This window comes from Pandoraea sp. 64-18, from assembly GCF_001899225.1.
GTDB lineage: Bacteria > Pseudomonadota > Gammaproteobacteria > Burkholderiales > Burkholderiaceae > Pandoraea > Pandoraea cepalis.
This window is the reverse complement of the sequence record NZ_MKVU01000020.1, coordinates 1-56,913: the sequence shown is the minus strand read 5'-3', so window position 1 is coordinate 56,913 and position 56,913 is coordinate 1. Positions and strand designations below refer to the sequence as shown.

General features: G+C 62.4%; 52 protein-coding genes and 1 tRNA gene (1 of these 53 only partly in view). 22 read left to right on the top strand and 31 right to left on the bottom strand.

Translation table 11 applies throughout. The annotated features are described in order from the left end of the window. Positions 1-1,739 carry the 5' portion of a DNA helicase RecQ gene (gene recQ / locus BGP02_RS17355; RefSeq protein WP_286798912.1) on the bottom strand. It extends 82 nt beyond the left edge of the window, so the window shows 1,739 of its 1,821 coding nt (coding positions 1-1,739); its start codon is at positions 1,737-1,739; the stop codon falls past the left edge of the window. A 131-nt stretch (positions 1,740-1,870) separates the two neighbouring features. Here recQ and msbA point away from each other — a divergent pair, with 131 nt between their 5' ends. From msbA to rfbC, 5 genes are read left to right on the top strand one after another with little or no spacing between them, the layout of a single operon-like run. Next, on the top strand, positions 1,871-3,652 hold the full coding sequence (msbA, locus tag BGP02_RS17350) for a lipid A export permease/ATP-binding protein MsbA (protein WP_502688499.1): 1,782 nt from the start codon (positions 1,871-1,873) through the stop codon (positions 3,650-3,652). A gap of 57 nt (positions 3,653-3,709) precedes the next feature. Further along, positions 3,710-4,291 carry a peroxidase-related enzyme gene (locus BGP02_RS17345; RefSeq protein WP_017232853.1) on the top strand — a complete coding sequence of 194 codons (582 nt, stop codon included), beginning with the start codon at positions 3,710-3,712 and terminating at the stop codon, positions 4,289-4,291. Between the two features lie 29 nt (positions 4,292-4,320). Further along, on the top strand, positions 4,321-5,385 hold the full coding sequence (gene rfbB / locus BGP02_RS17340) for a dTDP-glucose 4,6-dehydratase (protein WP_286798911.1): 1,065 nt from the start codon (positions 4,321-4,323) through the stop codon (positions 5,383-5,385). A 7-nt stretch (positions 5,386-5,392) separates the two neighbouring features. Beyond that, complete coding sequence (gene rfbA / locus BGP02_RS17335; protein WP_286798910.1) at positions 5,393-6,280, top strand: glucose-1-phosphate thymidylyltransferase RfbA; 888 nt, start codon at positions 5,393-5,395, stop codon at positions 6,278-6,280. Positions 6,281-6,323: 43 nt separating this feature from the next. Beyond that, positions 6,324-6,872, top strand: coding sequence for a dTDP-4-dehydrorhamnose 3,5-epimerase (gene rfbC / locus BGP02_RS17330; RefSeq protein WP_017232856.1), 549 nt, complete (start codon positions 6,324-6,326; stop codon positions 6,870-6,872). Positions 6,873-6,928: 56 nt separating this feature from the next. Here the strand turns inward: rfbC and BGP02_RS17325 are convergent, their stop codons facing one another. From BGP02_RS17325 to BGP02_RS17255, 15 genes are all read right to left on the bottom strand, one after another. Further along, a complete protein-coding gene (locus BGP02_RS17325) occupies positions 6,929-8,215 on the bottom strand; it encodes a cation diffusion facilitator family transporter (protein WP_017232857.1) in 1,287 nt (428 codons plus the stop codon). A 30-nt stretch (positions 8,216-8,245) separates the two neighbouring features. After that, the gene (gene rng, locus BGP02_RS17320) at positions 8,246-9,715 is read right to left on the bottom strand and encodes a ribonuclease G (RefSeq protein ID WP_017232858.1); all 1,470 of its coding nucleotides are present in this window, start codon (positions 9,713-9,715) and stop codon (positions 8,246-8,248) included. A 45-nt stretch (positions 9,716-9,760) separates the two neighbouring features. Beyond that, complete coding sequence (locus BGP02_RS17315) at positions 9,761-10,360, bottom strand: Maf family protein (RefSeq protein WP_017232859.1); 600 nt, start codon at positions 10,358-10,360, stop codon at positions 9,761-9,763. Positions 10,361-10,574: 214 nt separating this feature from the next. Further along, positions 10,575-11,354 (bottom strand): glycerophosphodiester phosphodiesterase, encoded by a 780-nt coding sequence (gene ugpQ, locus BGP02_RS17310; RefSeq protein ID WP_017232860.1) that lies wholly within the window; start codon positions 11,352-11,354, stop codon positions 10,575-10,577. Then, on the bottom strand, positions 11,351-12,448 hold the full coding sequence (locus tag BGP02_RS17305; protein ID WP_286798909.1) for a sn-glycerol-3-phosphate import ATP-binding protein UgpC: 1,098 nt from the start codon (positions 12,446-12,448) through the stop codon (positions 11,351-11,353). The genes ugpQ and BGP02_RS17305 overlap by 4 nt, the downstream gene beginning before the upstream one ends. Before the next feature lie 2 nt (positions 12,449-12,450). Beyond that, a complete protein-coding gene (ugpE, locus tag BGP02_RS17300) occupies positions 12,451-13,296 on the bottom strand; it encodes a sn-glycerol-3-phosphate ABC transporter permease UgpE (RefSeq protein WP_017232862.1) in 846 nt (281 codons plus the stop codon). Continuing rightward, positions 13,293-14,189: a sn-glycerol-3-phosphate ABC transporter permease UgpA gene (ugpA, locus tag BGP02_RS17295; RefSeq protein ID WP_017232863.1), complete on the bottom strand. Its 897-nt coding sequence runs from the start codon at positions 14,187-14,189 to the stop codon at positions 13,293-13,295. The genes ugpE and ugpA overlap by 4 nt, the downstream gene beginning before the upstream one ends. Positions 14,190-14,346: 157 nt before the next feature. Continuing rightward, the gene (ugpB, locus tag BGP02_RS17290; protein ID WP_017232864.1) at positions 14,347-15,678 is read right to left on the bottom strand and encodes a sn-glycerol-3-phosphate ABC transporter substrate-binding protein UgpB; all 1,332 of its coding nucleotides are present in this window, start codon (positions 15,676-15,678) and stop codon (positions 14,347-14,349) included. A 263-nt stretch (positions 15,679-15,941) separates the two neighbouring features. Further along, complete coding sequence (rlmH, locus tag BGP02_RS17285; RefSeq protein WP_017232866.1) at positions 15,942-16,412, bottom strand: 23S rRNA (pseudouridine(1915)-N(3))-methyltransferase RlmH; 471 nt, start codon at positions 16,410-16,412, stop codon at positions 15,942-15,944. A gap of 27 nt (positions 16,413-16,439) precedes the next feature. Next, positions 16,440-16,880 carry a ribosome silencing factor gene (rsfS, locus tag BGP02_RS17280; RefSeq protein ID WP_017232867.1) on the bottom strand — a complete coding sequence of 147 codons (441 nt, stop codon included), beginning with the start codon at positions 16,878-16,880 and terminating at the stop codon, positions 16,440-16,442. Positions 16,881-16,942: 62 nt separating this feature from the next. Further along, positions 16,943-17,674, bottom strand: a complete 732-nt coding sequence (locus BGP02_RS17275) for a nicotinate-nucleotide adenylyltransferase (protein ID WP_286798908.1) — start codon at positions 17,672-17,674, stop codon at positions 16,943-16,945. A gap of 13 nt (positions 17,675-17,687) precedes the next feature. Beyond that, complete coding sequence (gene hemF / locus BGP02_RS17270) at positions 17,688-18,623, bottom strand: oxygen-dependent coproporphyrinogen oxidase (protein WP_017232869.1); 936 nt, start codon at positions 18,621-18,623, stop codon at positions 17,688-17,690. A 125-nt stretch (positions 18,624-18,748) separates the two neighbouring features. Then, positions 18,749-19,633: a mechanosensitive ion channel family protein gene (locus tag BGP02_RS17265; RefSeq protein WP_286798907.1), complete on the bottom strand. Its 885-nt coding sequence runs from the start codon at positions 19,631-19,633 to the stop codon at positions 18,749-18,751. Positions 19,634-19,936: 303 nt separating this feature from the next. Then, on the bottom strand, positions 19,937-21,214 hold the full coding sequence (gene purD / locus BGP02_RS17260; protein WP_017232871.1) for a phosphoribosylamine--glycine ligase: 1,278 nt from the start codon (positions 21,212-21,214) through the stop codon (positions 19,937-19,939). 1 nt (position 21,215) lies between these two features. After that, the gene (locus tag BGP02_RS17255; protein WP_017232872.1) at positions 21,216-21,941 is read right to left on the bottom strand and encodes a YebC/PmpR family DNA-binding transcriptional regulator; all 726 of its coding nucleotides are present in this window, start codon (positions 21,939-21,941) and stop codon (positions 21,216-21,218) included. Positions 21,942-22,249: 308 nt separating this feature from the next. On the opposite strand from BGP02_RS17255, the gene BGP02_RS17250 reads away from it, so the two are divergent. Beyond that, entirely contained in the window at positions 22,250-23,905 is a 1,656-nt protein-coding gene (locus BGP02_RS17250) for a helicase HerA-like C-terminal domain-containing protein (RefSeq protein WP_286798906.1), read from the top strand. Positions 23,906-24,023: 118 nt separating this feature from the next. After that, positions 24,024-24,959, top strand: coding sequence for a DMT family transporter (locus BGP02_RS17245; RefSeq protein ID WP_261938081.1), 936 nt, complete (start codon positions 24,024-24,026; stop codon positions 24,957-24,959). A 53-nt stretch (positions 24,960-25,012) separates the two neighbouring features. Here BGP02_RS17245 and upp read toward each other — a convergent pair whose 3' ends face one another. After that, the gene (gene upp, locus BGP02_RS17240) at positions 25,013-25,663 is read right to left on the bottom strand and encodes a uracil phosphoribosyltransferase (protein ID WP_017233957.1); all 651 of its coding nucleotides are present in this window, start codon (positions 25,661-25,663) and stop codon (positions 25,013-25,015) included. 211 nt (positions 25,664-25,874) lie between these two features. Between upp and BGP02_RS17235 the strand changes: the two genes are divergently transcribed. Genes BGP02_RS17235 through BGP02_RS17225 form a run of 3 tightly spaced genes read left to right on the top strand, consistent with a single transcriptional unit; the run spans position 25,875 to position 28,114 of the window. Then, positions 25,875-26,654: an SDR family oxidoreductase gene (locus BGP02_RS17235; protein WP_017233956.1), complete on the top strand. Its 780-nt coding sequence runs from the start codon at positions 25,875-25,877 to the stop codon at positions 26,652-26,654. Between the two features lie 19 nt (positions 26,655-26,673). Further along, a complete protein-coding gene (locus tag BGP02_RS17230) occupies positions 26,674-27,087 on the top strand; it encodes a methylglyoxal synthase (RefSeq protein WP_286798905.1) in 414 nt (137 codons plus the stop codon). A 52-nt stretch (positions 27,088-27,139) separates the two neighbouring features. Continuing rightward, on the top strand, positions 27,140-28,114 hold the full coding sequence (locus BGP02_RS17225; protein ID WP_150562687.1) for a quinone oxidoreductase family protein: 975 nt from the start codon (positions 27,140-27,142) through the stop codon (positions 28,112-28,114). Between the two features lie 133 nt (positions 28,115-28,247). On the opposite strand, the gene BGP02_RS17220 is transcribed toward BGP02_RS17225, so the two are convergent. Together BGP02_RS17220 and BGP02_RS17215 are read right to left on the bottom strand one after the other, a co-directional pair. Next, positions 28,248-28,538: a YkvA family protein gene (locus BGP02_RS17220; protein ID WP_017233953.1), complete on the bottom strand. Its 291-nt coding sequence runs from the start codon at positions 28,536-28,538 to the stop codon at positions 28,248-28,250. Next, the gene (locus BGP02_RS17215) at positions 28,535-28,852 is read right to left on the bottom strand and encodes a hypothetical protein (protein WP_232424617.1); all 318 of its coding nucleotides are present in this window, start codon (positions 28,850-28,852) and stop codon (positions 28,535-28,537) included. The genes BGP02_RS17220 and BGP02_RS17215 overlap by 4 nt, the downstream gene beginning before the upstream one ends. A 35-nt stretch (positions 28,853-28,887) precedes the next feature. Between BGP02_RS17215 and BGP02_RS17210 the strand changes: the two genes are divergently transcribed. After that, positions 28,888-30,297, top strand: coding sequence for a gamma-glutamyl-gamma-aminobutyrate hydrolase family protein (locus BGP02_RS17210; RefSeq protein ID WP_286798904.1), 1,410 nt, complete (start codon positions 28,888-28,890; stop codon positions 30,295-30,297). A gap of 113 nt (positions 30,298-30,410) precedes the next feature. Here the strand turns inward: BGP02_RS17210 and BGP02_RS17205 are convergent, their stop codons facing one another. Further along, entirely contained in the window at positions 30,411-31,571 is a 1,161-nt protein-coding gene (locus tag BGP02_RS17205) for a porin (protein WP_017233951.1), read from the bottom strand. Positions 31,572-32,403: 832 nt separating this feature from the next. Beyond that, on the bottom strand, positions 32,404-33,636 hold the full coding sequence (locus tag BGP02_RS17200; RefSeq protein ID WP_157211460.1) for a sigma-54-dependent Fis family transcriptional regulator: 1,233 nt from the start codon (positions 33,634-33,636) through the stop codon (positions 32,404-32,406). 181 nt (positions 33,637-33,817) lie between these two features. On the opposite strand from BGP02_RS17200, the gene BGP02_RS17195 reads away from it, so the two are divergent. Continuing rightward, positions 33,818-34,762 carry a LysR family transcriptional regulator gene (locus BGP02_RS17195; RefSeq protein ID WP_017233949.1) on the top strand — a complete coding sequence of 315 codons (945 nt, stop codon included), beginning with the start codon at positions 33,818-33,820 and terminating at the stop codon, positions 34,760-34,762. A gap of 26 nt (positions 34,763-34,788) precedes the next feature. Here BGP02_RS17195 and BGP02_RS17190 read toward each other — a convergent pair whose 3' ends face one another. The 3 genes from BGP02_RS17190 to BGP02_RS17180 all read right to left on the bottom strand — a co-directional run bounded on the left by BGP02_RS17190 (position 34,789) and on the right by BGP02_RS17180 (position 38,544). Continuing rightward, positions 34,789-35,544 (bottom strand): SDR family NAD(P)-dependent oxidoreductase, encoded by a 756-nt coding sequence (locus BGP02_RS17190; protein ID WP_017233948.1) that lies wholly within the window; start codon positions 35,542-35,544, stop codon positions 34,789-34,791. Positions 35,545-35,646: 102 nt separating this feature from the next. Further along, complete coding sequence (locus tag BGP02_RS17185; RefSeq protein WP_051060184.1) at positions 35,647-37,509, bottom strand: TRAP transporter large permease; 1,863 nt, start codon at positions 37,507-37,509, stop codon at positions 35,647-35,649. A gap of 15 nt (positions 37,510-37,524) precedes the next feature. Continuing rightward, positions 37,525-38,544, bottom strand: a complete 1,020-nt coding sequence (locus tag BGP02_RS17180; protein WP_017233946.1) for a TRAP transporter substrate-binding protein — start codon at positions 38,542-38,544, stop codon at positions 37,525-37,527. A gap of 585 nt (positions 38,545-39,129) precedes the next feature. Here BGP02_RS17180 and BGP02_RS17175 point away from each other — a divergent pair. The 4 genes from BGP02_RS17175 to BGP02_RS17160 are packed head-to-tail and all read left to right on the top strand — an operon-like array spanning position 39,130 to position 42,899. Then, positions 39,130-40,296 (top strand): acetyl-CoA acetyltransferase, encoded by a 1,167-nt coding sequence (locus tag BGP02_RS17175; protein WP_017233945.1) that lies wholly within the window; start codon positions 39,130-39,132, stop codon positions 40,294-40,296. Between the two features lie 52 nt (positions 40,297-40,348). After that, positions 40,349-41,956 (top strand): acyl-CoA synthetase, encoded by a 1,608-nt coding sequence (locus BGP02_RS17170; RefSeq protein WP_286799080.1) that lies wholly within the window; start codon positions 40,349-40,351, stop codon positions 41,954-41,956. Beyond that, positions 41,953-42,489 (top strand): PPC domain-containing DNA-binding protein, encoded by a 537-nt coding sequence (locus BGP02_RS17165; protein ID WP_026131953.1) that lies wholly within the window; start codon positions 41,953-41,955, stop codon positions 42,487-42,489. The genes BGP02_RS17170 and BGP02_RS17165 overlap by 4 nt, the downstream gene beginning before the upstream one ends. Next, positions 42,486-42,899, top strand: a complete 414-nt coding sequence (locus tag BGP02_RS17160; RefSeq protein ID WP_017233942.1) for a PPC domain-containing DNA-binding protein — start codon at positions 42,486-42,488, stop codon at positions 42,897-42,899. Before BGP02_RS17165 ends, BGP02_RS17160 begins: the two co-directional genes overlap by 4 nt. A gap of 80 nt (positions 42,900-42,979) precedes the next feature. Here BGP02_RS17160 and alaC read toward each other — a convergent pair whose 3' ends face one another. Then, positions 42,980-44,197 (bottom strand): alanine transaminase, encoded by a 1,218-nt coding sequence (gene alaC / locus BGP02_RS17155; protein ID WP_017233941.1) that lies wholly within the window; start codon positions 44,195-44,197, stop codon positions 42,980-42,982. Positions 44,198-44,372: 175 nt separating this feature from the next. On the opposite strand from alaC, the gene BGP02_RS17150 reads away from it, so the two are divergent. Continuing rightward, positions 44,373-44,702 (top strand): DMT family transporter, encoded by a 330-nt coding sequence (locus BGP02_RS17150; RefSeq protein WP_261938084.1) that lies wholly within the window; start codon positions 44,373-44,375, stop codon positions 44,700-44,702. Between the two features lie 60 nt (positions 44,703-44,762). Here the strand turns inward: BGP02_RS17150 and rocD are convergent, their stop codons facing one another. After that, positions 44,763-45,980 carry an ornithine--oxo-acid transaminase gene (gene rocD, locus BGP02_RS17145; protein WP_017233939.1) on the bottom strand — a complete coding sequence of 406 codons (1,218 nt, stop codon included), beginning with the start codon at positions 45,978-45,980 and terminating at the stop codon, positions 44,763-44,765. A gap of 187 nt (positions 45,981-46,167) precedes the next feature. Here rocD and BGP02_RS17140 point away from each other — a divergent pair. The 4 genes from BGP02_RS17140 to BGP02_RS17125 all read left to right on the top strand — a co-directional run bounded on the left by BGP02_RS17140 (position 46,168) and on the right by BGP02_RS17125 (position 49,138). After that, positions 46,168-46,244: transfer RNA gene (locus BGP02_RS17140), tRNA-Arg, on the top strand. A gap of 75 nt (positions 46,245-46,319) precedes the next feature. Further along, entirely contained in the window at positions 46,320-47,327 is a 1,008-nt protein-coding gene (locus BGP02_RS17135) for a site-specific integrase (protein ID WP_286798903.1), read from the top strand. A gap of 225 nt (positions 47,328-47,552) precedes the next feature. Then, a complete protein-coding gene (locus BGP02_RS17130; RefSeq protein ID WP_286798902.1) occupies positions 47,553-48,551 on the top strand; it encodes a site-specific integrase in 999 nt (332 codons plus the stop codon). Between the two features lie 14 nt (positions 48,552-48,565). Continuing rightward, entirely contained in the window at positions 48,566-49,138 is a 573-nt protein-coding gene (locus BGP02_RS17125; protein ID WP_286798901.1) for a site-specific integrase, read from the top strand. A gap of 280 nt (positions 49,139-49,418) precedes the next feature. Here the strand turns inward: BGP02_RS17125 and BGP02_RS17120 are convergent, their stop codons facing one another. The 3 genes from BGP02_RS17120 to BGP02_RS17110 form a co-directional block, all read right to left on the bottom strand. Continuing rightward, on the bottom strand, positions 49,419-49,787 hold the full coding sequence (locus BGP02_RS17120) for a hypothetical protein (protein WP_286799079.1): 369 nt from the start codon (positions 49,785-49,787) through the stop codon (positions 49,419-49,421). Between the two features lie 102 nt (positions 49,788-49,889). Beyond that, complete coding sequence (locus tag BGP02_RS17115) at positions 49,890-50,390, bottom strand: KilA-N domain-containing protein (RefSeq protein ID WP_286798900.1); 501 nt, start codon at positions 50,388-50,390, stop codon at positions 49,890-49,892. Next, positions 50,387-50,563 (bottom strand): hypothetical protein, encoded by a 177-nt coding sequence (locus BGP02_RS17110; RefSeq protein WP_286798899.1) that lies wholly within the window; start codon positions 50,561-50,563, stop codon positions 50,387-50,389. Before BGP02_RS17110 ends, BGP02_RS17115 begins: the two co-directional genes overlap by 4 nt. A gap of 292 nt (positions 50,564-50,855) precedes the next feature. Between BGP02_RS17110 and BGP02_RS17105 the strand changes: the two genes are divergently transcribed. Then, complete coding sequence (locus BGP02_RS17105) at positions 50,856-51,575, top strand: hypothetical protein (protein ID WP_286798898.1); 720 nt, start codon at positions 50,856-50,858, stop codon at positions 51,573-51,575. A gap of 543 nt (positions 51,576-52,118) precedes the next feature. On the opposite strand, the gene BGP02_RS17100 is transcribed toward BGP02_RS17105, so the two are convergent. After that, the gene (locus BGP02_RS17100; protein WP_286798897.1) at positions 52,119-52,694 is read right to left on the bottom strand and encodes a recombinase family protein; all 576 of its coding nucleotides are present in this window, start codon (positions 52,692-52,694) and stop codon (positions 52,119-52,121) included. A gap of 922 nt (positions 52,695-53,616) precedes the next feature. Beyond that, complete coding sequence (locus BGP02_RS17095) at positions 53,617-56,115, bottom strand: P-loop NTPase (protein ID WP_286798896.1); 2,499 nt, start codon at positions 56,113-56,115, stop codon at positions 53,617-53,619. Between the last annotated feature and the right edge of the window lie 798 nt (positions 56,116-56,913).

The following is a 56,913-nucleotide window of genomic DNA, read 5'->3' as shown; positions in this document are numbered from 1 at the left end:
TCGGCCAACCCCTCGCGATGGCGGGGGCGACGCTGGGCGAGTTCGCGCAGTGTCCGGTCGTGCAGGATAACGTAGGCGGGCACCTGCTGCGTCTTGGCGATCTCCTGCCGCCAGGCCCGCAGCTTTTCGAACAGTTGCTGATCGGCAGTATCCAGCTCGATCGCCTGCGACGACGCATACCCGGCAAAACGGCTCTTCTTTCCGACGGAGGCCCGCTGGCGCCGCAACGACAGTGTCGTTTCCCCCTTGAGCACCGGGCGTGCCGCCGCGTTGAGCGTCAGCGCGCCGTATTGACTGCTGTCGGGCTCGATGATGCCATGCGCGATCAACTGCCGGAACACCGCGCGCCAGCCTTGATCGTCGAGTTCACCGCCAACGCCGAACGTCGGCAGGGCTTCGTGCCCGAACTGACGAATCTTGTCGGTGCTGCGCCCGCGCAGCAGATCGACCAGATGCCCGGCGCCAAAACGCTGGCCCGTACGCAGTATGGCCGAGAGGGCCTTCTGGGCGGCGATGGTCCCGTCGAAGACTTCGGGCGGACTCAGGCAGACATCGCAGTTGCCGCACGGCGCGCTCGATTCGCCAAAATACGACAGCAGCACGGTGCGGCGGCAGCGCGGCGCTTCACAATAGCCGAGCAGGGCGTCGAGTTTCTGGCGTTCGATGCGCTTTTGCTGGTCGGGAGCGTTCGACTCGTCGATGCGGCTGCGATGCACCACGACGTCGTTCAGCCCATACGTCATCCAGGCTTCGGCGGGTTCGCCGTCGCGCCCCGCGCGCCCCGTCTCCTGATAGTAGGCTTCGAGGCTCTTGGGCAAATCCAGGTGGGCGACGAAACGCACGTCGGGCTTGTCGATGCCCATGCCGAAGGCAACCGTGGCCGACATCACCAGCCCTTCCTCGCGCAGGAAGCGCTGTTGGTGCGTGCGGCGCACGTCCGCGTCCAGCCCGGCGTGATAGGGCAGGGCCGGAATGCCCTGCGTCTCGAGCCAGGCGGCGGTTTCTTCCACCTTCTTGCGCGACAGGCAATAGACGATGCCCGCCTCGCCCCGGTGCCGCCCTAGAAACGCGAGCAACTGCTTGCGGGGATTGTCGCGATCGACGATCTCGTAGCGAATGTTCGGCCGGTCGAAGCTCGAGACGAACAACCGCGCCTCGGTCAGGCCAAGCCGCGTCTGGATGTCCTCGCGCGTCGCGGCGTCCGCCGTGGCGGTCAGCGCGATGCGCGGTACGCGCGGATAACGTTCGTGAAGTGCCGAGAGCTGAATGTATTCGGGACGGAAGTCATGCCCCCATTGCGAGACGCAATGCGCCTCGTCGATGGCGAACAGCGCCAGTTGCCCGCGCGCGTCGAGTCGGTCGAGCAGGTCGAGAAAACGATCGGTCAGCAAGCGCTCGGGCGCCACGTAGAGCAGATCGAGTTCGCCGCGGGCGGCGCGGCGCTCGGTATCGAGCGCTTCGTCGAAGCCGAGACTGGAGTTCAGATAGGCCGCGCGCACCCCGGCTTGCAGCAGCGCATCGACCTGGTCCTGCATGAGCGCGATGAGCGGCGAGACGACGATGCCGACGCCGGGGCGCAGCAACGCGGGGATCTGATAACACAGGGACTTGCCGCCGCCGGTCGGCATCAGCACAAGCGCGTCGCCCCCGTCGGCTACGTGGTCGACGATAGCGGCCTGATCGCCACGGAATGCGTTATAGCCGAATACGGTACGGAGGACTTCGAGTGCGCTTGCCATGGGCGGGAGTATACCGGTTCCCCCCCGGCTGCGGCGCGCATCGGCCCCGAGCGCGGCCATTGTGATGAATTTTGCGGTGATGTCCGAGTCAGGCTCGGACGTGTCCCGGCAAGACCGGCCGGTACGATAGAATAGCGGTTTTTCCGTCGTCCCCCACCTACATGAGCGCACCGCACAAGCCCGTCGGACCGATTCTTCGGCGTCTGCTGGGCTATCTTCAGCCGTATTGGCACATGGGCCTGCTGGCCGTTCTCGCCATGGCGCTCGTGGCCGCGACCGAAGCGGCCATTCCGGCCGTCCTCAAGCCGGTGCTCGACAAGGGGTTCTCGGGCCAGGATCCATGGAATCTGTGGTACGTGCCTGCCGCCGTGATCGGTCTGGCTGTCATCCGGGGGGTAGCGCAATATTCGGCCAACTACATGCTCTCGTGGGTGTCCAACCGCGTGCTGCTCGACCTGCGCGTGCGCATGTTCGACCGCCTGCTGCATGCGCCGGCCGTCTTCTATCAACGCGAGACGACGAGCACGCTCATCAATGCACTCGTCTATGAAGTCAATCAGGTGCTCGGCGTACTGACCACGGTGCTCATCACGCTCGTGCGCGATTCGCTCACTGTCGTCGGCCTGCTGGGCTACCTGTTCTATCTGAACTGGCGCCTTACGCTCGTCGTGGCTGTGATTCTGCCGTTCATCGGCTGGCTCGTCGGCAAGATCAACCGGCGCCTGCGTCGTTTGAACCGCGAGCAGCAAACGCTGACCAATGCGCTGTCATACGTGGTCGAAGAAGCCGTGGGCGGCTACAAGGTGGTGAAGATTCACAACGGCGAAGCGTACGAAAAGTCGCGCTTCGACAAGATGACGAGCACGCTGCGCGGTTATGCCATGCGCGTGACCGTCTCAGGCGGTCTGGCGCAGCCGGTGACGCAGGCCCTCGCCTCGCTGGCACTGGCCATCGTCATTACGGTGGCGATGATCGAGTCGTCCTCGGGCGAGATGACCGTGGGCGGCTTCACGGCCTTCGTCACGGCGCTGCTGCTGGTCGTCTCCCCGCTCAAGCATCTGATGGATGTCAACCAGCCGCTGCAGCGTGGCGTGACGGCCGCGGAGCTGATTTTCGAAGTCATGGACGTCGAAGTCGAGCCGACCGGCGGCGAGCGCACACTCGAGCGCGCCAAGGGGCGCGTGACGTTCGATCAGGTGAGCTTCCACTATGGTGCCAGCGAGCGTCCGACGCTCGATCGGATCTCGCTCGAGGTGGCGCCCGGTGAGATGGTGGCGCTGGTGGGGCCCTCCGGCAGCGGCAAGACCACGCTGGTCAATCTGGTGCCGCGCTTCTACGATCCGACCGGTGGCCGGATTCTGCTCGACGACATTGCGCTGACGGACCTGCGCCTGGCCGATCTGCGTCGTCAAATTGCGTTCGTGAGCCAGGACGTCGTGCTGTTCAACGACACCATCGCCGCAAACGTGGCCTACGGCCAAGAGATCGACGCCGAGCGCGTGCAGGCAGCGCTGCGGGCGGCCAATCTGGCCGATGCGGTCGCGGCCATGCCCGAAGGCGTCGAAACGCTCGTGGGCGACAACGGCATGCGCCTGTCGGGCGGTCAGCGTCAACGTCTGGCCATCGCACGCGCGATTTACAAGGATGCCCCGATCCTGATCCTGGACGAAGCAACGTCCGCGCTGGATTCGGAGTCCGAGCGCCACGTGCAGGCCGCGCTGGAAGTCTTGATGGAAGGGCGAACCACGCTGGTGATCGCGCACCGCCTCTCGACCATTGAGCGCGCCGACCGGATCGTCGTGCTTGAACACGGCCGCATCGTGGAGCAGGGCTCGCACCAGGCGCTGGTGGCGCATAATGGCCTCTACGCGCATCTGCACCGTATTCAGTACGCGCAGCAGCAGGACGCCTGACGTCGCCGTCGCGTCGCGAACGTCAGCGCTTATCCGCCCGACCTGGAGAAGATCACGATGAGTCAGCCGCCGATCAGCCGTTTCCCTGTGCCCGACCTTGCCGCGTTGCCGGCCGATATTCGGGCACGTATCGACGACGTGCAGGAAAAGGCCGGCTTCATCCCGAACGTGTTCCTCACGCTGGCGCATCGCCCCGCTGAATTCCGCGCTTTTTTTGCGTATCACGATGCGCTGATGGCCAAAGAAGGCAATCTGAGCAAAGGCGAACGCGAGATGATCGTGGTCGCCACGAGCGCGGTGAATCAGTGTCTGTATTGTGTCGTTGCACACGGTGCGCTGGTGCGCATTTATGAAAAGCAGCCGCTGCTCGCCGATCAGGTGGCCGTCAACTATCTGAAGGCGGACCTGAGCGCGCGTCAGCGGGCGATTCTCGACTATGCGATGAAGGTGTGCGAGCGCTCCCACGAAGTCGGCGACGACGATTACGCGGCGCTGCGCCAACACGGTCTCGACGACGAGGACATCTGGGACATCGCCGCGATCACGGCGTTTTTCGGCATGTCCAACCGCATCGCCAACGCCATTTCGATGCGGCCGAACGACGAATTCTTTTTGATGGGACGCGTGCCGCGCAAGTAAGGCCGCTCCCCCTTCTTTATTTTTAGCCCATGATCTTTGTGACTGGCGGTGCCGGGTTTATCGGTGCGAATTTCGTTCTTGACTGGCTCGCGCAGCATGACGAACCTGTGTTGACCATCGATAAGCTGACTTACGCGGGCAATCTCGCCAATCTTGCGGGTATCGAGCATGACCGGCGGCATCGCTTTGCCCAAGTCGATGTCTGCGACCGCGACGCCCTCGGTCGGCTGTACGCCGCGCATCGGCCGCGCGCGGTGCTGCACTTCGCGGCGGAGAGCCACGTCGACCGCTCCATCCACGGCCCAGGTGACTTCGTGCAGACGAACATCGTCGGCACGTTCACGATGCTCGAAGCCGCACGCGCCTATTGGGGAACGCTCGACGGCGAGGCGCGCGATGCCTTCCGCTTCCTGCACGTCTCGACGGACGAAGTCTATGGCTCACTGAGCCCGAGCGATCCGGCCTTCACCGAGACCACGCCGTACGCCCCCAACAGCCCGTACTCGGCGTCGAAGGCCGGTTCCGACCATCTGGTGCGTGCCTATCACCACACCTATGGCCTGCCGGTGCTCACGACCAACTGCTCGAACAACTACGGCCCGTACCAATTCCCCGAAAAGCTTATCCCGCTGGTGATCGCCAATGCGCTGGCCGGCAAGCCGTTGCCGATCTATGGCGACGGCAGCAACGTGCGCGACTGGCTGTATGTCGGCGACCATTGCTCCGCCATTCGCGAGGTGCTCGCCAGAGGCGTCACGGGCGAGGTGTACAACGTGGGCGGCTGGAACGAGCAGAACAACCTGTCGGTCGTGAAGCACCTGTGTGCACTGCTCGATGAACTGTCGCCGCGCACCGACGGCAAATCGTACGGCGATCAGATCACGTTCGTCACCGACCGCCCGGGCCACGACCGCCGCTATGCCATCGACGCGCGCAAGCTCGAGCGCGAACTGGGCTGGCGCCCGGCCGAGACGTTCGAGACCGGCATGCGCAAGACGGTACAGTGGTACCTCGCCAACGGGGAGTGGGTGCGCCAGGTGCAGTCAGGCGAATACCAGCGCTGGATCGAAACGCACTATCAAAAGAACGACTGAGGCACGCATGAGTATCAAGCGCAAGGGCATCATTCTCGCGGGCGGCTCCGGTACGCGACTGTATCCGGCGACGCTCGCGGTCTCCAAGCAGTTGCTCCCGGTCTACGACAAGCCGATGATCTATTACCCGTTGTCCACGCTGATGTTGGCGGGGATTCGGGACGTGCTGATCATCTCGACGCCGCAGGACACGCCGCGCTTCGAGCAACTGCTGGGCGACGGCAGTCAGTGGGGATTGAACCTGCAATACGCCGTGCAACCGTCGCCGGACGGACTGGCGCAGGCATTCCTGATCGGCGCGGACTTCATCGGTCGCGACCCATGCGCGCTGGTGCTTGGCGATAATCTGTTCTACGGGCACGATTTCGCGTCACTACTTTCTGCTGCGAATAACCAGACGGAAGGGGCTTCCGTGTTCGCCTACCGCGTGAACGATCCCGAGCGATACGGCGTGGTGACGTTCGATGAAAGCGGCAAAGCCATCGACCTCGTCGAGAAACCCAAGGCGCCGAAGTCGCGCTACGCCGTGACCGGTTTGTACTTCTGCGACAACGACGTCATCGAGATTGCTCGCTCGATCAAGCCGTCGGCGCGTGGTGAGCTGGAAATCACCGACGTCAACAACGAATACCTGCGTCGCGGCAAGCTCAACGTCCAGATCATGGGGCGGGGTTATGCATGGCTGGATACCGGCACGCACGAATCGATGCTCGAGGCGAGCACATTCATCCAGACGATCGAAAGCCGTCAGGGCCTGAAGGTCGCATGCCCCGAAGAGATCGCATACCGGCGCGGCTGGATCGATGCCGCCGCCATCGAGGCACTCGCGCAACCGCTCGCCAAGACCGGTTACGGCCAATACTTGCTCTCGATGTTGCGCGAGCGGTTGTTCTGAGCTTGCCGCGACGCTTTCCTTCGATCCTAACCGGTATCTCGCTATGCAAGTGACTCCCACCGCCATTCCTGCCGTTCGCGTGATCGAACCGAAGGTCTTTGGCGACGCTCGCGGCCATTTCTTCGAGAGCTTCAACCAACGCGGCTTCGACAACGCGCTCGGCGAGGCGCTCACATTCGTGCAGGACAACCAGTCGCGCTCGGTCCGTGGCGTACTGCGCGGCCTGCACTACCAGGTCAAGCAACCACAGGGCAAGCTCGTGCGCGTGCTGCACGGCGAAATCTACGACGTGGCGGTCGATATTCGTGAAGGCTCGCCGACCTTCGGCAAGTGGGTCGCGGAGGTGCTGAGCGCCGAAAGCAAGAAGCAGCTATGGATCCCGGTAGGTTTCGCCCACGGTTTCGTGGTGACGTCGGAGACGGCCGAAGTGCTGTACAAGACCACGGATTACTGGGCGCCGCAGTTCGAGCGCTGCATTCGCTGGGACGACCCGACGCTTGCGATTCCCTGGCCGCTCGACGGCATCACGCCGATCGTCTCGGACAAGGATCGGCAGGGCATGCTGTTCTCGGAGTACCGGCACGAAGACTGATGTCGCCTACGGAACACCGTTCCGTAGGGGTACCCTCGGCCGCTTCAGCCCGGTCGTCAATCGACGGCGGGGCCGGCGGCGGCCGTGGCTTTTGCGGGCGGCGCTGCGCGGTTGGCGACGTCTGCCTCGCCCGGTGCGGCAGACGTGTCGCCCGTCACCCGCAGTATTCTCACGGCGCGCAGGCCAAAGCGCGCGGTGAGCGCATCGGCCACGCTCTGCGACGACGGTTCGATGCCGTCGTCGATGGGCACGCCCTCCGCGCCCGAACTTGCCGGTTCACGCAGCCCTTCGACAATCACGTCGGCTTCCAGCCCGTTGTTCAGATAGTGCAGTTTGACGTCGTGCAGCGCCAGCGCATTGGCGCGGCACAGCGCCTCTGCCGCGCTGACCACGACCGAGCGCGCAGGCCATTGCTGCAATGCGGTGCCCTTGGTGTCGCTCTCCGGATCGACGTGTACGAGTACATCGAGAATCTGCGGCTCCAGCATGACCGTCGCGCGCGCCTGTTCCGCGATGTAGTGTCCCTCCGAGACCGACAGACGCGCATCGACGAGGATGTGCACATCGACGACGATTTCATCGCCCATGCGCCGCGTGCGCAGCATGTCGATGGTGCGCACGCCGGGCGTCGCGAGTAGCCGTTCCCGAATGGTGACAGTCGTGGCGTCGTCCACGCCGCGATCGATGAGATCCTGCAACGCGTTCCAGCCGAACTTCCACCCGGTGCGTCCGATCATCAGTCCCACGAGGGCGGCGGCCAGCGGGTCGAGAATGCGATAGCCCGCAAGGTTGCCCAGAATACCGAACGCCACGACGAGCGACGAGAGCGCGTCGGAGCGCGCGTGCCACGCATTGGCCACGAGCATCGCCGAGCGCACGCGCTGCGCGGCGCGCAGCATATAGCGAAAGAGGCCTTCCTTGCTGACCAGCACCAGAACCGCAACGACCAGCGCGATCATGTGCACTTCCGGAATGTCTTCCGGATGCAGCAGCCGCTCGATGCCGCGCCAGAGCATTCCCGCCCCCACCACGAGCAGAATGACGCCAAGAAACAACGACGCCGCGTTTTCGTAGCGGCTATGACCGTAGGGGTGGTCGGCGTCCGGCGCACGGGCGCTGCCCCTTGCGGCGGCCAGCACGACGAAGTCCGAGACGATGTCCGAGAGCGAGTGAATGCCGTCGGCAATCAATGCCTGCGAACGGGCGAAGATGCCGATGACGATCTGCGCCGTCGTGAGCACGATATTGACCCAGATGCTGACCCAGGTTGTCTTGCGCGCGACAGCGTGTTTGTCGAGCGCCTCGCTCGATGCCGCCAGGTTGTCGTAGTTCGAGTAGGGCATGACGTCGGAACGTGGGAGCGTTGAGTGCGGTTACATCAAAATGATGTCGTACTGTTCCTGATGGAACGACGACTCCACCTGCAGCGAAATCGGCTTGCCGATGAAGTCGATCAGCATCGCGAGATGCTGAGACTCCTCTTCGAGGAACAGATCGACGACTTCCTGCGAGGCGATCAGGCGGAATTCGCGCGGATTGAACTGACGCGATTCGCGCAGAATCTCGCGCAGAATGTCGTAGCACAGCGTGCGCGGCGTCTTGACCTGTCCCTTGCCCTGACAGACGGCACACGGCTCGCACAGCACATGGGCGAGCGACTCGCGCGTGCGCTTGCGGGTCATTTCGACGAGTCCGAGCTGGGAGAAGCCGTTCACGGTAATGCGCGTCCGGTCGCGGGCGAGCGCCTTCTTCAGTTCGGCGAGCACCGAATCGCGATGCTCGGTGTTCTCCATGTCGATGAAGTCGATGATGATGATCCCGCCCAGATTGCGCAGCCGCAACTGGCGCGCGATCATCAAGGCCGCTTCGAGGTTCGTTTTGAAGATCGTGTCGTCGAAGTTGCGTGCGCCGACGTAGCCGCCGGTGTTCACGTCGATGGTCGTCATCGCCTCGGTCTGATCGATCATCAGATACCCGCCGGACTTCAGATCGACGCGACGCGACAACGCCCGCTCGATTTCCGTCTCGACGTTGTACAGGTCGAACAGCGGCCGCTCGCCGGTGTAATGCGTGAGCTTGCCGAGCACCGCCGGTGTATAAGTGGTCGCGAATTCGGCCAGCTTCTGGAACGTCTCGCGCGAGTCGACCAGGATTTTGCCCGTCTCCTCGTGCACGAAATCGCGCAGCACGCGCTGGGCAAGGTTCAGATCCTGATACAGCAGGGCAGGCGCAGGCACGCGCGTGCTCTGCTCGCCGATGGTTTGCCAGGACTTGCGCAGATAGGCGATGTCGTTCGCCAGTTCGGCGTCGGCCGCGTCTTCCGCGATGGTGCGCACGATGAAGCCGCCTTTCTCGTCGGCCGGCACGAGCGCCTGGATCTTGCTGCGCAGCGCCTCGCGCTCCGCTTCGCTCTCGATGCGCTGCGAAATGCCGATGTGGGGCTCCTGCGGTAGGTAGACGAGCGTGCGCCCGGCAATGCTGATCTGCGTCGACAGGCGCGCGCCCTTGGTGCCGATCGGATCCTTGATGACCTGCACCATCAGCGTCTGCCCCTCGAACACCGTTTTCTCGATTGGCGGCTGCGGATGAGGCGTGGAGGTGTCGTTGTTCGTACGCGGATGCCAGATATCGGCCACGTGCAGGAACGCCGCTCGCTCCAGCCCGATATCGATGAACGCCGATTGCATGCCTGGCAGCACGCGCACGACCTTGCCCAGATAGATGTTGCCGACCAGGCCGCGCGAGAGCGTGCGCTCGATGTGCAATTCCTGCACGGCACCGAGCTGCATGAGTGCCACACGGGTTTCCTGTGGCGTGATGTTGACCAGAATGTCTTCGTTCATAGAGTGTCGACCCGACTCAATAAGGCTTGGCAAATTCGGTAAGCGTCAGAAGTCGACGCCGGCCTGGCGCAACAGCGCGGCGGTCTCGCACAGCGGTAGCCCCATGATGCCGGAGTAGCTGCCATCGATGCGCAGCACGAATTCGGCGGCCTTGCCCTGAATACCGTATGCCCCGGCCTTGCCTCTCGGCTCGCCCGAGGCGACGTAACGCTCGATCTCTTCACGGCGCATCGGCCGGAACCAGACATGCGAGATGTTCACTGCCTGATGGATCTGGCCGTCGGCGCAGACGGCCACGGCGGTCAGCACACGATGGCGTGTGCCCGACAGACGGGCGAGTACGGCACAGGCGTCGGCGTCGTCGAAAGGCTTGCCGAGGATGGTGCCGTCCAGGCATACCGTCGTGTCGGCCGCCAGAATGGGGGCGCCAGGCAGGCCTGCGCGGGCGAGACGCGTGAGCGCCGCTTCGGCCTTGGCACGCGTGACGCGCTGCACGTAGTCGTCCGGTGGCTCTCCCGGCAGCACGGCTTCGAGTGCTTCGGCGTCCTCGTGGGCGCCCGGCAGCAGCAGCTCGAAACGAACGCCGAGCTGTTGCAACAGTTCCTGGCGGCGGGGACTTTGCGACGCGAGATAGATGTACGGCATGGCGGCTTGGCTTGAATTCGTCCAGCCCGGCACACGGCTTCGCAACGACTGGCAAGCGCGTGCACCGGGCCGCGGGATGGGCTGGGCGAGGGGGAACGCCCTATTATGCCGCCTTGCGCTCACGCCCGCCAGCGCGCGCGGGGGGCAGACGGCGATGTCGACGGGAAAACGGGCGGATTGCCGCGGATTGCCGAGGACTCCGCGGGGCAAGCGTTCAAGCGTCGGCGAGGAAGTCGGCGCCGATCAGGTCGATGCGGTCGGTGCAGATGGCATCGACACCCCACGCCGCCAGTTCACGTGCACGGGCCGGATCGTTGACCGTGTAGACCAGCATTTGCAGGCCGGCCGCCTTGATCTGTGCGACCTGCGGGCCGTCGAGCGGCTGATGGCTCGCGTGCAGCGAGACGGTGCCGAGCTGGCGGGCGTCCTCGCGCCAATGCGCCGGAATGGCCTCGTACAGCATGCCGCGCGGCAGGTCGGGGACAGCGGCCGCCGCGGCTTCGAGCGCGTCGTACGAGAACGACGAGAGCAACGGCGGCTGGGCCTGTCCGGCCCACAGCGCCTGCACGGCCTGGGCGACCCGCTTGCCCGTTTCCGCCTCGCGGCCCGGGCACGGTTTGATTTCGACGTTCGCCGCCAGCCCCAGCGCAATACAGCGCTCGGCCACCTGGGCGAGGGTCGGCATCGCCTGACCCGCGAAGCGCTCGCCAAACCAACTGCCGGCATCGAGTTTTGCGATGTCGGCGTAGGTCATTTGCGCGGCAGCGCCGTGCCCGTTGCTGGTCCGATCGACCGTGTCGTCGTGCAGCAGGAAGACGGTGTTATCCGCCGAGAGCTTGGCATCGAACTCGACCATGCGCAGGCCGAGCGAGGCCCCCATCTCGAACGCGGCCAACGTGTTTTCCGGGGCCAGCTTACCGCCGCCACGGTGCGCGACGATGCGGGGATAGGGCCAGGCGGGCCACAAACGCGTCGGTGTCGAGGGGGCGGTCATGCTTCGACTCGCTTGCCGGTCGTCGGATCGAACAGGTGCAACGCCTTGGCCGAGATGGCCAGCGGCACCACCGTACCCGCCGCCGGCCGCATCTCGTGCGGCAGACGCACCGTGACGGGCTGCTCGCCCCAGCGGCCATGCGCCAGATTGTCGGCGCCGAGCAGTTCGAGCTGATCGACGAGGATGTTGGTCTGCGCGGCAAAGGCACCCAGGCCGTTGTGCTGCTCGGCGGGCACCAGATGTTCGGGGCGCACGCCGAGCACGAGTTCACGGTTGGCATACGCCATGCTCGTGGGCGGCAGACGCAGGGCCGGCCCGCCACCGTCGACCTCGAACGTACGGCCTTCCGAGTCTACGCGGCCCTTCAGCAGGTTCATGGCGGGCGAGCCCATGAAGCTCGCCACGAACAGCGATGCGGGGCGCTCGTACACATCCGTCGGGGTGCCGATCTGCTCGGCGTAGCCCTTGTTCATGACGATCACGCGATCCGCCAACGTCATCGCCTCGATTTGATCGTGGGTGACATACAGGCTGGTGGTCTTGAGGCGCGCGTGCAGCCGCTGGATTTCCAGACGCATCTGCACACGCAGCTTGGCATCGAGGTTCGAGAGCGGTTCGTCGAACAGGAATACCGCGGGCTCACGCACGATCGCGCGGCCCATGGCCACGCGCTGGCGCTGACCGCCCGAGAGTTCGCGCGGCTTGCGTGCGAGCAGGGGTTCCAGTTCCAGAATGCGTGCGGCGGTGAGCACGCGCTCGTCGATGATCTTCTTGTCGATGCCGCGGATCTTCAAGCCGTACGACATGTTTTGGCGCACATCCATGTGCGGATAAAGCGCGTAGTTCTGGAACACCATCGCGATATTGCGATCCTTCGGCTCCAGTTCATTGACGACTTGCGAGCCGATCAGGATGCTGCCTTCGCTGACCGATTCGAGGCCGGCCACCATGCGCAGCAGCGTCGACTTGCCGCAACCGGAGGGGCCGACGATGACCACGAATTCGCCGTCTTCGATGTCGATGTCGACACCGTGCAGGACATAGTTCTTCCGGTCGTAGGTTTTTTTGACGCGATGGAGTTTGAGATTTGCCATGATTACTTTTCCGAATCGACCAGACCGCGCACGAACCAACGCTGCATGAGCAGGACCACCGCGAGGGGCGGCAACATGGCGAGCAGCGTGGCGCTCATGACGAGTTGCCATTGGGTGGCGGTGTCGCCGCTGCCGATCATGCTCTTGATGCCGACCACGGCCGTCGTCATCGACGGGGCGTTGGTCACCAGAATCGGCCACAGGTACTGATTCCAGCCATAGATGAAGGTGATGACGAACAGCGCCGCGATGTTCGTTTTCGAGAGCGGCAACACCACGTCGACGAAGAAGCGCATCGGGCCGGCGCCATCGATGCGCGCGGCTTCGACGAGTTCGTCGGGCAGCGTCATGAAGAACTGCCGGAACAGGAACGTGGCCGTGGCCGACGCGATAAGCGGCAACGTCATGCCCGTGTAGGTGTTGATGAGGCCGAGGGTCGAGATCACCTGTACCGTTGGGAAGATCCGCACTTCGACCGGCAGCATCAGCGTGACGAAGATCAGCCAGAAGAACAGATTGCGCAACGGGAAACGGAAATACACGATGGCGAAGGCCGACAGGATCGACACCGAGATCTTGCCGATGGTGATGACCAGCGCCATGAACAGGCTGTTGCCGAGCATTAGCCCAAACGGCATGGCGGAATCGCCCGTGCCCTGATTCCACACGGTGGCAAGGTTCTGGAGCAGGTGCGTGCTCGGGATGAGGGACAACGGAACGTTGAAGATTTCGCGCTCGTTCATGGTGGCGGCGACGAACGCCACATAGAGCGGGAAGACGACCAACAGCACGCCGATGACCAGCATGACGTGGCAGAAGATATCCAGGCCGCGACGATTCTCGATCATGCGTATTGCACCTTGCGTTCAATGAAACGGAACTGCACGACCGTGAGCACGATGACGATGACCATCAGCACCACCGACTGGGCAGCCGAGCTGCCGAGGTCGAGCCCCTTGAAGCCTTCCGAGTAGATCTTGTAGATCAGCGTCATGGTCGACTGACCCGGCCCACCGCCGGTCGCGGCATCGATCACCGGGAACGTGTCGAAGAACGAGTACACGAGGTTGACCACGAGCAGGAAGAACGTCGTCGGCGAAATCAGCGGCAACACCAGCCCGAAGAAGCGCCGGATCGGCCCGGCGCCGTCGATGGCCGCCGCTTCCACGAGCGAGCGCGGAATCGCCTGCAAACCCGCGTAGAAGAACAGGAAGTTGTAGCTGATCTGCTTCCAGATCGAGGCGAGCACGACGAGGAACATCGCCTGGCCGCCATTGAGCGCGTGATTCCACTCGATGCCGAGCTTCGCCAGGCCGTAGGTGACAAGCCCGATGCTCGGATTGAACAGGAAGGCCCACAGTACGGCCGCGATGGCCGGTGCCACCGCGTAGGGCCAGATGAGCAGCGTCTGGTAGGTGCGCTTGCCCCGCGTGACCCGGTCGGCCATGGCCGCGAGCAGCAACGAGATGACCAGTCCGCAGACCGTCACCAACCCGCTGAAGATCATCGTGGTGCGAAACGACGCGAGGTAGAGCGGGTCGCGCCATAGCGAAACGAAGTTGTCCAGGCCGACGAACTCACTGGACAGCCCAAAGGCGTCCTGCGCCGATGTCGATTGCCACAGGGCCTCGCCCGCGGGCCACAGGAAGAACACGACGGTAATGAGGAGCTGCGGGGCGACGAGCGCGTAGGGCAGCCAGCCGGTTCCGAAGCGAGGGCGTTCTCTGGAGTTATGCGCCATAACGTAATGAGCAGAAAAAACCAACCCGGCCCGTGTTGTCGACGGGCCGGGTGGTCATAGTAACGTCGCGACGGTAACGCCGCAATGCGCGCCGCGAACGCCATTCATTCGCCAATTCGCCGGCTTGGCGTGCGCGATCGTGCGTTTTGAGGACGGCTTAGCCGCCTTGTTTCTGGAAGCGGCGCAGCAGCTCGTCGCCACGCGCAACGGCCTTGTCCAGCGCGGCTTTGGGCGTTTGCTTGCCGCTCCACACGCCTTCGAGTTCCTCGTCGACCACCGTGCGAATCTGCGGCATGTTGCCCAGGCGCAGACCCCGCGTGAACGGCAGAGGCGGCTTGTTGAGCATCTGCTTGATGGCCACGTCGGCGCCGGGGTTCTTCGCGTAGAAGCCTTGCTTCTCGGTCAGTTCATAGGCGGCCTTCGTCACCGGCAGGTAACCGGTATCCTGGTGCCACTTCGCCGCCACCGCGGGCGACGCGAGGTAGTTCAGGAACTTGGCCACGCCCTTGTACTCGGCGGACGATTTGCCAGCGAGCACCCACAGGCTGGCGCCCCCGATCATGGCATTCTGCGGTGCACCCTTCACGTTGGCATCGTACGGCATCATGCCCACGCCATAGCTGAACTTGGCGTACTTGGCGATGTTGGCGAGGGCGCCCGATGAGGTGATGGCAATGCCGCAGTCGCCGCTGTAGAACTTCGAGGTCACTTCATCCTTGCGGCCCACATACGTGAACGTGCCTTCCTTGGCCATGTCGGCCAGGAACTGGATGTGCTTGATCTGCTGCGGGCCGTTGAAGTTCAGCTTGGCGTCAAGACCGTCGAAGCCGTTGTTCTTCGTGGCGAACGGCAGGGCATGCCAGGCGCTGTAGTTTTCGAGTTGCGTCCAGCCCTGCCAGCCGGTGCTGAAACCGCACGACAGGCCGGCGGCCTTGAGCTTCTCGGCGTCGGTCTTCACGTCGGCCCAGGTCTTCGGCGGGGTATTCGGATCGAGGCCCGCCTTCTTGAAGGCGTCCTTGTTGTAATACAGCACCGGCGTCGAGCTGTTGAACGGCATCGACACGAGATGGTTGGTCTTGCTGTCCGCGTAGTAGCTCGCCACGGTCGGCACGAACGCCGCTTCGTCGAACGGCTCGCCGGCGTCCTTCATGACTTGCCACACCGGCTTGACCGCCTTCTTGGCTTGCATCATCGTGGCCGTACCCACTTCGTACACCTGAAGAATGGCCGGTGCGTTACCGGCGCGGAACGCGGCGATACCGGCGGCCAGTCCCTGCTCGTAGTTGCCCTTGTAGATCGGGACAATCTTGTAGTCGCTTTGCGACGCGTTGAAATCGTTGGCGATCTGATTGACGCGATCGCCGAGGGCCGATTCCATCGAGTGCCAGAACTGAATCTCGGTTGCGGCCAGGGCCGACGTGCTCATGCCGAACGCCATTGCAGCGCCAACGCCGGCCAAAACGATACTTCGCAGGGACGGTTGCTTCATGCCAATCTCCGGTGGTTCACGAGAAGTCTAGTTGTTGTTCGCGGTGCGAACCTTGCAGCGCGGGCTAGACTACCACGTCATTGTGTTTTTTCCACCCGCAGCGCACAACGCGTGTTGCATGGCGGCGTCTAAGGGGATTGACAATCGTCTGGGGATGCCGGGCAGCGAGGCGTTGCGCGCGATTTGGCGTGCGGCGCAACGCGACGTTGCACCGCACAAGACGAATTGACTTATTTCCGACTTATTTCTGACCTGGTGTGTCGTCAGACGCGGTGATAGGGATGATTGGCATTGATGCTCCACGCGCGGTAGAGCTGCTCGGCGAGCAATACCCGCACCATACCGTGGGGCATCGTCAGGCTGGAGAGCCGGATGAGGGTGTCGGCGCGCGCCTTGAGGGCCGGGTCGAGGCCGTCTGCGCCGCCGATCACGAACGCCACGTCGCGCCCGTCTTGCTGCCAGCCGGTGAGCGATTGGGCCAGACGCATCGTCGTGAGGTCCTGTCCGCGTTCGTCCAGGCACACGAGGCGGCAGCCACGCGGCAGGGCCGCATCGATGCGCTGCGCTTCGGCCGCCATCACCGTCTCGGCCGTGCGGGAGTTGGAGCGTTGCTCCGGTTTGATTTCCTTGAGTTCGATACGCAGCTCGGGCGGCATGCGCTTGGCGTACTCGGCGAAAGCGGTCTCGATCCAGCCGGGCATCTTGTGCCCGACCGCGAGTATGAACAGACGCATGTCGGCTGAGTTCCGCGCAGTGCCGGCTTACTTTGCCTTGCGGCGTGCGGGGGCCGGCGCGTCGACGGCGTCGTCCTCGTCGTCTTCGTGATCTTCCGCGCTGGCCTTGGCGCCGGCCTTGGTACCGGCCGCTTTCAGGCGCACGGGCTTCTCGCCCCAGATCTCTTCGAGGTTGTAGTACTGGCGCAGGGCCGGCTGCATGATGTGCACGATGACGTCGCCCGTGTCGACCAGCACCCATTCGCCGACGTCTTCGCCTTCCATGCTGACGATGTCGCCGCCGGCGGCCTTGACCTTGTCCCGCACGCTTGCGGCGAGCGCCTTGGTCTGGCGATTGGACGTGCCGCTCGCGATGATCACGCGCTCGAACAGGGCGGTGAGGTGCTCGGTGTTGAACACCTTGATGTCCTGGGCCTTGACGTCTTCGAGGGCGTCGACGATCAGGCGCTGAAGTTTACGAATATCCATAGTGCGTCTTTTTGGTGAAACAGGGAGCGCCGAAGCGGCGACCGGGTAAGGGCCAAGGGCCGTCAGGCGCGATACAGGTGTTGCGCGCGGATGTAATGCCACACGGATTCGGGCAGATTCGCCGGGGGCGTGGCCGCGTCTCGCGCGTGCGCCAGCGTGGCGCGCAACTCGGTGGCGGAGATGTCGACAGCCAGTGAGTTGTCGATCAGTATGCCGCCGCATGGCGTGGATTGTACCCCGAGCGCGGACTTTTCCCGTTCGGCGAAGACTTGGCGCAGTTCCGAGGAGGCGGTGGCCCAGCGGAAACCGGGTCGCGCGGCCGCGCAGACGTGCGCGTAGTCGAACAGCTCGCGCCAGGCGTGCCAGGTATCCAGGCGCACCAGTTGGTCGGAGCCGATAAGCAGCGAGAGCGAGACCTGCGGGCCCAGGTCACGGCGCATCTCGCGCAGCGTATCGACTGTGTAGCTCGGCCCGGCGCGCTCGATCTCGCGCGTGCTGACGCGCAACCGGGTGGACGGTTGCGTGCGCGCGAGCGCTGCGGCGAGTTGCTCCGCGGCGAGGCGTGTCATAGCCAGACGATGTTCGGCCGCGGTGCTGCCTTGCTTTTGCGGCTGCTGGCCGGCTGGCATCAGGATCAGTTCGTCGAGGGCGAGTGTGCGCGCGAACAGTGCGCCGAGCGCGAGGTGCCCGGTGTGAATCGGATCGAACGTGCCGCCGAGCACGCCGATGCACCGGATCGGACTGGCGGGCGACGGATGCGTGGCGTCGTGCCCAGTAGCGGAGGAGACGGTCATTCGCGGCCGGCCTTCATACCCACTCGCGGCGCACGAGGAAGTCGGTATAGAGCTTCGCTTCCGGGGTGTCCGGCTCGGGCTTCCAGTCGTAGTGCCATTTCACGATCGGCGGCATCGACATCAGGATCGATTCGGTGCGCCCCCCCGATTGCAGGCCGAAATGGGTGCCACGGTCCCAGACCAGGTTGAATTCGACATAGCGGCCACGCCGGTGGGCCTGGAAATCCCGTTCGCGCTCACCGTAGGGCATGCCGCGACGGCGCTCGACGATCGGGACATAAGCGTCGAGGAAGGCATCGCCCACACTTTGCATGACGGCGAAGCCCGTGTCGAAACCGCCGCCCGAGAAGTCGTCGAAGAAGATGCCGCCGATGCCGCGCGGCTCCTGGCGATGCTTCAGGTAGAAGTACTCGTCGCACCACGTCTTGAAACGCGGATACCACGCGGTGTCGAACGGATCGAGCGCGTCCTTGCAGGTCTGATGAAAGTGCCGGCAGTCCTCTTCGAACGGATAGTACGGCGTGAGATCCATACCGCCGCCGAACCAGAACGCGGGCAACTGGCCGGGAGCCGTGGCGATCAGAATGCGCACGTTGAAGTGCACAGTCGGGCAGTACGGATTGCGCGGATGCAGCACGAGCGAGACACCGAGGGCTTCGAAGCCACGCCCGGCCAACTCCGGGCGGGAGGCGCTGGCCGAACCTGGCAGCTTGTCGCCGACCACATGAGAGAAGTTCACGCCGCCGCGCTCGAAGAAGTCGCCATCGTCGAGCACGCGGGTGCGGCCGTCCCCGCGCAGTGCGCTATCGGCCGGACGTTGCCAGTCGTCGGCGAGGAAGCGTTTGCCGTCGAGGCGCCCGAGCGTTTCGACAATGCGGTCCTGAAGCCCGAGCAGATAAGTTCGCACTGCGCCCGTATCCGGCGCCGGTGCGGCGTCTTGCGCTGTCATTCTGTGACGTCCCGATGCGTGGTAATAACCGCGATTGTACCGGCAGCCACGCGGTCGGGGGCAGGCCGACGCGGCAAACGGTGGCGCCGAATGCCGCCCGAATGACCTGCATCAAGCGTTGGCGGTCACGGCGCTGGCGCGTTGGGCAGAGGACTGGCCGCTGGCGCGCCGCCCGCGGGCGCAATGGGCATGCCTTTGCCAGGGTCGCCCGGCGGCGGCATGAGGATCTGACGCGGCGCCGGCACCGGCCATTGAGCCATGCCACCCACCTCGGCGATGGCCCGGTTGGTATCGAAATATACCTGCCAGTAATCGCGGTTGTGGCAGTACGGACGCACCGCGAGCACCGGCCCGGCGGGATTGAATTCGAGAATCACCACATCGATCACGGGCGTGCTCATCACGTTCGGGATCTGCGCGATGCGTGCCTTCAGGCGCGTTATCGCGTCCTGCACATCGACCGTGTGGGCGAGCTGCGCCGTCAAGTCGACGCGGCGAAACGCGTTGGCGTCGTACACCGTAATGTTGTCGCCGAAGACCTTCGTGTTGCCGACGTACACCCGCAGATTGTCCGCCGTCGTGAGCGTGGTGACGAACAGGCCGATCTCGTCGACCACCCCGGTCACGCCGCCTGCGCTGATCATGTCGCCGGTCTTGAAGGGGCGCAGCACGATGAGGAAGATGCCGGAGGCGAAGTTCGACAGGAGTCCGGACCAGGCCGCCCCGATGGCGATGCCGGCGGCGGCGAGCAGCGCGGCGAACGAAGTCGTCTCGATGCCGCAGACACTGAGGATGGAAATGATCAGCGCAATGCGCAAGGCGATGCGCAGCGTCGATTCGGTGTAACGAACGAGGGTGGGATCGATGGCCCGGCGAGTCATGGCGCTGCGCACGAGTCGCGCCACCACATTGATGACGATACCGCCGACGATCCAGATGACGACGGCCATCACAATCTTCAGGCCGAACGGCATCAGATAATCGTTGACCAGCTTGTCGAGATCGAACATGTAAGTCTCCGTCGAGCGAGGGTCTGTCGGGAAAACTGTATGCATTCCGCCGGGGCTGGCCGGACGCGCGGTGGTGACGCACCCGCGCCGTGTCAGCGTGCCAACTTGCTCCGCGCTTGTCAATCGCGACGCCGTGACGGCATTCGCGGTCGTGGTGCCGCCAGAACGGCCGCTAAAACGCCCGCCAAAACGACAACGGCCCGGACGACATGACGTCTCCGGGCCGTAGCACAACGATTTGGCGCTTCAAGGTCTGCCTTCAAGCGTGGCCGACCTGACGCCCGTTGCCTGACTTCGGCGGGCTTACTCCGGTTTGCGCGCCAGTGCGCGGTTGCCGATATCGTGACGATACTGCATACCGTCGAAATTGATTTGATTGACGGTCTGGTAGGCCACGCTCTGCGCGCCGCGCACGGTGTCGGACAAGCCCACCACGCACAGCACCCGCCCGCCCGTCACCGTCAGCACGTCGTTCTCGAGCTGGGTGCCCGCGTGGAACGTGACGCATTCGGCGGTCTCGGCCGGCACGTCGGAGATTCGGTCACCCTTGCGCGGCGTGTCCGGATAGCCGTGCGCGGCGAGCACCACGCCCAGCGCATAACGGCGGTCCCAGTCGAGTTCGACCTTGTCGAGCGTGCCCGCAATCGCGTGCTCGACCACGACCGAAAAGTCGCCCTTCAGGCGCGCCATGATCGGCTGCGTTTCGGGGTCGCCCATGCGGCAGTTGAATTCGAGCGTCTTGACGTTGCCTTGCGCGTCGATCATCAGACCGGCGTACAGGAAGCCCGTGAAGCGGATGCCGTCGGTTTCCATGCCGCGCACGGTTGGCAGAATGATCTCGCGCATCACGCGCGCATGGATCTGCGGCGTGACGATCGGTGCGGGCGAATACGCGCCCATGCCGCCGGTATTGGGTCCCTGATCGTGATCGAGCAGGCGCTTGTGATCCTGCGACGTGGCGAGCGGCAGCACGTTCTTGCCGTCGACCATCACGATGAAGCTGGCTTCCTCGCCTTGCAGGAACTCCTCGATCACCACGCGGGCACCGGCGTCGCCGAGCTTGTTGTCCGCGAGCATCATGTCGACGGCGTGATGCGCTTCGTCGAGCGACATCGCCACGACCACGCCCTTGCCTGCGGCGAGGCCATCTGCCTTGATGACGATCGGCGCGCCCTTGGCGTTGATGTAGGCGTGGGCGCTGGCCGCGTCGGAGAACGTTTCGTAATCGGCGGTGGGAATGCCGTGGCGCTTCATGAACGCCTTGGCGAAGTCCTTCGACGATTCGAGCTGCGCCGCTTCCTTCGTCGGGCCGAAAATCTTCAGGCCACGCGCGCGGAAGATGTTGACGATACCGGCGGCGAGCGGCGTTTCGGGGCCGACCACGGTCAGCGCGATGCCTTCGCGCGCGGCGAACTCGGCGAGCACGTTCGGATCGCTGATCGGGACATTGCGCAGGCGCTCGTCGAGCGCCGTGCCGCCGTTACCCGGGGCGACATAAACCAACTGAATACGAGGCGATTGGGCAAGCTTCCACGCCAGCGCGTGTTCGCGGCCGCCCGAGCCGACAACCAGAATCTTCATCTTATTCCTCGATGACGGCGTTGGTGAATACTTCCTGCACGTCGTCGAGGTTTTCGAGCGCGTCGAGCAGCTTTTGCATCTTCACGGCGTCTTCGCCAGTGAAGACCACTTCGGTTTGCGGTTTCATCGTGACTTCCGCGACTTCGGCCTTCAGACCGGCCGCTTCAAGCTTGGCCTTCACGGCCTGGAAGTCGTTCGCCGGGCAGATGACTTCGAAGCTGCCGTCGTCGTTGGTGATCACGTCGTCGGCACCGGCGTCGAGCGCCACGTCCATCAGCTTGTCTTCCGGCGTCTCCGGCGCGAACAGGAACTGGCCGCAGTGGGTGAAGAGGAACGCCACCGAGCCGTCGGTGCCCATGTTGCCGCCAAACTTGGAGAAGGCATGGCGCACTTCGGCGACGGTGCGCACGCGATTGTCCGTCATGGTATCGACGATCACCGCGGCGCCGTTGATGCCATAGCCTTCGTAGCGGATTTCTTCGTAGTTGGCGCCGTCAAGACCGCCAACGCCGCGATCGATCGCGCGCTTGACGTTGTCCTTGGGCATGTTCGCGTCGGCAGCCTTTTCCACGGCCAGGCGCAGGCGCGGGTTGCTGTCGACGTCGCCGCCGCCCAGGCGTGCGGCCACCGTGATTTCCTTGATCAGGCGTGTCCAGACTTTACCGCGCTTGGCATCTGCCGCCGCTTTCTTGTGTTTGATGTTGGCCCATTTGGAATGACCCGCCATGAATTTCTCCGTCGTGCCGCGCTGTGCGGCGAAGTAGCCTCTGCCGGCCAGCGCAGTGCGGCGCGGCCAACCATTGAAACAGGCGCGCCCGCCACCACTGGGGTCGCGGGCGCGAATTGCCGAATCGCCTCGTTGGCGCCCATGGGTCGTGTCGACCCATCGGTCCCCCCGTCGTTTCGGGGCCAGGGCAGTCCGAGCGGCATCGTGCCGCTATAATCGGAGGCAATTTTATCATGCCGCCGCACCGTGCCACGGGTGTTTGCTGCGCCGTGTCACGAGCCACGCTGCGTCTACCGCCGAGGTCTCTCATGCCCCAGAAGCCCGTGCCGCCGCAAGCCTCGTCGCTTGCCGCTTCCTCAACGGCATCCCCGCCCGCCTCCACCGGGGCTGCGAGCCCTGCCGGCGACCCCGGCGAACGGCTTCTCATCGCACGCAACGACCAGCACGTTCTTGGCCTGCTGCCCGCCATGGGCAATCGCCACGGGTTGATTACCGGGGCCACCGGCACGGGCAAGACCGTCACGCTCCAGGTCATGGCACAGGCCTTCTCCGACATCGGCGTGCCCGTGTTCCTCGCTGACGTGAAAGGCGATCTGACGGGCATCGCGCAGCCCGGCGCCGAAACGCCCAAGCTTAAGGAGCGCATGGCCCAGTTCGGCTTCGAAACGCCCGACTGGCATGGCAGCCCCGCCACACTTTGGGATGTGTTCGGCGAGCAGGGCCACCCGGTGCGCGCAACGGTCTCCGATCTGGGTCCGCTGTTGCTCTCGCGGCTGCTGGGCTTGAACGAGACGCAGACCGGCGTGCTCAATCTCGTCTTCAAGATTGCCGACGACAACGGCCTTCTGCTACTCGACAGCAAGGACCTGCGCGCGATGCTCCAGCACGTGGGCGAAAACGCCTCGACCTTCACCACGCAGTACGGCAACATCTCGGCCGCGTCGGTCGGCGCGATCCAGCGCGGGCTGCTCACGCTCGAGCAACAAGGCGCCGACAAGTTCTTCGGCGAACCGATGCTCGATATCGACGACTTCATGCAGACCGACGCGCAAGGGCGCGGCATCGTCAACATTCTCGCGGCGGACAAACTGCTGGCCGCGCCGCGCATCTACGCCACCTTCCTGCTGTGGCTGCTCGCCGAGCTGTTCGAGCGTCTGCCGGAGGTGGGCGATCCCGACAAGCCCAAGATCGTGTTCTTCTTCGACGAGGCACATTTGTTGTTCAACGAGGCGCCGAAGCCGTTACTCGAGCGGATCGAGCAGATGGTGCGGTTGATTCGTTCGAAGGGCGTTGGCGTGTACTTCGTGACGCAGAATCCGGTCGACGTACCGGACACCGTGCTCGGTCAGTTGGGCAATCGCGTGCAGCATGCGCTGCGGGCGTATTCGCCGCGCGATCAAAAGGCGGTCAAGGTGGCGGCGCAGACAATGCGCGCCAATCCGTCGCTCGATATCGAAACGGTGATCGGCGAGCTGGGCGTGGGCGAAGCGCTGGTGTCGTTGCTCGACGAGAAGGGGCGTCCCGCCGTGACGGAGCGCGCGTACATCGCGCCGCCGGCTTCGCGCATCGGACCGATTACCCCGCAGGAGCGTGCAGCGCTCATCGCCGCGTCGCTCGTGGCTGGCGTGTACGAAAAAACGGCGGATCGCGAGTCGGCTTACGAAGTGCTGGTCGGGCGCACCCGGACGCGCCAGGGCGACGTGCCGCCCGCCTCAGGCGGAGGGGCGGTGCCGCAGGCGCCGGACGCGCCGCCGACCACCGGCGAAACGGCCGGCGGTGGCCTGCTCGACGCGGTCAGGGACTCGCTCGGCGGTTTGCTGGGCGGTGCGGGCGGCTCGCGGCGCAAGGACACGGTCGTCGAAGCGATGGTCAAGAGTACGGCGCGCACCATCGGTAGCCAGTTGGGCCGCGAAATCGTGCGCGGCGTGCTGGGCAGCATTCTCGGCGGCAGCAGGCGGCGATGACCGGGCTTGTCTGCCGCCGCGACAACACCCCCGTCCGACGATCGGTGGCGAGTGGCGCACGCCTTGCCACTGACGTATCGCCGGCACCGCCTCCCCTACATCGAACGCTCGTCCCCTCATGTCGCTGAAATCTTCGCTGGAACCGGTGCGTACCGGTGTCGCCCACGACCCGTTGTGGCTGCGCGCCGCGCCGCTGATTTTTTTGTTTCTCTGGTCGGTCGGCTTTACCGTCGCCAAGATCGGCCTGACCTATGCCGACCCGCTCACGTTCCTCGCGCTTCGCTACGGGCTGGTGCTTGTTCTGCTCGCGCCGCTGGCCCTCGTCATGCGCCCGCCATTGCCGAAGACCGTGGCCGCCTGGGGCCATCTCGTCGTCATCGGTCTGCTCATTCAGGCGCTGTACTTCAGCATGACGTATCTGGCGCTACGCCTGGGCGTGTCGGCCGGCAGCGTGGCGCTGATCACCTCGCTGCAACCGATTCTCGTGGCGCTGGCCGTGCCGCACCTGGTGGGCGAGCGCGTGAGCGGGCTGAACTGGGTCGGACTGGTTCTGGGGCTGGCGGGGGCGGCGCTGGTCATTGTGGCGCGCTCGGCGGTGGAGGCGACTTCCGCGCTGGGGCTGGTACTGACGTTCGTGGCGCTTGGCGCGATCACGTGCGGCACGCTCTACGAAAAGCGCTTCGGCGTGGGCCAGCACCCGGTTACGTCCAATCTGGTGCAATACGCCGTGGGCTTCGCGGCGACGCTGCCGCTCGCCGCATGGCTGGAGCCGATGCACATCGAATGGACGTGGCAGCTCGGCGCGGCGCTCGTCTACCTCGTGATCGGCAACTCGATCGTCGCGATTTCGTTGCTGCTGGCGATGATCCGGCGTGGCGAAGCGTCGCGTGTCTCGGCGTTGTTTTTCCTGGTGCCGCCGTCAGCGGCGCTTGCTGCGTGGCTCATGGTCGGGGAGCACATGCCGCCGCTCGCGTGGGGAGGGATGGGGCTGGCAGCCGTTGGCGTGGCGATGGCCACGCGGCGCCCGGGCCGGGGACGCCGGGGAGAGCGGTAGGGCGGGGAGGGTCGCCCCGGCACCGGCGGGCCGGGGCGTGAGAGCCGCCTGCGTCAGTTCTTGGTGCCGAACAGGCGGTCGCCCGCGTCGCCCAGACCCGGAATGATGTAGGCGTGATCGTCCAGACGCTCGTCGAGCGACGCGACATACAGCTTCACGTCCGGATGCGCGTCATGCAGCACCTTCACCCCTTCGGGCGCGGCCACCAGGGCGAGAAACGCGATGTTTTCCGAAGCCACGCCGCGCTTGCGCAGCACGTCCACGGCGTGCACGGCCGAATAGCCGGTCGCCACCATGGGGTCGCACAGGATGAAGCGGCGCTCGGCGATATCCGGCAGGCGCACGAGATATTCGACCGGACGATGCTGCTCGTCGCGATACACGCCAATGTGACCGACGCGTGCCGACGGCACCAGATCGAGCAGGCCGTCGCTCATGCCCACGCCGGCGCGCAGCACCGGCACGATCGCGAGTTTCTTGCCCGCGATGACGGGCGCGTCCATGGCGACCATCGGCGTGTCGATGCGCTCGGTCGTGAGCGGCAGGTCGCGCGTGATCTCGTAGCCCATCAGCAAGGTGATCTCGCGCAGCAGGCCGCGAAACGTGCGTGTCGACGTTTCCTTGTCGCGCATGTGCGAGAGCTTGTGCTGGATCAGCGGGTGATCGCAGATAAAGAGATTCGGGAAGCGGAGATCTTGTTTCATGGCTGGCAATCTGGGGCAGGGCCGGTGTGGCCCGCATGGCCGCGATTTTAGCCGATGCGGGCGCCGTCGGTCCGGGTTTTGGTGTCGGCCCGTGCCGATTGCCCAAGCGATTGCCCCCATAAAGCGGCGCGCGCACGATTCCCTTAGAATCGCTGCAAGACGGCGGTGTCACCGCCGTTGTCCAACGTGTCACTTGTCTTGAAGGCTGAACATGGATCTGGGAATCAAGGGGCGCACCGCGCTGGTCTGCGGCGCGAGCAAGGGGCTGGGGCGCGCGTGCGCGCGGGCCCTGGCCGAAGCGGGCGCGAACGTCGTGATCGTCGCGCGCACGGCGCAGACGCTCAACGCGGCGGCCGACGAGATTCGCGCGGCCACGGGCGTGAGCGTGACCGCCGTGGCCTGCGACATCACCACGCCAGAGGGGCGCGCGCAGGCGCTGGCGGCGTGCGGACAACTCGACATTCTCGTGACCAACGCGGGTGGCCCGCCGCCGGGTGACTTCCGCGACTGGCAACGCGACGACTGGATTCGCGCGCTCGACGCGAACATGCTCACCCCCATCGAACTGATCAAGGCGTGCGTGGACGACATGATGGCACGCGGCTTCGGCCGCATCGTGAACATTACGTCGTCGGCCGTGAAGGCGCCCATCGACATTCTCGGGTTGTCCAATGGCGCCCGCTCCGGTCTGACCGGGTTTGTCGCAGGACTGGCGCGCACGACCGTTGGGCACAATGTGACCATCAACAATCTGCTGCCGGGCGCTTTCGATACCGACCGCCTCGCGGCCACCTTGCAGGCATCGGCGACCAAGAGCGGACAGACGGTCGAAGAAGTCCGCACCAAGCGGGCTGCCGCAATTCCGGCCCGCCGTTTCGGGCAGCCCGACGAGTTCGGCGCGACCTGCGCGTTTCTCTGCAGCGCGCAGGCGGGCTACATTACCGGACAGAACGTGCTGATTGACGGTGGCGCGTACCCGGGCACGTTTTAACCTTTTTGAGATCGCTTCAATGACTGTATCGACGGTACCCAGCGTCCGGATTGCGCTCATCGCGCACGACAAGAAAAAAGACGACATTCTGGCGGTGGCGCATGACTACGTCGACGTGCTGCGCCAGTGCAAGCTCGTCGCAACGGGCACGACGGGCGGACGCATCGCCACCGAGCTTGGCCTGGACGTCGAGCGCATGCTCTCCGGTCCGCACGGCGGCGACCTCCAGATTGGCGCGCAACTGGCGGAGGGGCGTGTCGACATGGTGCTGTTCCTGCGCGACCCGATGACGCCGCAACCGCACGAACCGGATATCAACGCCCTCGTGCGGGCGTGCGACGTACACAATGTGCCGTGCGCGACCAACAGCGCCACGGCGCGCATGCTGCTCGAGCAGTTGATGGTGCGTCTGGCCGCGCAGCCGGTGGCGTGACGCCGAGAACCGACAGTTCACAACACACTTCACACGAGTGAGAGGAGCGAGGATGACCAAGGCAATTCGCATCGAACAGAATGGCGGCCCGGAAGTGATGAAGTATGTCGACGTCGAAGTGGGCGACCCTGGGCCGGGCGAGGCGCGTGTGCGCCACAACGCCGTCGGGCTGAACTACATCGACGTGTATTTCCGCACCGGCCTGTATCCGCAGCCGCTGCCGGCCGGTCTGGGCATGGAAGCGGCCGGCGTGGTCGAGGCCGTGGGCGAAGGCGTGACACTCGTCAAGGCGGGCGACCGTGTCGCCTATGCCAGCCGTCCTTGTGGCGCCTACTCGCAGGCCCGCGTGATGCCGGTGGCCTCGCTCGTGCGTCTACCGGACAGCATCAGCGACGATCAGGCCGCCGCGATGATGCTGCAGGGCATGACCGCGCAGTACCTGTTGCGCCGCACCTACCCGGTCAAGGCGGGCGACACGATCCTCATCCATGCGGCCGCTGGCGGCGTGGGGCTCATCGTGTGCCAATGGGCCAAGGCCTTGGGCGCGACGGTGATCGGCACGGTCGGCTCCGATGAGAAGGCGGCGCTCGCGCGCCAGCATGGCTGTGACCATCCGATCGTCTATACGCGTGAGAATTTCGTCGAACGGGTGAAGGAGATCACGAGTGGCGAAGGTGTGCCGGTCGTCTACGATTCCATCGGCAAGGACACGTTCATCGGCTCGCTCGACTGCCTGCGGCCGCTGGGCATGATGGTGAACTTCGGGAGCGCGTCGGGGCCCGTCGCGCAGATCAACACGGCCGACCTTGTGTCGCGCGGCTCGCTGTTCTTCACGCGACCGACGCTCTTCAGCTACACGGCCAAGCGGGCCGACCTGGAAGCCACGGCCAACGACCTGTTCGATGTCGTCGCCAAGGGGGCGGTCAAGATCGAGGTCAATCAGCGTTACGCATTGGCCGACGTGGCCCAGGCCCATCGCGATCTCGAGGCGCGCAAAACCACCGGGTCGACGTTGCTCATGCCCTGAGTGGGGGCGAATGACGCTAACGCCAGCAGGCATCAATGCGATGTGCTCCCGGACGCCGGACGCTGGTCCAACGTTCGGGGAGACTCGGCCAAGGTCCGTTGCTCATGGCCGACGGCGTCGTCAACGTCCCGACTCAGGCTCGCTGCCTGAAGCCGTGGGCGCCGTGGGCGCGCGCATCCTCGCGCACCTCCTCGGGCAAACGGTTGATGAGCCAATGCGCGACCAGCCCGATCACCACGACATCGTCGAGCAGGCCGAAGATGGGCACAAAGTCCGGAATCAGATCGAATGGACTGACTAAATAGACGGCGAGCAGCGCCAGCGCGGGCAGCAACCAGCGCGGGCGGCGCGGATCGCGAGCCGCGTGCCAGAGAACCCGGAAATCGTGGCGCGCAACTTGCCACAGACGCAGAAAACGCTTCACTTGCAGGCTCCTGAACGAATATCGCCGCCGAATGTGGCAGGTGTCTTCATTGTATTGATGGAAACGTCGCTCATTGATTCTTTAAGTTGTCGCATCGCGCGCTTATCTCTCTGCCGTGCTGCATCGCCCGTAGCGTGCGGGCTCATACGCACGATGCGTGATATTGTGGTTCGACCCCGCCGAGGCGGGGTGGTTTCATCGTACATCGAGTCCTGTCCGGTGCCGGGGTGCCGGATCTGGCGGTCGATCGGCTTTCCCGGTTGCGGCAGGATCAGGCCGGCGGGATAATTTGCCAGCCGCAGTGGTCCATCCATTTTTCCCCCTTCGCGGACGCCATCCAAACGCCACCATGACTGACGCTCAAGATCCGAAATCGCCGCAGCCGTCGCCGCCGTCGAATAAGCCAGAGTCCGATACGAGCAAGAGCGCAACGCCACCGCAGACGCCGCCGTCCACCGACGCCGGTACGTCGCCAACGCCGGCCTCGCAGGGCGCGTCCGAGTACGTGGAGCCGCCGACAACGGCGACGTCTCATGCGACGGCGAAACCCGTTGCGGGCACGGCCGAGGCTTCGGGCAACATGCCAGCGAACCCCGACACGCTCACGCGTCCGGCGCCCGCGCCCGAGGCGCCGCCAGGGGCTCCTGCCTCGGCGACGAGCCCCTCAGTTCAGGCGTCGGCAGCCGAAGTGGCGGCCGACCGTAATCCGATTGGCACGCCGGCGCCAAAGCCGAGCGAAGCGACCAGCGTGCCCAGCGGCGTCGGTGGCACGGGCAGTGAGACTGCGACCTGCCGTGCCGGCAGCGACGAGCCGCCGCATCAGCCGACATTCGGCCCAGGTGCCGCGCGTCCTGGCAGCCCTGCCTCGATGGGCACCCAGCCGTCGTACCTGCAGGCGGGCGATTCGCCGTGGTCGGTGCTGCGTCGTATCACGTCGGCACGATTTCGCGCGTGGTACGACCGCGCGGGGCAGCGCATCACGCAGCGCACCCTGAAGATCGGCATTTCAGCGCGCATCTTTCATCCGGAGCCGGGGTCGAAGGGGCTGCGCAGCAAGACGCTTCAGTACCTTGAAGAGTCGATCGCGCACTGGGTGATGTCGCGCGATGTGCTGGTGTTCATGATTCCCACGGTCGACACGCAGGGGCTGCTGCACCCGAGCCATATCCGTCTGCACGATTACGCGAAGCATCTCGACGGACTGGTGTTGCAGGGCGGGGCGGACGTCTCGCCGCACAGCTATTCCGAAGTGGCGACGCGCCACGAATGGCAAGGCGATCGCATGCGCGACATGTACGAACTCGAATTGCTGCATGAGTTCGTGGAGCAGGGCAAGCCGATTCTCGGTGTGTGTCGAGGCTGCCAGCTCATCAACGTGGCATTTGGGGGCACGCTGCACCAGGACATTGCTACGGATCTGCCCGACGCGATCCCGCACGTGACCGATACCTACGAACACAACCGTCACACGCTGACGTTCCCCGAGGGGTCATCGCTCGCGCAGATGCTGGGGCCGGTCGACGTGCCGATCGTCAACTCGATCCATCACCAGTCGGTGAGAACGCTTGGGCGCGACCTGAGTGTGGAGGCGGTGTGCTCGGAAGATGGGGTGGTGGAAGCCATTCGCTATCGCAAGGCGCCGTTCGTGATGGGGCTGCAATGGCACCCGGAATTTCACCGGGCGGGTGGGCCGGAGTATCTCGATTGCACACCGGTGCTCGACAACTTCCTGCGCGCCGCGCGCGAAACGCGGTTCTGATTGGGCTTCTGATCGCACCGCGATCGACGCAATGAAAAATGGGCAGCCGCGAGGCTGCCCATTTTCATGTCAGGCGCACCGGCATCATGCCGCCGGTGTGCGCGCCGCGTCGATTAGAAGCGGTGACGGATGCCCGTGCCCACAACGGTTTGCGAGCTGGTCGACGACATACCGCCGGCAGCGCCGACACCGGCTTGGAGGCCCGTGCCTTCGTTGTCGGAGATGTGCTGGTACGAACCGGTCAGGTACACATCGGTACGCTTCGACAGACGGTAGTCGGCTTGCAGCGTCACGGTGTGGAACTTCGGCTTCTTGTCCGTCGAATCTTGCTTGGCCATCGTGTACGTGTACGCGGCGGACAGCGAGACTGCCGGGGTCAGCATGTAGCGACCGTTGACTTCGAAGTTGTCGAACTTCAGGCCGTCGTTGCCGAAGGCAACTGCGGTGCTGTTGAAGTTCAGGCCGGTCAGGCCTTGGAGTTGCGTGTGGGTGTACACCAGGCCGACGGTTGCCGGGCCGAAGGCGTAGTTACCACCGATACCCCAGACGCGTTGCTTCGAGGCGCTGAACACCGAGTCGCCGCCAGTCGACGTGTCGACTGCGCCGCTGGTGTTGTTGGCGCCCGTGTTGCCTTGGCGTTCCAGGTAGGCAGCGGCCACGGTCAGCGGGCCGTTCGCGTAGTTCACGCCGGCGCTGAAGGCGCGGTTGTTGGCGAAATCGCCAGCCTTGTTCGAGAAGCCATACAGGCCGCCGAAGGTCAGGCCGTTGTAGTTGGCGCTCGAGTACTTGACCGAGTTGTTCACACGGAACGAGTTGTTCGTGTTGTCGTTATCGTACGGGTGCGCTGCGATCGTGCCGCCGAACGACGAACCGTTCAGGGTCAGCGGTGCCAGGTAGTCAACCAGCGAGTCGTATTGACGACCGATCGTCACCGAGCCGAACTTGTCGTTCTGCAGGCCAACAAACGCCTGACGACCGAACATGCGGCCGTTTTGGCCCGACGTGCCGTTGTTGATCGAGAAGCCGTTTTCCAGCACGAAGATGGCCTTGTTACCGCCACCCAGATCTTCCGCGCCCTTCAGGCCCCAACGGCTGCCGTTGATCAGGCCGCTCGTTGCGCGGAAGTTCTTCGAACCCGAAGCCGTCGAGGTCGTCGAGTTGCTGGTGTAAGCGACGCCAGCGTCGATCAAGCCATACAGGGTGACGCTGCTTTGCGCTTGGGCGCTCGCGGAGAACGCGCCGACAACGGCAGCGGCAAGAAGAGTTTTTTTCATGGTTTAAGCTCCAGTAACGTGACACGAATCGCAGAATTCGCGTGTAAACAGAACGCGGCGAAACAGAACATGTCGAGGTGACGGTTTGTCATTCGCGGACCCGATCAAGTATCGGCACTGCTCTGTTGACAGGGGGCAGTGTATGAGTGAGCGAGACCCGCGCCTATTTCAGAATCCGCAAGAATCTATTTCAGATACGGGAAGAATCCGCCGAATGTGCCGAAAAGCGTTGTCCAATAAGGGATTGGCTTGATTAAGCCTAGGCGATAAATGACCACGCAAGCGACGTGTGTTGCGCTTGGGACACAGTGCAGAGGGCAAGCGGCATCGCTCGCGAAGCATTGCCAGCACTGGATCTACACGCGACATGGGGCAAGGCGTTAAGTTCCAGCGACACGTGATCTCCGCGATGGCGATCATTGACCCACGTCACGCGCCGAACGAAATAATGCCTTCGATAAAGGTACCTTCCGTTGCACGATCGGTGAGGTTTTGTGATGGCTATACGGCGAGGTGTAGGGGGGCGGTGCGGGTAGACCTCATGATCGCGTCATTGCGCGTACTGAAGCACACGCGATGAGGAAAATCCGAGATGCCGACAGGCGTGAACAATTGACTCGCGCCAAAAAGTCATTTGTTGATAGCGTTTTACGGACTATTGCGAGTCGCCGAATAATGCATTGCGCCGAATGATGAGAATGATTCGGGAGGCCAGACCCTATACTACGTTCCGCGAGAAGTAGACTTTTGCGTTGAGTGAAAAGTCTCCAAACCTTGGCGCGGCCTCATTGGCCGCGCTTTTTTTTGTCTGCGTTTTTTGCCGCGTGTTCGGCTACGCGTAATGGCTCGCGCCGAGGGCGTCGCCGCAATCGCGCACGTGCGGAATGCGCAACTGCTTGAGCTTGCGATACAGCGACGCCCGGCAGAAGCCGAGGGTGCGTGCCGCTGCGGAAATGTTCCAGCGGTGTTGCGCGAGCGCCTGCAGAATGCGGTCGCGCTCTCGGTGGTCGTGCGGCGATGCCTGCGCACTTGCTTCGTTCGGGGCGGCGACGGGGCTCGACGCCACGACATCTCGCGCTTCCAGGGCACGCATCGCGACATTGCCATCCACATTGCGCGCCGGCGACGGCATGACAAGCTCTGGCGGCAGGTCGTCCATCTCCAGCATATTGCCAGCCATTACTGCGCACGCGTAACGCAACGCGGCGCGCATCTGGCGCAGATTTCCCGGCCACGCGTGGGAGAGCAGGCACGCCAAGACGTGCGGCGCTACGCGAGCCAGTGCCTGATCAGCGCGCAATCCCGGCCACTCGTCGCATAGCATGCGCGCGATCAACTCGCGCTTGTCGTCGCGCTCGCGCAGTGTCGGCAGCGTGAGTACACCCACGGCGATGCGGTAGTAAAGATCTTCGCGGAACGTGCCCTGTGCCACTGCACCGGCGAGATCCTGATGCGTGGCGCAGATGAGCTGAACGTTGACGGGCACCGGGCGACTCGCGCCCAGCGGCGTGACTTCCTGCTCCGAGAGCACGCGCAGTAGCCGCGTTTGCAGCGCATAAGGCATGTCTCCGATTTCGTCGAGGAACAGCGTGCCGCCGTCTGCCTGCTGCAACTTGCCTTTCATTCCGCCGGGCAGGGCGCCCGAAAACGCGCCGCGCTGATAGCCGAACAATTCGCTCTCGACGAGATGTTCCGGCAGCGATGCCGTATTGATCGCGACGAACGCTTGCGCGCGCCGCGCGCTGTACTCGTGCAGCGCGCGGGCCAGAAACTCCTTGCCCGTTCCCGTCTCGCCGAGGATCAATACCGGCAGTCCGCGATCGACGAAGCGCTTGCCGCGCGAGAGCAACGCGCGCATTCGGGCGTCGGTGCCGCACAGATCGTCAATGGCGAGATAGTCGGGGCGCATCTGAGGTGCGGCGGCGGGGGCGGCCGGTACCCGATGGATGCGCTCGGCGAGCGCGGTGACGTGGCTGAAGGCGGTACTGGCAGTGGCGGCGCCGAGGGGGGCGGCGGGGCCGACAGGTCGAGCGGGGGCTGACGCTACAGCAAGGTGAGCGGGCATGACTTGTCTCCTTCTCGTATCGGTACGAAAGGGCGCCGTCGGTGGCTTGTGGCCTGGCGATTCCTGACGTCTCTTTATGTCGCAGCCAGCTCGGGTGGCCAACCGCTGATGCAGGATACGACTGCCCAGTCATAACATCCAATACAATATAGATGCGCCATTAATACCTTTGGGGTATCAGATGATTGAGCTGCGCCATTTCCAGTACTTTGTGGTGCTCGCCGAGACCCTTCACTTCGGCCGAGCCGCCCAGCAATTGCATATCTCCCAGCCGCCGCTGTCGCGCCAGATTGCGCTGATGGAAGCAGAGCTGGGTGTGCAGCTTTTCGAGCGAACGCGCCGCAGCGTGCGCCTCACGCGCGCCGGTACTCGCCTTTATCAGGACGCGGTGGAAATTCTCAACTCGGTCGATCGGGCGCGCCGCAACGTCGTGGCGGCGAGCCGGGGAGAGGATGGCGCGATCACCGTCGGCTTCATGATGTCCTCGGCGTACAACATCCTGCCCGCGCTCACGCGCACGTATGCCGCCGCATATTCGCGCGTCGACATGAAATTGGCGGAAACGTTACCGAATCTGCTCGCCGAATCCGTGCGAGCTGGGCAGACCGACGTCGGCATCATGTATCGCCCCGAAGACCTGACCGGGCTCGATACGGCGACCGTGTTTCGCGAGGAGATGGTGGCGGTGCTCCCACGCACGCACCCGTTGGGGAAGGCGCGGGTGCTCGACGCCGCACAACTGGCCGAAGAGTCGTTCGTGAGCATTCCGCGTGAAATCGCGCCGCTTGTCTATGACCTGGTCGTCGACCATTGCCGTCGCGCGGGATTCTCGCCGCATATCCGGCTCGAAACCAACCTGCAGCAGACCATCATCAACCTGGTGGGCGAAGGGCTGGGCGTGGCGATGGTGCCGATGTCGATGAGCAGCACGAGCGCGTTCGGCAATGCGGTTTTCAGACCGTTGCGCAACGCCCCGGTGGCGGAAGTGGCGCTACTGTGGAGCCGCGACAATCACAATCCGTGCGTCGAGACGTTTGTGGAGAACGCGCGAGCGGTGTGGCGCGACATGCAGCGCGCGCCGGGCGCTCGGCTGGTGCCCGATGGGCCGGACACCAGCGCGCGCTGAAGGCGGCGCGAGAGACAAGCGGGACGTCAGATTTCCAGAATGCCGGCGGCCACGAAGCCGCCGTCGACCGGCAGGATATGGCCGGTCACATACGAGGCATCGTCCGACGCGAGAAAGCTCACGGCGCCAGCGATCTCACGCGGCTGCCCATAGCGGCCGAGCGGTGTCGTCTCCGTGTAGTGGCGACGCGAAATGTCGGAATGCAGTGCCTGCGTGAGCGGCGTGTCGACGGGACCGGGAGCGATCGCGTTGGCGGTGATGCCGAACGGTGCCAGTTCGATGGCCATCTGACGCGTGAGCCCGATGACGGCGGCCTTCGACGTGCCGTAGGCGGTGCGTCCGGCGCTGGCCAGAATGCCCGCCACCGACGCCAGATTGACGACGCGCCCCCAGCGTTGCTCACGCATAAGTCGTGCGGCGTGCTGCCCGCACAACAGCGTGCCCGTGAGGTTCACGGCCATGACCTGATGCCAGTGATCGAGTGGGTAGTCGAGAAACGGAAACGTCTTGGCGATACCGGCATTGTTCACGAGCACGTCGCAGCGGCCATGGCGCTGCGCAATCTTTGCGAAGCCGTCGGCAATCGACGCCGCGTCGCCCACATTCATGCCCAGCGCCCACGCCGTGCCGCCCGCCGCGCTCAGTTTCTCCGCTGTTTCGGCGGCGGCGCCTTCGTTCAGGTCGGCGACCACCACGGTCATGCCGTCATTCATCAATCGTTCGCAGATGGCGGCACCAATGCCCATTCCGCCGCCCGTCACCACCGCCACTTTCCCCATCATAATACGGACTCCTAAATGTAATGATTTTTACAGTCCGGGCTCCGCCGCCCGCAGTGCGGCGGAGCCCGTCGGTGAGATTGCGAAACCGTTAGCGGATTTGCGTTACTTCAGAAAGCCGATCGAGATCCAGGGGACGAGTACCACGAGCAGCAATGCGATGAACAGCGCGCCCATGTAGGTCCACATCCGGTTGAAAACCTTGTCGGGCGATGTCTTGCCGATGGCGCACGCAGCGTAGAAGCCAACGCCCAGCGGCGGGGCGAACAGTCCCATGCCCATCGAAAGAATTACGACCATCGCGTAATGCACGTCATGAATGCCCAGGGAGCGTGCCACCGGGAACAGCAGCGGTCCGAACAGCACGATGGCCGGAATGCCTTCGAGCACGCTGCCCAGGATGATGAACACGACCATCGAGATGAGCAGGAAGCCGACCTGACCGCCGGGCATGCCATGCATCAGACTGACCAGCGCGGCGGAGAACCCGGATTGCGTGAGCGCCCAGGCCATGGCCGTGGCCATGCCGATAATCAGCAGGATCGCGCCGGAGAGCGCGGCCGTTTCCGTCAACAGCGGATACAGACGTTTGAAGTTCAGGTGCTTCTTGAACGCATGCACGATCAGGCCGATCACGACCGTGTAGGCGATACCGACGGTCGAGACTTCGGTGGCCGTGGCGGCCCCCTCGATCACGGCCGTGCGGATGAGAATCGGCAGGGCGAGCGCCGGCAAGGCCACGATGAACGTCTTGCCGATCACGCGCCACGGCGCGCGGCGGGCCGCACTCGGCGCTTCCTTGCGCGAACGTGCGAAACACACCACGACGATGGCCAGCGTTGCGATGACCGCGGGCAGCAGGCCGCCGACGAAGAGCGAGGTGATCGACACACCGCACACGGCGCCGATCGTGATGAGCACCAGGCTCGGGGGGATCGTCTCCGTCATGGCGCCGGTCGACGAGAGCAGCGCCACGAGATCTTCCGGCTTCGAGCCGCGTCGCTGCATCTCGGGGAAGAGCGCGGGCGCGACGGCCGCCATGTCGGCCGCTTTCGATCCGGAAATGCCCGAGACCAGGAACATGGCGCCGAGCAGCACATATTGCAGGCCACCGCGCACGTGCCCGAGTAGCGCGGCCATGAATTCGATCAGGCTGCGTGCCAGCCCGCTCATTTCGATGAGCGCGCCGAGCAGTACGAACAGCGGCACCGACAGCAGGATGAGGCCTGACATTCCTTCGTCCATGCGGCTGACGACGATCTGCAGCGGGGCGTCGGTCACGAGCGCCAGATACGCCAGTGTTGCCGTCCCGAACGCAAACGCAATCGGAATGCCGCCGGCCACGCAGACGCCGACGATCAGCACGAAGAACACCAGCAGGTTGTAATTGCCCATGGCGATGAGCGCGGGGCGCCCAAGCCAGAGCGCGGCACCCAGCGTGGCCACGACCAGCACACCGAGTCCGAGCTGGCGCAGGCTCGAACAGCGCGCCAGGCGCGAGACGGCGGCAATGAGCATCAGCACCGCGCCCACGGGCAGGGCCGCGGCGCGCAGCCCGTCGGGAATTTCCAGTGCGGGCGTGGTGATGTCCATCTGCTCGATGGCATGCGAATACGCGGGCACGATAATGAGTGCGACGAATACGCAGACCGTGAGCGCGGCCATGGTCTGAAACCAGTCACGCCATGCCGCCGGGAGTTTGTTGACGATGGCGGACAGCCGCATGTGCTCGCCCCGGTCGAGCGCGAGCACGGCACCGAGCATCGATAACCAGATGAACAGGATCTGTGCCAGTTCGTCCGACCAGGTGAGCGGATTGTCGAACCCATAACGCGAGATCACCCCCGCGAGCAGGATGAGCGTCTCGGCCACCACCAGCAGCACGGCAACCGCTTCGGTGACTTTCATCACCGCGCGGTTGACGTGGCAGAAGAGGCGGGCAAGCGCGTGCGTCGGCTCGGCCGTCATCGTCAACGTTTCCATTTACGCAAGCTTCCCGGTGTACTTTTCGAGCATCGACCACGCCTCATCGCCGAACTTCTTGTGCCATTCGGCATAGAATCCGGCGGCGCGAAGCTTGTCGCGGAACTGCTCGTTGTTCGGTGCATTGAACACGAGGCCCTTCTGCTTGAGTTCGGTCGTCACGCTGTCGTTGAGCTTGCGCACATCGTCGCGTTGCGCGAGCGCGGCGGCGTTCACGTTGGCGGTGACGATCGCCTGCAGGTCCTTCGGCAGTTTGTCCCACTTCTGCTTGTTGCCAAGGAACCAGAAGCCGTCCCACATGTGGTTCGTCATCGACACGTACTTCTGCACTTCGTACAGCTTGGCCGTGGTCAGAATGGCCAGCGGATTTTCCTGGGCTTCGACGATGTGCGTCTGCAGGGCCGAATACACTTCGGAGAAGTTGATCGACGTGGGCGCGGCGTCGAAGGCGCGGAACATCGACGTCCACAGCGGGCTCGTCGGCACGCGGATCTTCAGGCCCTTGAGGTCGGCCGGCGAATTGATCGGGCGGCTGCTGGTGGTGATCTGGCGATACCCGTTTTCCCAGATCTTGTCGAAGGCGAACACCGAGGTCTTTGCGATCTGGCTGCGTACGTGGGCGCCCAGGTCGCCATCCATCGCGGCCCATACCTGACCGTAGTCCTTGAACGCGAAGCCCACGCCGGAGATCTGCGCCGAGGGCACGAGCGTGCCGAGAATCAGCGGCGAGAGCGTGAAGTAGTCGATGGCGCCCGAGCGAACCTGGCTCAGCATGTCGCTGTCGCTGCCCAATTGATTGTTCGGGTAAATCTGGAAGTCGATGCGACCTTTCGACTGCTCCGCAATCTTTTGCGCCATCTCTTTGGCGCGAACGTTCATCGGGTGGCTGACGGGAAGATTGTTGGCGAACTTCAGCGTGAATTCGGCAGCGTGCGCTTGCGTCTGATACAAGCCCGTGGCGGCGGCGGCCGACGTGGCGGCCACGACTTTGATGAAGTGGCGGCGATCCATGTTGCTCATACTGCATGTCTCCTGTTTTTAGGTTTGGTGACTGCGTCTGAAGCGCGAGGTGGGCGGACGTGTTGCCCTGCAACGCCTCGGCCATCTCGTAAGGCGAGCGTGAAGTGGCTCGCAAGTGGCTTGGCTATCTTACGCAAATCGAGTGCCAGATCGTCGTTCGAACGGGAAAACCCTTACGTTATTAAGGATTGTTGACCTCCCGCGCCGCGGACATTGTTTGGTTGGCCGACAGGTCGTGCGACACCTGTCGCATCGGCCGCCCGTGCTGCGACACCTGTCGCATGCGGCAGGCGACAACGATGCGACAGGTGTCGCTGGGTTTCAGGTACGAGATATCGCGTTGCGGTGCAGCAAACAGCGCTGACCCGGCGCGCCGACAAATTCGCTTGATGGGCCATCGACGGCGGCTTTACGCTTACGTCAACGGCGAGTGCGCCACGCACGCGAACGCGGCGAGGAGGACGCAACGAGACGGCGATGGAGCGCGGGCGCTCGTGCGCCACGCACGGCGGGGCTGTGCCGCACAGGTCTGGCATTGAAATTGCTCACCGGAGCGGGATGACCTCATTTTTCCGGAGACACTTCATGGTTGCTGCATGCCTCACCGGCTGGGCCCACTCCCAGTTCGGAAAACTCGATAACGTCGATGCCGAAGTCCTGTTGGCCGATGTCGCCCAAGCCGCGCTCGACGACGCGGGTCTCGCGCCCGAGCAGATCGATTCCATTCACGTCGGCACGTTCAACGGTGGCTTCCTGTACCAGGACTTTCCGTCGTCGCTCGTTTTCAATCGCATTCCTGGACTACGTTTCAAGCCGGCCACGCGCTACGAAAATGCGTGCGCAACGGGGTCGGCGGCCGTGCACGGCGGTTTGCAGTCCATCGAGGCGGGCAAGGCCACCCACGTGCTCGTGATCGGGTTCGAGAAGATGACCGAATTGGCGACGCCGCAGGTTGGCGAAGTCCTGCTCAAGTGTTCGTATGCACGCGAAGAGGCCGACATTCCGGGCGGCTTCGCAGGCGTGTTCGGCACGATCGCGCAGGCCTATTTCGATCGCTATGGCGATCAGTCCGATGCCCTGGCAGGCATCGCGGCGAAGAACCATCGCAATGGGTCGGTGAATCCTTACGCGCATATGCGTCGCGACTTCGGTTACGACTTCTGCCGCAACGTCTCCGAGAAGAATCCGTTCGTGGCCGGGCCGCTCAAGCGCACCGATTGCTCCATGGTGTCCGACGGCGCGGCGGCGCTCGTGATCTCGAAGGCCGACGTGGCGCGCACGATGCCCAAGGCGGTCGGTTTTCGCGCGGCGGTGCAGGTCAACGACTACCTGCCGCTCTCGCGGCGCGATCCGCTGGCGTTCGAAGGCGGCCAGCATGCGTGGCGTCAGGCATTGGGGGTGGCCGGTGTGTCGTTGAAGGATCTGTCGCTGGTCGAGACGCATGATTGCTTCACGATCGCTGAGCTGATCGAATACGAGGCGATGGGCCTGGCCAAACCGGGGCAGGGTGCGAGCCTGGTCGCCGAGGGCGTGACGGAGAAGAACGGTCTGCTGCCGGTCAACCCGTCGGGGGGCCTGAAGGCGAAGGGCCATCCGGTCGGCGCCACGGGCGTGTCGATGCACGTGATGGCCGCGATGCAACTGACGGGGACCGCGGGCGAGATGCAGATTCCCAACGCGCGGCTCGCGGGCGTGTTCAACATGGGCGGTGCGGCAGTGGCCAATTACGTGAGCATTCTCGAAGCGCGCTGATGCTTCGCTTGAACGGCGGTGAGGCAGGCTGCCCGGCATTTGCCGGGCGGGACTGAGCGAAAAGAACGAGGAGACGAGCGACATGCTCAAGAAGGTCATGAATCTCGGCCGCCTGCTGGCCGACGTTGCCCGACGTCATCCGGACGAGCCCGGCCTGATCGTCGGCGACAAGGTCAGCACATGGGGCGAGATCGATGCGCGCGTGAACGCCGCCGTCGATGCGCTGCGCAAACTGGGCGTGGGCAAGGGCGACAAGCTGCTGGTTCACTCGCGCAACAACCTGCCCATCTTCGAGAGTGCATGGGTCGCCTTTCGACTGGGCGCGGTGTGGGTGCCGACGAACTTCCGTATTACCGCACCGGAGGCGGCGTACCTGGGCCAATCGAGCGGTGCGTGCGTGATGATCTACGACGCTGGCTTCGAGGGGCACGTCGACGCCGTGCGCGCCGCATCGCCCGCGTTGCGCCATGTGATCGCGCTGGGCGAGCCACGCGCAGGGGAATTGCATTACGAGACGCTGGTCACGGAACATCAAGGCGCGCCCGGCTACGAGGCGGAAGTCGAGTACGAAGATCCACTGTGGTTCTTCTATACGTCGGGCACGACCGGGCATCCGAAGGCGGGCGTGCTCTCGCATGGGCAGATGGCGTTCGTCGTGACGAATCACCTGGCCGACCTGATGCCCGGCATCACCTATCGCAGCCGCTCGATGGTGGTGGCGCCGCTCTCGCACGGTGCGGGCATTCACGCCATCGTCAATACGGCGCGTGGGGCGGCCAGCGTGCTGCTGCCGGGCGAGAAGATGGATGCCGAACAAGTTTGGCAGGCGATCGAGCGTCATGGCGTCGACAACATGTTCACGGTGCCGACCATCGTCAAGATGCTGGTCGAAGACCCGGCCGTCGATCGCTACGACCATCGCTCGCTGCGGTTCGTGATTTACGCCGGGGCGCCGATGTATCGCGCCGATCAGAAATATGCGCTGCGCAAGCTGGGGCGGGTGCTGGTGCAGTACTACGGGCTGGGCGAGGTGACGGGCAACATCACCGTGTTGCCGCCGTGGCTGCACACCGATGACGACGACGCACCCGACGCGCGCGTGGGCACCTGCGGCGTGCCGCGTACCGGTATGGAGGTGGCGATTCTCGACGAGCGTGGCGAGCGTCAGCCGTCGTTCGCGTCGGGCGAGATCTGCGTGCGCGGTCCGGCGGTCTTCATGGGATATCACAATAATCCGGAGGCGAATGCCAAGGCGTTCAAGGACGACTGGTTTCACACAGGCGATCTCGGACACGTCGATGCGCAGGGGTTCTTGTACATCACGGGCCGCGCGTCGGACATGTACATCTCGGGCGGCTCGAACGTCTATCCGCGCGAGATCGAGGAAGCGTTGCTCACGCACCCGGCCGTGTCGGAGTGCGCGGTGCTTGGCGTGCCCGACCCCAAATGGGGCGAGAGCGGGCTTGCCGTGGTGGTCGCCCGGGAAGGCATGGCCGCTCAGGCCGATGAACTGCTCGGACATCTCGAAGCGCGTATCGCCCGCTACAAGTGGCCGCGGCGCTTCGTATTCTGGAATGCCATGCCCAAATCGGGCTACGGCAAGATCGTGAAGAAGCAAATCAAGACGATGCTCGAAGAGCAAGGAGACTATCGACTATGAAACCTGCGCTTTCACGGATCTATCGACATGCAGGCGCCCCCACGTTACCCCGTGTGGAAGACTGCGTGTTGAGCGGGCAGCACGAACTGCGCGTCACGATCCGGTCGGGTGCGAATCTCGGCGAGTCCTTACGCGAAGCGTTATCCCGCTATGCGTATGGTGGCGGCGTCGGCCGTTTCTGCGCGGGCACCGCGCGAGGTCTGCGGTATCACATGATCGAGACCACCGCCGACGCGGAGCGTCCCTTTGGCTATGGGGCACCGGTCGACGAAATCCGGGAGGTGGATCTGATCGGTGGCGCGATCACTGTGGGCCGCACGGCCGACGGCGCCACGCTGCTGCATTGCCATGCGGGATTTTCCGACCCGAGCGGCGAGTTGCATGGCGGCCATCTGATTCTCGATCACACGTGGGCCGGCGACGAGCCGGTCGTGATTCGCCTGTGTTTGTTCGAGCGCGGCGGCTACGTGAGCGCGGATGACGAGGAGACGCGTTTCCGTCTGCTGCATCCCATCGCGGGAGATCTCTCATGAGCGCCGAACTGGATATCCCGGTCGACATCGAGAACGGCACGCTGGGCAGGTTGGTCGTGGCGCGTCTCAAACCCAATCAGGACTTGACGGAAAGCATCGAAGCGCTGTGTGTGGAGCATGCCATCTCGCGCGCCATCGTGCGCGGTGCCGTGGGAAGCCTGATCGACGCGCGGCTGGCGTTTCGCGCGGGCGACGGCTGGCGCGAACAGCGGGTGAGCGGCCCCGGGGTGGAAATCCTCAATGTGTTCGGTGAGGTCGACGTACGGCCCGAAGCCGTGAGCGAGCTTCCCACGCTGCACGGGATGGTCGCCGATACCGACGGGCGCATGTTCGCCGGGCGCTTCGTGCGCGGCGGCAACCTCTCGTTCATCACCATTGAAGTGACGCTGCAGGAGTGGTTGCCCGCATAGGGGGCGTAGGCATCGATCAGGGCAAGGCAAACGGGGAGTCTTCGGACTCCCCGTTGCTTTAGGGCGTACGCCGTAGCGGCTCAGGCGACCGTCGGGTGCACCAGCCCGTCTTCACGGAACATGTGCTTGACGCCGCGCACGGCCTGACGAATGCGCGACTCGTTCTCGATCAGGGCGAAGCGCACATACTCGTCGCCGTACTCGCCGAAACCGATGCCTGGTGAGACCGAGACCTTGGCCTGCGCGAGCAGCTTCTTCGCGAATTCGAGTGAGCCGAGCGCGCGATACGGTTCGGGAATGCGCGCCCAGATGTACATCGACGCGCGCGGCAGATCGACGTCCCAACCCGCTTCCGTCAGGCCTTTGTAGAGCACGTCGCGGCGGCGCTGATACTGTGCGCGAATCTCTTCGACGCAGTGTTGATCGCCTTCGAGCGCGGCGATGGCGGCGACCTGCAGCGGCGTGAACGTGCCGTAGTCGTGATAGCTCTTGATGCGCGCGAGCGCGGCGACGAGTTCGGCATTGCCGACCATGAAGCCGATGCGCCAGCCGGCCATGTTGTAGCTCTTTGAGAGCGTGAAGAATTCGACGGCCACGTCCTGCGCGCCGGGCACTTGCATGATCGAGGGCGCCTTGTAGCCGTCGTAGACGATATCGGCGTAGGCCAGATCGTGCACGACGAGAATGTCGTGCTTGCGCGCGAGGTCGACCACCCGCTCGAAGAATTCGAGTTCGACGCACTGGGCGGTAGGGTTCGACGGGAAGCCGAGGATCACCATCTTGGGTTTCGGATGGCTTTCTCGAATGCCGCGCTCAAGTTCGGTGAAGAAGTCGATGCCGGGCGTCATCGGCACGGAGCGGATGTTCGCGCCCGCGATGACCGCGCCGTAGATGTGAATCGGGTACGACGGATTCGGCACGAGCACCGTATCGCCTTGATCGAGCGTGGCGAGCATCAGGTGAGCGAGGCCTTCCTTCGAGCCGATCGTGACGATGGCTTCGCGCTCGGGATCGAGGTCGACGTCGTAACGATCCTTGTACCAGCGTGTGATCGCGCGGCGCAGACGCGGAATGCCGCGCGACGTCGAATAACCGTGGGTGTCGGGGCGTTGCGCGACTTCGACGAGCTTGTTGACGATGTGCGGCGGGGTCGCGCCGTCGGGGTTGCCCATCGAGAGATCGATGATGTCCTCGCCACGGCGGCGCGCGGCCATCTTCAGCTCGGCGGTGATATTGAAAACGTAAGGGGGAAGACGATTGATGCGCGTAAAGCTGCGCGAGCCCTGAGAGCTGGACATGAGAATCCTGGAACGTAAGCGCCCGGAACCGTCCGAGCGACGCCGGTGTGCTGGCCACACCGTGACGGTGACTGTAGCGCGACGCGGGGCGCTTGGGCAAGTGAATTTTGCGGGGCCAGGCGGAGAACCCGTCGGTTATGATGATCGGCCGCGAATTCGAGGAAAAGGAGTGTCGATGGCGTATCTGTACCTGCTGGTGGCAATCGTGGCGGAGGTGATTGCCACGTCGGCGCTGAAGGCCTCGGAGGGATTCACGCGCGTCGGGCCGGTGGCGCTGGTGGTCGTGGGCTACGGCGTGGCGTTCTACATGCTGTCGCTCACACTGCGCACAATTCCCGTGGGCGTGGCTTATGCGATGTGGTCGGGGCTCGGCATCGTGCTCATCTCGATCACCGCACGCGTGTTGTTCGGTCAGAAGCTCGATGCCCCTGCGCTGATCGGCATGGCGCTCATCATCGCGGGCGTGTTGGTGATGAATCTCTGGTCGAAGTCGTCGACGCATTGACGGGCGCGGTGCTTGAATGCACGAGCGCTCCGGCGCGCATGCGCCTGACCTGGCCTCGCGTCAGGCTTCGTGTCGGGCCTCGTTTTCCGCTTCGGCCAGCACGGCCTTGAGGGCGGAGATGCAGGTGTCGATCTCCGAGCGTTCGATGACGAGCGGCGGTGCGAGGCGCAGCACGGTCGCGCGCGTTTCCTTGGCGAGCACACGACGGCGCAGCATGCGCAGGGACAGGTCGTGTGCGTCGGCGCGTGCGGGATCGATTTCGATGCCGGCCCAGAGGCCGCGGCCCCGGACTTCGCGAATGAGCGGCGAGTGAATCGCGTGTAATCGCGAGAGCAGGTATTCCCCCATCTCGGCACTGTGTCCCGGCAGGTCTTCGTCGGCCATGACGTCGAGCGCTTCGAGCGCGACGGTGGCGGCGAGGGCGTTGCCGCCGAAGGTCGAGCCGTGGCTGCCGGGCTCGAACAGGTCGATGATGTCGCGTCGTGCCACGAAGGCCGACACAGGGAGCAGGCCGCCGCCGAGTGCTTTACCGAGCATCACGCCGTCGGGCACGATGTCTTCGTGCTGATAGGCAAACCAGCGGCCGGTGCGTCCGAGGCCCGACTGGATTTCGTCGAGCAGCATGAGCACGTTGTGTTCTGTGCAGAGCTGTCTCAGGGCGCGCAGGAAGCCGTCGGGCGGGACCACGATGCCGCCTTCGCCCTGAATCGTTTCGAACAGGACGGCGCAGGTGTTGGGGGTGATGGCGGCGCGCACGGCGTCGATATCGCCGAAGGGCACGCGCACGAATCCGGGCGCAAACGGGCCGAAGTCGGCGCGATAGGCGGGCTCGGACGAGAAGCCGACGATGGTGGTGGTGCGACCGTGGAAGTTGCCGTCGGCGACGATGATTTCGGCTTTGTCGGCGGGAATGCGTTTGGCGCTGTAGCCCCAGCGGCGGGCGGCCTTGATGGCGGTTTCGACGGCTTCCGCGCCGGTGTTCATCGGCAGTGCGCCGCCGAGTGTGGTGAGGTCGCACAACCGTTCGAGGAAGGCGCCGAGCCGGTCGGTGTAGAAGGCGCGGGAGACGACGGCGAGGCGTTGTGCCTGCGCGGTGAGCGCGGCGACCAGTCGAGGATGCGCATGACCGTGGCTGACGGCGGAGTAGGCACTCATCATGTCGAGATAGCGGTTGCCCTCGACATCCCAGACCCAGACGCCCTTGGCGTGCGAGAGCACGACGGGCAGCGGCGCGTAGTTGTGGGCGCCAAAGCGTTGTTCGCGTTCGATTTCGTTCATGCTCGCGCTCCTCCACGTTGCCAGTCTAAAGGCGAACGAGACGGCACGCAAAGGGGGACATCTCCTGAAGCGACGCCGATGAAATTGGCATGCGCGTGCGCTATAATCGTCGATTGCTTGGGCGTGATGCGTTATCTCGCCACAGCAAGACCCGCCGGCAGCGACGTCTTGTCGCTGCCATCACGCACTGCCCATAGCTCAGTTGGATAGAGCATCGGCCTTCTAAGCCGACGGTCGGGGGTTCGAATCCCTCTGGGCAGGCCAGTATTCATAAGGGCCTACCGTCGCCCGGTTCCATCGAGTCGCGTGTTCATCACACTTTCATCACAGTGAGGACACATGGCGACTATCCGAAAGCTCGGCGCGAAATGGCAATGCCAAGTGCGCAAGAAGGGTCACCCGCCCCGTACTCAGTCCTTCAGTACCCGGGCAGATGCCGCCCAATGGGGGCGTGAGCTTGAAGCGCAAATTGATCGCGGACAGTTCCTCCCGCCGCCTGTGCACGGCGAGATTCTGGCGACGTTGCTCGACCGCTACTGTGCCGAGGTATCCCCGACGAAGCGGAGCGGCAAGAGTGACCTCGGTCGGGCTAGGACGATTAAGCAGACTCTCGGCGCATACAGTCTTCCCGCGCTATCCCCGGCTGTGTTGGCTGAGTATCGGAACATGCGTCTGCGCACAGTCGGTCCGCAGACCGTTATCCATGAACTGAACCTCGTAAGTCGCGCTTTGCGACACGCCGTATCCGAATGGGGTATCGCGTTGCCTGCGGGAATCCCGACGGCACTGGTCAGGAAGCCTCAGAAACCTCCCGGCCGAACTCGTAGGGTGACGGAGGCCGAAATGGCAGCAATCGGCCGTGCGTCGCATTCTGCGGTGCTTGGGTTTGTCATCCGGTTTGCGGTCGAGACGGCAATGCGGCGCGGCGAAATCGCGGGGTTGTGCTGGGAGCATGTTGATCTACAGCGACGCACCGCGCACCTCCCGCGCACCAAGACGGATGTACCTCGCACCGTCCCTCTCTCGTCTGGAGCTATTGCTGTGCTGAAGGGAATCGGTCCGCGTGACGCTGGCCTTGTGTTCGGGCTTGCTGCTGATTCAATTACTCAGGCATTCGACCGTTCGTCGGTCCGTGCTCGAAATCTGTATGTCGGCGAGAGCGGTGCGAGTCCGGGATACCTGACAGACATTCGCTTCCATGATTTACGGCACGAGGCGACGAGTCGGCTGTTCGAGCGGGGTCTTGCGATGATAGAGGTCGCAGCAATAACGGGCCATAAGACTCTCTCCATGTTGCAGCGGTACACACACTTGCGAGCGGAGGACTTGGCTAAGAAGCTTGGGTAGCGCCAGTTCTCGTCTGATAATATTGACACACTTGCGTGCGGATTATGTCCCGGTATTCTGATCGGAAAATCGTCACGTGACGGGTGGCGTAATCTCATATCGACAGCCGTATCGCTCAGGGCTTTGAAGTCCCACGCGGAACTTGGTCGTTTTCACGCCGACCATGCAGAAGTGTGACACGGCAATGTCTCTCTATCGCTTATATGCGAGGGAGGGCGTTGCCCTATGGCGACCATCAGACGACGCGTCAGTCCCGCCGGAAAAGTCAGTTGGACCGCAGTAATCCGACGCAAAGGCTTCCCGGCACTATCGAAAACATTCCCCTCTAAAACGCTGGCGAAGCACTGGGTAACAGTGACTGAAGCGACGATGATCGCCGGTACGTTCATCGACCCACGTCCGGCGCAGGCCGCAATTCTGCGAGACCTATTCATTCGGTATCGCGACGAAGTAACCCCGAGTAAGCGCGGCCATGCGGCGGAGACGGTCCGCATTAACTGGTTCATTCAAGAGCCGATTGCGCAGTACAGCCTAGGGAACCTGAAACCGCCTGTAATTTCGGCATGGCGTGATGCCCGACTTCGCACTGTTACGGGTAGCACCGTAAATCGTGACATGAACCTGTTGGGGCACGTGCTGGAGGTCGCACGTAAAGAATGGGGTCTGCACATTCCCCTGAACCCCGTGCACGACGTATGGCGTCCGAAGCAGAATCCTGCTCGTGATCGTCGGTTAATGCCGGGAGAAGAGGTGCGGCTCTTGGCCGCGTGCCGGTCAGGCATTGGTGACTTCCTGTATCCCGCCGTTGTGCTCGCCCTTGAGACCGCTATGCGGCGGGGCGAAATCATTGCCCTGGACTGGAGGAAGATTGACATGGAGCGGCGGGTAGTCCGCTTGGAAATGACCAAAAACGGGGAGAAGCGCTATGTGCCGTTATCCAGCAAGGCGATTGAAGTACTGGAAACCGTGCGTACTCCAAGGAACGGGCAAGTGTTCCTCCACTTGACCGCGAACGCATACCGCCTTGCGTACATACGAGCCGTCGAGCGAGCCGGAATCACTGACCTCACACTGCACGACTTACGACACGAAGCTATTAGTCGCCTGTTCGAGAAGGGACTGTCCATGATGGAGGTGGCCGCTATCGCCGGTCACAAAACACTCGTGATGCTGAAGCGTTACACACATCTCCGCGCCGAAGATTTGGCTAAGAAGTTGGACTAACCGGGAGGCGTCAAATGGCAAGCATGTTTGAAATCAAGCGAGGCTTCGGCGTGCGTTGGAAGGGCGTGGTTCGACGTGCAGGCGTGCCAACGCAAGTCGCGTATTTCGATGTAAGGGACGATGCCGAGGAGTGGGTGCGTGTAGTTGACACCGACGCCCGCGAGCGGCAGAACGAGATTAAGCGACAGAAAGCGCTGGATGCATTGCGTGAACGCTGCCGTAACGAGCATCGCACGTTTGGCGACATACTCCATCGCTACTTGGTAGAAGTCGTTCCTCATAAGCGCGGAGCCGCTGTAGAAGCCACTCGCATAAGAGCCTTCCTGAAGACCCCGATCAGCAACATATTGGTCGAAAGCCTGACGCAAGCTCACTTCGCGGCATGGCGAGATGCCCGTTTGCGTTCGGTTAGCGGCTCAACGGTAAACAGGGACCTAACGATTCTCGCGCATGTAGTTCGGGTCGCTCGCGCTGAATGGGACGTTCGACTGCCCCAGAACCCGCTGCACAACTTCCGCAAGCCAAGATCGAATCCTCCCCGAGAACGCAGACTCGCCGCCGACGAAGAGGCTGTGCGGACAGCATAAAGCATCTGAGCGTGCGAGCGCCCAAAAGAAAACCGCCGGAGGCTGCTCACGAATGCGAGTTCTCCACGGCGGCTGTCCGCCTTTGGCATTCCGGGTCGCCAAACCGATATCACGGTTGTTTGCGTGATGCTAGAAGTTTACGGCGCCCGGTTTACCCGTTTCAATTACGAACCAACACTTTTTGTCGGCGATACCAAGGGAGAGGGGGCCGCTGAGTTAAGATGCGCCGGAATTTGAACAATGGGCTTTCGTGGTGCTTGCGACGTCAGGACTCGCTCACTTATACGGTCGATTTTCGGCTGTGGTGGATATAAAGATACAGGAGGCCGAACGGAGCGATAAAGATCGCGAATGACCAGCAGATTGCCATCGTGATCAGCTTTACGAATAGCATGAGAATGGCGTTCACAAAGAAGACGTTGCTGCCCATGATGTAGCCGATGATGCTCTCATAGACGAAGCGAGAGTACGGGTATAACAAAGTGTTGACCGCAAACAGTGCATAAGCCCCAAATGCTGACGCATGTGGCTGACTACCACGCGTCAGCACGAAAAGGATAAGTGCAGGAAAAATCAGGCCAAAGAGAAACTGGCGAACGTAGTACCGCGCAGACAGGCCGCCGAAGGTCTTTGCTATCACAGGGTGCATTCCATTTTCCTTGTTTATCTTAGTGCTCATATAGATGGCGAATTCTCCCATTTGTTATGGATTCCAATCAACAGGAAACGCCGAAATAATACAGAAAACATGCTAACGCGGGCCGCACTGGAGCGTCTTCGCGGCATCGGTGATGCACAGTGACGCGTTGTCTTCCGCGATACGGGTGAAGGCCAGAACCTTCGGTGCCTGCTCCTGCACGGTCTGCTCCAACTCCATTACCTCGTCGGTGTACGAGAGAAGCAGGCCGCGCAGCGCGGCAGGGTCGGCTAGGTTCACTACCGGTCGCGGAGGCGGGGCCGTCACAAGCTGGTCGTAGGCGCGGATTACCTTCAGGTGGAAGGCCGGGCTTATCCACATGGCGTAGGCGTAGACCAGTTCCTTGACCACGAACGTGCCGCCGTAGCGGCCGCGCAGGGAAATGACGGCAATCCCCGTCAATTCATCGATCAATTCCCGCGTCCCTTGCCGCGTAAGGAACTCGCGGGTGTCGTGCCTTCGTTCCCCGCCAGCCGCACGGTGAAGGTCGTTCAGGCAGTACCGGCCCTCGGCGTCCTGACGGATACCGATGCCGGACAGTACAAGGGCCGTCATGGCTGCACCTGTCGGATGCAGAACGCATTCGACCCGAAGCTGAACTTCATCTGCTGCTCCGCGAACGCAGCGGCACGGGTGCCGTCCTCCACCGTCTGGAAGCCGGGTACATGGTCAATGGCTTTGCCGTATGACCCGCCATACACCAGCACGAGAATGTACAGAATCTTCACAGTTCACCCTCCTGTCCGGTACGCCCTTCCGGGATGAGAGGGTACGCGATGATTACCAGCCCGATCACGATGCCGAAGCCGCTCATTAGATTTTCCCGGCTAGGGTGACGACGGACGCGCTGACTGACACCACGATTGCGGACAGTAGCGGTCAGTCCCGGTACAGGTTCACCTCGTAGCGGTAACTACTTTGGACTGCTATAACATTGCATGGGGGTTGAGTGCGGATCTTTTTTGTGTAAAATTCCCTAAATGTATTATGTGTATTTATATTTGTGGATAAGGCTGCACCGTGACGAAACCCGTTAGCCCTGAACTGGCGGCCGCCATTGCTGAAGCAGTCCGGTTCAGTCCGGATATGAGAGTGCCAAACCATGGCGATCCAGCAGACCCGGCCGAACGAGCATTTGATCCCAAAGAGATCATTCACAGGACAGGACTCCTGAAAGCACGAGCGGAAGCGGCAGCTCGTGCGGAAATCGCATACAAGGAAGCAAATCCGACCGCTGCGAGCCTCAAAGTCCGGGATGCATCGACGGTGTACAAACCAAGTCCCGAAGGCTTCTATCGGGTTCCTCCGGCGATTGTGGCAAAGCTGCTGGAGGGCGATTGGCTGGGCCGGACTCAACAAGAAGTTCTGGACGCGATATCACTCACATTCCCCGACTTGGTACTGTCGAAGAACATATGGGCGTACCGTCAGAAAGCATGGGCAGCAGAGGAGTTGCGGAAAATCATCCGACGGGCCAAAGAACCGTTCCGGAGCGCGGACCTCGCCGGATGTACCACTCTGTCTGAGTTCCGTCGCGCCCTTCGTGCGGCGGCAAGCACATGGGGCGGCGCAAAAGAGTTCACGGCAAAGGTTGTGGTGTCGGAGGACACCGTGACGATCAATGGCTTGGTATGCAAGATCGTGACGCGTAGAGCAAATGGCCGGGAGTATCCGTACATTCAGCCGACCGTGAAGAATTTGCTGGCGGCGCTGGAACCCAAGCGGTCGCGGAGGAAGTAGAAAAAAAAAGCAGAAACAGATGGCGGACACGGGCGCAGCGAACGCAATCGGGGGATGTCTCTGTCAGGCTACTGCCAGCGGCTCCAGGCCGCCAGCGTTAGCATCACATTACATACCGCGCTACAGGTCCACGAGCGGGTCGTAATCCGGGTCAAGCATTCGGGCTGCTCGCTCCCTGTCGGCACGGATCACTTCTAGCTCCCGCGCTGTGTACTCGATAGTTACTTCGGCGGGGTTATGGGTAGTTACTTGCGCATCGTCACGGAGTCCACGGGTGGCCCGAGTAGTTACCGCCCACGTCGGCACGGTTCCGGTAGTTACCCTGACTGCTCGCCGCCATGCCGCCTTAGCATTCTTGTTGCCCTTCAGGAAATAATCGCGTTCTTCGCGGTTCAACTCCAAAACGTGCATTCGGCTCTCCTTGGTGGAAGTAACTAGCTTCAAGGCGGAAGGTAACTACTCGTGTCTTTCTAGGAAACCGAAATACAAAAGGGCCAGCCCGACTGCCCGGAACCGGCCCCATGTGTCTGCGTCGGTAACTACCTACTCGACCTGCGCCGCCTTCAGGATGGTTGGATGGGACACTCCGTAGTCCTTCGCAAGTCCCCGCGCTGTGGCCCCGCCTGCCAACTTTCCCCGTATCTCAGCTTTCTGTTCTTCGGTCAGTGTGGCTCGCCGTCCCAGCTTCTTGCCATCGGCCTTTGCCCGCGCCAATCCAGCGTGCGTCCGCTCTATCAGCAAATCCCGCTCGAACTGTGCCACGGCTACCAGCACCGTCATGTGTAGCTTCCCGGAGGGGCTGGTCAGGTCAACTCCCTTGAGGGCAAGGCAATGCACCTGCACGCCCATTCCGGCCAACCGCTCAATCGTTGCCAGTACGTCCGTCGTGTTCCGGCCCAGCCGGTCCAGCTTGGTAACTACCAGCATATCGCCTTGGTCCAGCTTGTGCAGCAGTGCCCCGAATCCGGGGCGCTCTGCTGCTGGGACATTACCCGATACGGTTTCAGCGATGACATGACGGGGCTGGATATGGAACCCGGCAGCTTCGACCTCAAGCACCTGATTGTCGGTCGTCTGCTCCGCTGTGGACACGCGGGCGTACAGGAAGGCACGGGACATGATCGCTCCAATAGAAAGCGCGGACACTACACTGCGCGGTAATTAAACGTGGTAACAATCATAGTCGGTAATTAATTCGTATACAAGGATTTAATTACCGCATCAGTGCACCTCTCCGGAGTGGTAGACAAACGGACGATTGATTAACAGCCCACGAGCAAATGTTCAGTCCTAGCCCTGAGCATGAATTCGTCCCCAGTAGGCATTGCTACTCGAAGGCCCACCTCGCGACTGATTGTGGGTTACCCGCAAACTGCGTCCCATTGCCGCATTGTCCGGAAACTCTATTGGGCGTTCCTTTCGGCCCCCGCTTCCCGTCTGGTTCCCCGACCGGCCTCGCTTCGCTAGCCCCCGCGTCTGCTCGTCAGGCGTACAGATACGCGGCAACGTCGACCGGTCATGGTGTCTGCGTCTTATAGAGATATAGAGAACCGAAATAGGAACTGCACTCCTCGGCCGTACCCCTGTCGTCGTCCAATGCAAGCGCCAACCGGAAACGTAGACGTTGCTGGCGCGCAGTCCGCATGACGGCCCGGCACCGGCATCCTCGCCAACATTCAGTTCGCCGAGGCAACACTACACCGGAAGTCACTGCCCGGTCCATAGAGACGGCCCAGCAAACCGGCCAACAGCCAGGAACGGCACGGGATTCGGGGGAGACGCGACCTACGCCATACACAGGCGATCAGCGATCAGCAGACGGGCTCCGGCAGGCAACCGGCATCGCCAGAAGCCGGACAGTCATCCGTCCGACCCCGGCACGGGGAAACCGGCTCGCGGCGAATGGCGCAATCCCCGCAGAAAATCGCAGCAAAATTTCATCGTTCACTTGCTACAAGCGAGCCACCCCCAGCGAATCGTAACAAATCCCAAGAACTTGCTCGGAAAGTCAATAAGAGATTGCATCTTGGGCAGCAACGGCTCAGGGCTTTTGCGCGCCACGAAGATAGAGTTTCAATTGGCGAGAGAAATAATCATCCTCTGGAAAATACTTAATGCCGTAGTTGATACATTCTTTTAGCTTGTCGGTTGCATCTTTATCATCAGGCATGGCCCGGCAAATTTTTATAAGAAATGAAACCATGGTTGACGTCGGATACGGGTCAGATGAGCCGCGCCGCAAGCGCTCATACTCTAAAAGTTCAATGCCTTCGACGTAAAGCTCGCGATCTTCGTAGTTGTCACTTATATATTTTTCAATCAGTGCGGTGCCGAGGGAGTGTCTGGTTTGAAATGAATCATAAAATTCCAACCCTGTTCTAAAGCACTGAATTGCTTCATCAAAACGCCCGAGCTTTCTATAAAATCTCCCAAACTGAAGCCAGAAAACGCCGTCGTGGCCGTAAATTTTCTGGGCCTGATGGTACGTCATTTCCGTATCCGCCGCCCTCGTGTCAGTCGGGAAGTAATTTTCGTAAAGAAAATCAAGCGAAATTATGCGTCTGTAGATTTGATACGGGAGGGGGTGAAATTTGATGTCGTCAATAGTGAATTTATTGGAAAGGTACTCGAGAACGGCAAGAATCTCGGTCTGATCACCGTTCCCAGATATGCAGTTTTCGAAGTAGCAATCAGAAATAACTCTGTGGCGGCAGGATAGCTGCCCTCTTAAATTGTAGTCGACCACGATTCCGGATAGGTTCTCGTTGATCTGATTTTGAATCTTGCCAACCGAGTAATTCAATATTCCGGCGACATAGTTTATTGGTATGGTAAATCCAAGGTGATTTAGTATTGCAACAATTCGCAAAACCTTTTTTGCATCTCCATCAGCAACGGAATGATATTCATTGAAAATTTTCGTCTCAAAATTCTCATGAGTCGTCAAGGAGTACAGTGCGGACAACAAGTCGCCTTTAAATCCCCGTTCCCGGTCAAGCAGTTTTCCTGCCTGTTTTTCAATTGATAGGTCAGAGAAATCTCCAAGTTTGATCGCATGACTGGCGATTCTCTCGCAAATAGAAATGGCATCTGCGTAATCAAGCGACCCAAATTCAAAAATCTCAGACACCGAATCGGCATCGGCAAGATGTCTTAGATTTGTTTTGTAATTGTTTGTTCTGTCTTCGAGAATAAATAGGCAATAAGATCGAACTTTGTCTCGGAGTTCCAGTGCTATTGAATTTACGGCATAATAAAATTCCGCAGCATTGTAGAAAACAAAAACAGCTTTTGATTTATCGGAGAATCCGGAGATTATTGATAAAAATTTATCAAGATCAATTCCGTTTGTGGAGTCGAACTCATAGATGTAGCTGTATTTTTCAACAACTTCCATCAGCGCAGCGCGAATACCTGTCGTTTTCCCGGAACCACTGGGGCCGATAACGTGTAGAACGCCAATCCCCTCAGTTGCCGATGTCAATTTATCAACTAGCTTTCCTGCAAGGTGTCCAATTCTTGGTGTCCGAGCATGGGCGGAATTTGTAATATAGATCCACTCTGGATGGGCTCCAGTAACAAAGTGTCTAAGTATTCCAGATTCGGTGCGCGATTTCTCGATTGCGGAAAGAACCGGAGAAAATGCCTCTTTAAACCAAGTCATTGCGCCAATTTTCGCAATTTTTGTTCTCGCGGCGGGGATCGTCTCAAGAACAATATCGACTAATTTTCTGGGGCGAGCGTGTCGGTAAATTTCATTGAAAAAATCCTCGGCAGTCGCATCAATTACCCTATACCCCGCCTCAATATAATTTTCTCGTTTGATCGGATCTGGATTCGGCATGACGATCCAGTTTCCCACATTATTCTCGGATCTGCCGTAGGTTTGAGTTCTCCGAGACAAGTAGGCATCGATATCGGATTCATCTAGTTGATTTCCGACGACGATCAAGCCGCCGATAAGCATTCTCGCCGCAAGTTCGTTGTGCCAATCATATAGTTTATTGGATGCAATGGCATATTCGAGATTCGAGAATATAAATCCAGATTCGATATCTGAAATGCTCCCGTGTATGGAGACAACCGGAATGCTTCCAATTGTGTTTGAGGCGGAAGCTTGATCGCAGTAATTGAAAAAAACAAAATCACCGGCCAATTGATTTCGTCCCTTTGTTGTCGCATATGCGACGTCAAGGATGTTGTCAATATTGGTTGTGTAGACGCGACTCCAGGCGTATTGAAATATCTTGTCCTGCCATGGATGTGCTTTTTCGGCGGTGAAAAAGTCTTTTAAATAATTATTAAAGTCTTGGATTCTTTTTGATGAGTAAGTGTACGCATCCTTAAGGGTCGTCTTCCCTCCCGCAGTCGTGCCGCACTTAGCAAGCAAAGCGTCACGAAGTCCATCGCCCGTTGGAATTTTTCCGAGTTTCGCGTCGTTGCCGTAGCTAAATCCGGCGCCTAGAAGTAACGAAGCTTCTCCCTTTTCTATTAAAGGGCATATTTCGGATTTAATAATTTGGATATCTTCTTCTGTCATGGGAGGCGTGTCCGAAAGAATGAGGCTCGTAAATCTCCATTATCGCAAGATATCACATCACCATGTTCGCCTGTGACAAAGCAACCCGAACCTAATGGGCGCACCCGGACTTACCCGCAGCAAACACAACACATCGTTTCCGCTCCTTGGAATTACGTCGTCTGCTCAGAATCCTTACCTCCGCCCCGCAAACGCTCACAGACACTGCAAACGACTTCAACGTGCAACCTAAGTTGATGCGGAGTGGCGGGCAAGATGCCCTTCGCGTCATCTCCCGAAGACGACGTCATCCGAGACGCTCTGCCAAAATTCTGCCGGAAGTTGGCAATTCTGTGGTGGAGCAAGACCCGGGCGTATAGCGTGGACTACGCAAGGAGGGCGAAAAGGTGCGGCTGGGAAAGGAACGTCAGCATGACGTTATGATGGCCCGTTACTTGGGCAGTTTCACGCGATACCTACAGGTCGAGCACCGAGCCTCGTGCTGGTTTTCATCACACCCCCATCACACCGCCCGCTATAATCCGCCCACACACGCGTCTCAGTTGGATGAAGGCAAGGGGCTTCCAGCCCCGCCGCCGCCCAAGGGCGAGGCCTTCTAAGCCGACGGTCGGGGGTTCGAATCCCTCTGGGCAGGCCAGCTTCCCATGCGATTTCTTTCGATTGTGCGGATCGGTTTGCGAAGCATCTATTGTGTCTGATGTCGGGTGCCTTTTGCTTTAGGGATGGACCGGCCAGAGTTTCATAGACACTCACGAGCCGTTTGGCGCGTAGCGCCGTTCAAACTCAATCGGTGAAAGA

Coding starts and splice junctions, on each gene's coding strand:
- BGP02_RS17230 (WP_286798905.1), top strand. CDS start 26,674: ATGACTGTATCGACGGTACCCAGCGTCCGGATTGCGCTCATCGCGCAC.
- rfbC (WP_017232856.1), top strand. CDS start 6,324: ATGCAAGTGACTCCCACCGCCATTCCTGCCGTTCGCGTGATCGAACCG.
- BGP02_RS17205 (WP_017233951.1), bottom strand. CDS start 31,571: ATGAAAAAAACTCTTCTTGCCGCTGCCGTTGTCGGCGCGTTCTCCGCG.
- BGP02_RS17255 (WP_017232872.1), bottom strand. CDS start 21,941: ATGGCGGGTCATTCCAAATGGGCCAACATCAAACACAAGAAAGCGGCG.
- BGP02_RS17245 (WP_261938081.1), top strand. CDS start 24,024: ATGTCGCTGAAATCTTCGCTGGAACCGGTGCGTACCGGTGTCGCCCAC.
- BGP02_RS17305 (WP_286798909.1), bottom strand. CDS start 12,448: ATGGCAAATCTCAAACTCCATCGCGTCAAAAAAACCTACGACCGGAAG.
- purD (WP_017232871.1), bottom strand. CDS start 21,214: ATGAAGATTCTGGTTGTCGGCTCGGGCGGCCGCGAACACGCGCTGGCG.
- BGP02_RS17325 (WP_017232857.1), bottom strand. CDS start 8,215: ATGCCCTACTCGAACTACGACAACCTGGCGGCATCGAGCGAGGCGCTC.
- rocD (WP_017233939.1), bottom strand. CDS start 45,980: ATGAACGAAATCGAACGCGAACAACGCTTTGGCGCCCACAACTACGCG.
- rsfS (WP_017232867.1), bottom strand. CDS start 16,880: ATGGATATTCGTAAACTTCAGCGCCTGATCGTCGACGCCCTCGAAGAC.
- rng (WP_017232858.1), bottom strand. CDS start 9,715: ATGAACGAAGACATTCTGGTCAACATCACGCCACAGGAAACCCGTGTG.
- BGP02_RS17115 (WP_286798900.1), bottom strand. CDS start 50,390: ATGACGGCCCTTGTACTGTCCGGCATCGGTATCCGTCAGGACGCCGAG.
- ugpQ (WP_017232860.1), bottom strand. CDS start 11,354: ATGACCGCCCCCTCGACACCGACGCGTTTGTGGCCCGCCTGGCCCTAT.
- BGP02_RS17250 (WP_286798906.1), top strand. CDS start 22,250: ATGCCCCAGAAGCCCGTGCCGCCGCAAGCCTCGTCGCTTGCCGCTTCC.
- ugpB (WP_017232864.1), bottom strand. CDS start 15,678: ATGAAGCAACCGTCCCTGCGAAGTATCGTTTTGGCCGGCGTTGGCGCT.
- BGP02_RS17275 (WP_286798908.1), bottom strand. CDS start 17,674: ATGACCGTCTCCTCCGCTACTGGGCACGACGCCACGCATCCGTCGCCC.
- BGP02_RS17265 (WP_286798907.1), bottom strand. CDS start 19,633: ATGTTCGATCTCGACAAGCTGGTCAACGATTATCTGATGCCGTTCGGC.
- BGP02_RS17215 (WP_232424617.1), bottom strand. CDS start 28,852: ATGGATGGACCACTGCGGCTGGCAAATTATCCCGCCGGCCTGATCCTG.
- BGP02_RS17225 (WP_150562687.1), top strand. CDS start 27,140: ATGACCAAGGCAATTCGCATCGAACAGAATGGCGGCCCGGAAGTGATG.
- BGP02_RS17160 (WP_017233942.1), top strand. CDS start 42,486: ATGAGCGCCGAACTGGATATCCCGGTCGACATCGAGAACGGCACGCTG.
- BGP02_RS17095 (WP_286798896.1), bottom strand. CDS start 56,115: ATGACAGAAGAAGATATCCAAATTATTAAATCCGAAATATGCCCTTTA.
- BGP02_RS17345 (WP_017232853.1), top strand. CDS start 3,710: ATGAGTCAGCCGCCGATCAGCCGTTTCCCTGTGCCCGACCTTGCCGCG.
- BGP02_RS17130 (WP_286798902.1), top strand. CDS start 47,553: ATGGCGACCATCAGACGACGCGTCAGTCCCGCCGGAAAAGTCAGTTGG.
- rlmH (WP_017232866.1), bottom strand. CDS start 16,412: ATGCGTCTGTTCATACTCGCGGTCGGGCACAAGATGCCCGGCTGGATC.
- BGP02_RS17180 (WP_017233946.1), bottom strand. CDS start 38,544: ATGAGCAACATGGATCGCCGCCACTTCATCAAAGTCGTGGCCGCCACG.
- BGP02_RS17120 (WP_286799079.1), bottom strand. CDS start 49,787: ATGCACCCTGTGATAGCAAAGACCTTCGGCGGCCTGTCTGCGCGGTAC.
- BGP02_RS17195 (WP_017233949.1), top strand. CDS start 33,818: ATGATTGAGCTGCGCCATTTCCAGTACTTTGTGGTGCTCGCCGAGACC.
- upp (WP_017233957.1), bottom strand. CDS start 25,663: ATGAAACAAGATCTCCGCTTCCCGAATCTCTTTATCTGCGATCACCCG.
- ugpA (WP_017232863.1), bottom strand. CDS start 14,189: ATGGCGCATAACTCCAGAGAACGCCCTCGCTTCGGAACCGGCTGGCTG.
- BGP02_RS17175 (WP_017233945.1), top strand. CDS start 39,130: ATGGTTGCTGCATGCCTCACCGGCTGGGCCCACTCCCAGTTCGGAAAA.
- BGP02_RS17315 (WP_017232859.1), bottom strand. CDS start 10,360: ATGCCGTACATCTATCTCGCGTCGCAAAGTCCCCGCCGCCAGGAACTG.
- BGP02_RS17150 (WP_261938084.1), top strand. CDS start 44,373: ATGGCGTATCTGTACCTGCTGGTGGCAATCGTGGCGGAGGTGATTGCC.
- BGP02_RS17135 (WP_286798903.1), top strand. CDS start 46,320: ATGGCGACTATCCGAAAGCTCGGCGCGAAATGGCAATGCCAAGTGCGC.
- BGP02_RS17190 (WP_017233948.1), bottom strand. CDS start 35,544: ATGATGGGGAAAGTGGCGGTGGTGACGGGCGGCGGAATGGGCATTGGT.
- BGP02_RS17210 (WP_286798904.1), top strand. CDS start 28,888: ATGACTGACGCTCAAGATCCGAAATCGCCGCAGCCGTCGCCGCCGTCG.
- BGP02_RS17200 (WP_157211460.1), bottom strand. CDS start 33,636: ATGCCCGCTCACCTTGCTGTAGCGTCAGCCCCCGCTCGACCTGTCGGC.
- BGP02_RS17165 (WP_026131953.1), top strand. CDS start 41,953: ATGAAACCTGCGCTTTCACGGATCTATCGACATGCAGGCGCCCCCACG.
- ugpE (WP_017232862.1), bottom strand. CDS start 13,296: ATGATCGAGAATCGTCGCGGCCTGGATATCTTCTGCCACGTCATGCTG.
- BGP02_RS17100 (WP_286798897.1), bottom strand. CDS start 52,694: ATGTCCCGTGCCTTCCTGTACGCCCGCGTGTCCACAGCGGAGCAGACG.
- BGP02_RS17235 (WP_017233956.1), top strand. CDS start 25,875: ATGGATCTGGGAATCAAGGGGCGCACCGCGCTGGTCTGCGGCGCGAGC.
- hemF (WP_017232869.1), bottom strand. CDS start 18,623: ATGACAGCGCAAGACGCCGCACCGGCGCCGGATACGGGCGCAGTGCGA.
- rfbB (WP_286798911.1), top strand. CDS start 4,321: ATGATCTTTGTGACTGGCGGTGCCGGGTTTATCGGTGCGAATTTCGTT.
- BGP02_RS17125 (WP_286798901.1), top strand. CDS start 48,566: ATGGCAAGCATGTTTGAAATCAAGCGAGGCTTCGGCGTGCGTTGGAAG.
- alaC (WP_017233941.1), bottom strand. CDS start 44,197: ATGTCCAGCTCTCAGGGCTCGCGCAGCTTTACGCGCATCAATCGTCTT.
- BGP02_RS17185 (WP_051060184.1), bottom strand. CDS start 37,509: ATGACGGCCGAGCCGACGCACGCGCTTGCCCGCCTCTTCTGCCACGTC.
- rfbA (WP_286798910.1), top strand. CDS start 5,393: ATGAGTATCAAGCGCAAGGGCATCATTCTCGCGGGCGGCTCCGGTACG.